The following is a 57,003-nucleotide window of genomic DNA, read 5'->3' as shown; positions in this document are numbered from 1 at the left end:
GTGGGTACGCGTCGGCCCTGTCGCCGAGCCCGACCCGCTCCAGGAGCCGGCGCGCGCCCTCCACCGCCTCCTTGCGGGGCCGTTTCAACGCGGACACCGGGGCCTCGACGACGTTGTCGAGGACCGTGAGGTGGGGAAAGAGGTGGAAGTTCTGGAAGACGAACCCGATCCGGGTGCGCTGTCGCAGCACCTCGCGCTCGGGCAGTTCGTACAGCTTGTCCCCGGCGCGCCGGTACCCCATCAGCGAGCCGTCGACGCTGATCTCGCCCCGGTCCACCTTCTCCAGATGGTTGATGGTGCGCAGCAGCGTGGACTTGCCGGAGCCGGAGGGGCCGAGCACGACCGTCACCTCACCGGCGCGCACCTGGAGATCGATGCCCTTGAGGACGTCGAGCGGGCCGAAGCTCTTGTGCACCGACCTGATGTCGACCATGACGCTCATCGCGCGGGTTCCCTTTCGAGTGAGGTGCTCAGGAAGGCCAGCGCCGCCCGGGCGGTGGCGTCGTTCTGCCGGAACGCGGCCCCGCCGGTGCGCGGCCGGGTGAAGGCGCCGGGGGTACGGGCGTCGGTGTACGGGCCGAGCGCGAAGCGCCGGGGATGCGGTCGCCCGGCGCCGTCGAGGATCCGGCCGTCGCCGGGGTCGACGCGGAGCAGTCCGTCGGGCGTCTCGGCGGCGCCGTCGGTGTGCAGTGCGCGCAGCAGGCGGTCGCGGGCCCGGCCGACGGTGGGCTCGGGCAGCCGGGCCTCGACCAGCGCCCGGGCCTCGACGACGAAGCCCGGCACGGTGGGACTCGTGGCACGGAACACCCCGTCCGCGGCGGTGACGGACATGTCGGCGCCGACGAACCTGAGCAGGCCGGCCCGGGACAGCGCGAGCATCTGCCGCAGCCGGGGTCCGGGCGGCCCGGACGCCAGGTAGCTGAAGAATCCGTGCCACCACGGGCCGATGTTCCCGAGGCGGACGAGCTGCCCGTAGACGGAGAGCAGCCCGAGGAAGACACCGAGGTCCGCGCTGTACGACGGATCATGACGGCGTCTCAGGTCCGCCTCGACATACCGCCGCAGGCCCTCCTGGAAGTCCTCGTGCGAGGCATGGCGCACCCCGTCCAGCGGATGATCGAGCGCGGTGAGGTCGAGCCGGTCGGCCGGATCGGGCACGGCGGCGGCGACCAGCGCCTGCACCTCGGCGGCGTCGCTCGCGGCCGCGTACTTCTCCTCGAAGTCGGCCCAGGCCATCGCCGTACGCTCGGCGTGGGCGGTGAAGAGGCGGTGATAGTGGGCAAAGCCCAGCTCCTTCTCCACCAGCGGCCACACATCGCGCCGGAAGTCGAGGCCGCCGGGACGGGCCTGCAGGGCCTCGACCTGGGCCGGGCCGAGGAAGCGGGGCAGCGGGGGCCGGTCGCCGGTCCAGTCGTAGCCGATCTTCGCGTGGTACGGCACTCCGCGCCGCGAGCCGACGTGGAGCACCGGCTCCCGCCCCGAGGGAAGGTAGGTGTCGCCCTGGTACCGCCCGCCGCGCCCCTCGGTGAGCAGCACCATCAGGTCGACGAAGGCCAGCCCGAAGCCGCGGACGAGAACGGGTTCGCCGGGCCTCAGCGGGGACAGGTCGCTGTCGGCGGTGAAGTCGGGCGGCAGGTGCACCAGGTCGTGCTCGCGGGCGTACGCGGCCAACTCCGCCTGATCACCGTCGAGCTGGGCGTCCAGATGGCCGATGGCGAAGATCACCAGGTCGGCGGCAAGGGGACGCGGATCACCCTCCAGCCACACCTGCTGGCGGCCCTCGCGCGGGCCGCTGATCCGCAGGGCGCGCCGGGGATGGTGCCGCACGGTGATGCCCGCGGGCAGCTCGGCCCGGGCTCGCTCGTACACCCAGCGCAGATAGCGGCCCTGGAGCTGCCGGTCGGCGAAGGTGCCGCCGTCGAGGCCTGCCCACTCGTGCAGGGTGGGGCCCTCGCGCACCGGTCCTTCCATGGCCACCGTCTCGTCGGTGAACATGGTGACGTCCTCGGCGTGCGAGTTCATCCACAGCAGCGGGGACTGCTCCTGCCGCCAGATACGGCCGCCACCCGGCGGATGCGGGTCGACCAGATGGATGTCGAGGCCCCGGCCGGCGTACAGCTCGGGGGCGTTGGCGGCGATGCGCTCCAGCAGTCCGGTCCCCCGCGGCCCGGCTCCCACGATCACCAGCTGCGGCCTCATCGGGCGTGCTCCGTGCCACGCGCGTAGTACTTCTCGATGTAGTGCTGTCCCAGGCCGAGAGCCGAGGTGACGACCGCGTACCAGAGGGTCGCGACCATCAGCAGCGGGATGACCTGGTAGGTCCGGTGGTAGATCAACTGGGCGGAGAACAGCAGGTCGTCGACGGCTATGACGCTGACGATCGAGGTGCCCTTGAGGGTGCCGACGAGCATGTTGCCGGCGGGCGGCACGATGGCGCGCATGGCCTGCGGCAGCACGATCCGCCACCAGCGCCGCGACCGGCTCAGGCCCAGCGCCTGGGCGGCCTCGATCTGCCCGCGGTCGACGGAGAGGATGCCGGCCCGGACGACCTCGGCGGCGAAGGCGGCCTCGTGCAGGGTGAGTCCGACGATCGCGACGGCGACCGGGGTGAGCAGGTTGACGGTCTTCACGCCGAACACCTGCGGGTACAGCGCCCCGATGTTGAACCACAGCAGCAGCTGCACCAGGATCGGGATCGAGCGGAACAGCCACACGTAGCCCCAACCGACCGCGCGCAGCACGGGGTTGGCGGAGAGCCGGAAGGCGGCGAGCAGGGTGCCCAGCGCGAAGCCGAGGACCATCACGACCGCGGTGAGCCACAGCGTGAGCCAGAGCCCGCGCAGAATGGAGCCGGTGGTGAAGTAGTCGGCGACGACGTCCCATTGGAACGCCTTGTTGCGCAGGACGGAGTTGACGGCGAGGGCGAGCAGCACGAGGACGACGACGGCTGCCCCCCACTGGCCGTACCGGCGCCGCGGGACGATCCGCGGGACGTCCGCGGGCTCGGGAATGCCCGGGGCGGCGGGGGGTTTGGCGAGGGTGTCGGATGACATGCGAAGGCTCCGTGACGCGAAGAGACGTCAGAACACGGGTGATGCCTTCACACGGACGCGCCGTGCGGCGCGGGTACGGCCGAGCCCCTCAGCAGGGCCGTCCACCGAGAGTACGTGGGTGTTTCCCTTCGCTGTCAAGGCTGTCCGAACTGTGAGCCGTACATCTCAAGTCAGTTGACGCGGAACCGGATGCCTGTTCCACTTGGCCCATGCATCCACAGCAGTGGCTGGTCACCCGCTCCCACATCGACTTCGGTCGCGTGTGGTCCTCTTCCTGTTGAGCTGACCCCCTGCATGCGCCTGCCCTCGGGCGGGCGCACTCGCGTTCTCCCTTTTCCTCGCCTTCACACGCGCACCCCTCCCCTCGCGCTCTGCACCCTTTCCGCTCCCAGGAGACCGCAACCGATGCGCACGCTTCATTTTGTACCTTTTGTCGGCATTACGTCGGCCGCCCTGCTCCTCACCGCCTGCGGGTCGGGCGGGGCGGGCACAGCCCCGGTGGCGGCCAAGTCCGACGATGTGCCCACCGCCGACGTCGTCTCCGCCGAGCAGAAGGACGAGGCGGCGGCCAGGCTGCTGCCCGCCGGCACCACCCGCCTCACCGTCGCCATCAGCGTCGGCGGCACCCCGCCCGGCACCACGTACCTCTCCGACGGCAAGACGCTGACCGGCCAGGACGTCGACTTCACCAAGGCGGTCGCCAAGGTGCTCGGCCTCAGGCTGAAGGTGGAGCAGGCGAGCTTCGAGGCGATCCTGCCCGCGCTGGACAGCGGGAAGTACGACTTCGGCGCCTCCAACTTCGGCGTCACCGACGAGCGCCGCAGAACCATCGACTTCGTCACCTACATCAACGACGGCCAGGGCTTCGCCACCCGCAAGGACAGCAAGCTGACGCGGGTCACCGACCTGAAGCAGCTCTGCGGGCTGAACGTGGCGACCGGCGCCGGCACGACCTTCGAGGCCACGCTGGAGGAGAACAAGCACGTGTGCACCGACGCGGGCAGGAAGCCCTACCAGGTGCAGACCTACTCCGAGCCGAGCGCGATCTGGTCCTCGGTCCAGCAGGGCCGCAGCGACGTGGTGATGTCCACCATCAACGGCCTGCGCTACGCCGTGGCCCACCAGCCGGGCCTGAAGTTCCTGAACGAGTACCACCGCCTGGACGTGGGCTTCGCCTTCAAGAAGGGCAGCAGGCTCACCCCCGCCTTCCGGGCGGCGGTGAACAGGCTGCTGGCCGACGGCACGTACGAGAAGATCCTCGGGAAGTGGGGCACGGCGGGCTCGGCCATCACCAGGTCGCGGATCAGTCCGCCGGAGCTGAAGAACTGAGCGAGACGGTCACAGGGGCACCGTCACAGGCCGCAGTCACCACACGAGCAGCACTCACAGCACTCGCAGCACTGGCAGGCCTCGCAGCACGACAGGTCGCAGTCACAGTCGCAGTTGGCACAGCACCCCTCGCGCTTCTTCCGCGACCAGGGACCCTCGAACTCGTCGGCGCAGCACACCTTGCAGGTGCAGCACAGGCCGAGGGCGGCCGCGCAGCCGGCCCAGAAGCCGCGCTTGTCAGGGTGCGGCGGCTGCCCGCCGAAGGGGTTGCCGTACTGGTGGCCCGGCGTTTTCGGCGCGTGGTGGCCGGGCGGCGGTCCGAAGGAGGCCTCGGGCGCGTGTCCGCACGCGCGCGTGCCGAACGCGCGGTCCACCGAGCGCTCCAGTTCGTGCACGAGCAGCAGATGGACCAGCCTGCCGTGGGCGAACTCGGCCTCCCGCAGGGCGAGCCGGATGCCGTGCACGGCGTCGTCGGCGAGCCGGCGGACCTCGGCACGGGAGGTGCCGGTGGCGGTGAGGGGGTTCCAGGCGCCCGACGCGGCGTCGGCCTCCTGGTCCTCCACGGCGTCCAGCAGATGTGCGAGCCGCCCGAAGAGCCGGCCGGCCTCCGCGAGCGGCTGTGCATTGCCCGGCCGTCCGGCCAGCACCGCGGTGTGGGCGAAGGCGGCGGCGGTCGCGCTCTCGGTCGGCTCGGTGACCGTCAGGATCGGGGTGCCGTATCCGGCGAGGGTCTCCAGGCCGAGCTGCCGGCCTGCGGCTTCGACGAGGACGCCGGTGTCGAAGCCGACCGCGGCGCCGCTGTGGGCGCCGGCCCTGCCCCAGCCCGCGGCGACGCGGCGCGCGGCGGCGGCCACGGGCCGACGGGCCAGCAGCCCGTCCCGGTCGGCGACATGGTCGCGCACCTTCACCGCGGCGAGCACCAGCGAGACGGCGGCGGCGAGCCGGGCACCCTCGCCCTGGGCGACGGAGGCGGTGCGCATCCCGCGCAGCGCGCACGGCCCGGCCGTACGGCGGCCGTCGGCGGTCGGTCCGGTCTGAGCCTCCGTCAGGACCGATATGAGAAGGCCGTCATAGTTCGTCACGATGCGCGCGAGCTGCCCGTGATCGCGGCGCAGGGCGAGGCAGAGCCCGCACAAGTGCGCCATCCACTCGGCCTTGAGGCCTTCGCCGAGCCGATGAGAGCACGGTCTGACGATTCCGAACACGACGATCCCCCGTGGTGTGGTACGACGTTGACGTTCACCCGTACGCACCGATCATCACCCATCCGCCGCCGACAATCATATTTCACTCTCAGTCAGCAGGCGTATGAGTCGCGACCCTTGGGGCACAAGGGCTCTCGACGGATCGGCTGTGCACCAGTACCGTCACAAACCCCCCGCGCGGCGTCTATCCACTTGGCGCGCCGTCCGCATCATGGATGACCATAGGGACACGGAAAGCAGAAAAAGACCGCTGTGAGAGGAGGCGTCCATGGGATCGGTACGCAAGGCGAGTGCGTGGCTCGGCCTCGTCGACGACAACGATGACGAGCGTTACTACGACGACGAGTACTCCGAGGGCTCCGAATCCGGGGACGCCTGGGTCACCGACCCGCGGGTGAAGGTGGCCTCGGACACGGCCGAGGAGAAGGGCCGCCGGATCGGCACGGTCACCCCGGACAGCTTCCGGGACGCCCGCGCCATCGGCGAGCTGTTCCGGGACGGGGTCCCGGTCATCATGAACCTCACCAACATGGAGCCCGGCGACGCCAAGCGCGTGGTGGACTTCGCGGCGGGGCTCATCTTCGGTCTGCGCGGCTCGATCGACCGGGTGTCCAACCGGGTGTTCCTGCTCACCCCGGCCGACACCCAGATCATCAGCGGTGAGGCGTCCGCCCACCGCGAGGACGGCTTCTTCAACCAGAGCTGAGGCAGGGCCGCTCACCGGCCCCGCCCGCCCCGGTGCTCACCGGAAGGCGTCGAGCCCGGTGAGCGCCTTGCCCAGCACGAGCTGGTGCATCTCGACGGTGCCCTCGTAGGTGAGCACCGACTCGAGGTTGGTCGCGTGCCGCATCACGGGGTATTCGAGCGAGATCCCGTTGGCACCGAGGATGGTCCGCGCCGTACGGCAGATCTCGATGGCCTCGCGGACGTTGTTGAGCTTGCCGAAGCTGACCTGCTCGGGACGCAGGCGGCCGGCGTCCATCCGCCGCCCCAGATGGTGGGCGAGCAGGATCCCCTTGTGCAGTTCCACCGCCATGTCGGCGAGCTTGGCCTGGGTGAGCTGGAAGCCGCCGATGGGCCGCCCGAACTGCTCCCGCGTCCTCGCGTAGTCGACCGCCGCCTCGAAGCTGCTGCGCGCCGCGCCCATCGCACCCCAGACGATGCCGTACCGGGCGTGGGACAGACAACTGAGCGGTCCGCGCAGTCCAGTGACCTCCGGGAGTACGGCGTCCGCGGGCAGTCGTACGTCGTCCATCACCAGTTCGCTGGTGACGGAGGCGCGCAGGGACCACTTGTGCTTGATCTCGGGCGCCGAGAAGCCGGGGGTGTCGGTGGGGACGACGAAGCCGCGGATGCCGTCCTCGGTCTGCGCCCAGACGACGGCCACCCCGGCGACCGACCCGTTGGTGATCCACATCTTGCGGCCGCTGAGCACCCAGTCGTCGCCGTCACGCTTGGCGTGGGTGCGCATGGAGGCGGGGTCGGAGCCGTGGTCGGGCTCGGTCAGCCCGAAGCAGCCGATCACCTCGCCGGCCGCCATGCGGGGCAGCCACTGGAGCTTCTGATCCTCGCTGCCGAACCGGTGGATCGCGTACATGGCGAGGGAGCCCTGCACGGAGACGAGGGACCGGATGCCCGAGTCCGCCGCCTCCAGCTCCAGGCAGGCCAGGCCGTACTGCACGGCCGTCGCCCCCGCACAGCCGTACCCCGTCAGGGACATGCCGAGGGCACCGATGGAGCCGAGTTCGCGCGCGAGTTCACGGATGCCGGGCAGCTCCCCCTTCTCGTACCACTCGGCGACGTACGGCAGCACCCGGTCCGCCGCCCAGGCCCGCACGGTGTCCCGCACGGCCAGGTCCTCCGGTTCCAGCAGGTCGTCGATCCCGAGCGGGTCGGCGGGATCGAAAGGGGGCAACTTCGCGGACGCGGACATGGGACACCCTCCGGCACACAGAAAACTAGCACCGCTAATCACTTATGTGCCGCCGACGTTACGGTGCGGTGTCCTGCACGTCCAGTACGTCGGGCACGTCAGGCGGAGACGCGGGACTCCACCACTTCCCGCTGCGCGGGCAGCTCCAGCGCCTCCACCGCCGCCGGTGACTGCGCGCACTGCATGACCCGCGGCAGCCGCAGCGCCATCACCGCGCCCAGCAGCAACAGCCCCGCGCTCACCAGCAGCGTGACATGCAAGCCGTGCACGAAGGAGTCCCGGGCGACCCGGCGCAGCGCGGCACCGGTGGATCCGCCCAGCCGCCCGGCGACGGCGTAGGCCTCGCCGAGCGAGTGACCGGCCGCGTCCGAGGCGTGCCGCGGAACGCCCGGCACCGCTCGCAGATGCGGTGCGTAGGCCGCGTTCATCACGCTGCCCAGCAGCGCGATGCCGATGCCGGCGCCCAGCTGGTACGAGGTCTCGCCGATCGCCGCCGCGCCGCCGGCCTGCTCCGCCGGGGTCTCGCTGAGCATCGACTCGTACGCCCCGAAGAGCGTGGTCTCCAGACCGAAGCCGAGAAGGACGAAACCGGAGAGCAGCAGCGGCGCGTTGTCGGTGCCGCCCATCGCGGTGAGCGTCAGGACCGCGGCGGCGGTGAGACAGAAGCCGAAGCAGACCATCCGGCGCGGCCCGAAACGGCGCAGCAACCGCGCGCCCGCCAGGCCCGCCGCCATCGCGGCGACGGTCAGGGGCAGCAGCCTCAGGCCGGTCTGCAGCGGGGAGAGCCCGAGCACCAGTTGCAGATACTGGGCGGCGATCAGCTCCAGGCCGACGAGCGCGAGCATCGCCAGCACGATGCAGCCGACCGAGGTGCTGAACGCGGGCCGGCGGAACATCCGCAGGTCCACCAGCGGATGCGCAAGCCTGCGCTGCCGCCGTGCGAAGAAGAAGAGGAGGGCCGCGCCGGCCAGCAGCGGCAGCACGGTGAAGGGGCTCGCCGGTGCCTCGCCGCCGCCCAGCCGCTTCACGCCGAGGACCACACCGAACAGTCCTCCGGCCGCCATCAGGGCACCGACGACGTCCCAGGGACCGCGCCGGTCACCGCGCGACTCGGGCAGCAGGATCCGGCCCACCGGGAGGCTGATCAGCATCAGCGGGATGTTGACGAGGAAGACCGCGCCCCACCAGTAGTGCTCCAGCAGGAAGCCGCCGAGCAGTGGGCCGACGGCCGCGCCGACGGCGGCCACCGCGCTCCAGACGCCGATGGCGAGCGCGCGTTCGCGCCGGTCGGGGAAGACCTGACGGAGGATCGACAGGGTCGCCGGCATGATCATGGCGCCGCCGACGCCGAGCAGCGCGCGGGCGAGGATGAGCATCTCGGCGGTCTGCGCGAAGGCGGCCAGGGCGGAGGCGACGCCGAAGAGGCCGTAGCCGAGCAGCAGGACGCGTCTGCGGCCGACCCGGTCGCCGAGGGTGCCGAAGAGGATCAGCAGCGAGGCGCAGACCAGCGGATAGACGTCGACGATCCAGAGCAGTTCTATGGCGCCGGGCTTGAGGTCCTCGGTGACGGCGGGGACCGCCACGTGCAGCACGGTCGCGTCGAGGGCGACGAGCAGCAGGCTGGTGCAGAGGACGACGAGGACGACCCAGCGGTTCGCACCGGGCCCGGCCGTCCTACGGCGCGGCCGTACGGCAGCCGTGGTCGTCCCGGACATGTACGTACCTCCCAGATGTGCCGCGCGTGGGGCGGACCGACGGGGTGGGGACTCCCTGTCGTACGGCCGGAGAGGAGCGGGGTCTCCGGCCCGCGCACAACCCACGCGGGTGACTCGTCAGCGTACGCGAGTTCGCCACGGGGGCACGTGGCGGACCTCTCACACGCGGGACGGAACCCGTGTGGCGTACGCCACTTCGTTCCCCCTTGACCACGCCCCGGGGGCCGGTGCGGTTCCGCCACCCGTCGATAATCGAGTCCGTGACCGGTCTTGACACGCGTGTGGCCCCAGCCCACGCCCCACTTCTCCGCCGGGCGATCCCGGCCCTCCTGGGCTATGCGGCGGTCCGCGCCCTGGGGCTGGTCGTGCTGGCGTTGTGGAGCGCCGCGCGCGGCAAGAGCGCGTACACCCTGCTGACCGCGCGCTGGGACTCGCTCTGGTACACGCGGGTCGCCGAGCTGGGGTACGGCTACGAGGTGCGGCTGCCGAACGGCGATGTGCACTCCAATCTGGCGTTCTTTCCGTTGCTGCCGTGGCTGGAGCGGCTGGGGCACGCGGCCCTTCCGCTGTCGTACGCGGACGCCGGTTTCGTGGTCGGCCTGCTCGCCTCGCTCGCCGCGGCCTGCGGGATCTTCGCCGTCGCCGAGCGGGTGTACGGGCCCCGGGTGGGGATCTGCGCCGTACTGCTGTGGGCGGTGCTGCCGGTCGGGATCGTGCAGTCGATGGCGTACAGCGAGTCGCTGTTCACGGCGCTGGCGGCCTGGTCGCTGTACGCGCTGCTGACCGGCCGGTGGATCACCGCGGGCACACTGGCGGCGCTGGCGGGGCTGACCCGGCCGGTGGGGGCTGCGGTTGTCGCGGCGGTGTGGGTGGCGGGCATGCTCTCGTTCGTGCGGGACCGGAGCACGATGCGCACGCCCGGCGCACACAACACCGAACACGCCCAGGCGCCCACACCCGGCGCATCCGACAGCACGCGCGCCCCGGCGCACACGCCCGGCGTGGAGGCCGCTTCATACAACCCTCATATCCCTGAGGCCCCGGCGGACACCCCCGCCCCAAGCGCCCCACCCGCCCCGACGTGGCGCCGGGCCCTCGGCATGGTGATCTCGCCGCTAGGGGCCGCCGGTTATGTGCTCTGGGTCGGACAGTGGACCGGTAGGGGATTGCTCGGATACCTGGACGTCCAGGCCGGATGGCGCAATGGGTTCGACGGCGGCTATGCGTTCGCGCGCTTCGTGGCCGGCAAGTTCACGTCATTTCCGTCCGCGTTCGCCGGCGCCGGTCTGATCATCGGGGTCGCCCTGCTGCTGTGGCTGTACGTGACCGGCGTCCGCCGGCGTCAGCCGGTCGAACTGCTGGTGTACACGGGTGTCGTCCTCGCCCTCGCCCTGTGCGCGTCGAGCTACTTCGGCTCCAAGCCGCGGCTGCTGATGCCGGCGTTCCCCGTGCTGCTGCCGCTCGCCTGCGCCCTCGCCCGGCTGCGCACCTCCCGATCCGCGCTGCTCACCGGCGGGTTGGCGGTCGCCACGGCGGTCTACGGGGCCTTCTGGCTGAACGGCTCCGGCCCCCCGTGATCGACTTCGGCGGCCGATGACGCCCCGGAAAATTCCGCGCCAGGACCGGGTTAACGCATTCATAAGCGCTATATAAACAACGCCCGGCATGATCAAAGGAATTGAAGGGAACGGCCTCACAGGATTGCGGAATGCCTGAAATTCGGGGCGCCCTTGAGAGGTTTCCCACATCACATCGTCATCACAAAGCCGCTGTTTCGACCGGGAACACAGCTCACTCGCTGTAACGTCGATTGGGTGCGTACCGAACGAAACCTCACCCGGCGTCTGGACCGGGTGTTCGCCAGACTCGACCGTGAGCCGGAACGACCGGCCCACATCGATGTGCCGAGGATGAGCCGGCACCGCGTCGTTCTGTTCACGGCGACCCTGGCTTTCTACCTGGCGATCGTGTGGGCCGTGGTGATCACGTCCTGGCTGGTCCGGCTCGACTGGCAGGTCATGTTCTTCCGGCCGTACCAGCAGTGGCCGCAGATCCACGCCTTCCTCGACTACTACGTGGTGCTCGGCCAGCGCGGCCCCACCGCGGTGATGGTCGCGGCCTGGCTCGGCTGGCGCTCGTGGCGGCAGCACACCCTGCGCCCGCTGCTCACCCTGGCCACCTCCCTGCTCCTGCTGAACATCACGGTCGGCGCCGCCAAGCTCGGCATGGGGCGCCTCGGTCCGCACTACGCGACCGTGATCGGCTCGAACGAGATGGGCCTGGGCGGCGATATATTCCCCAGCGGCCACACCGCCAACGCGGTCGTGACCTGGGGCATCCTGGCCTATCTGGCCTCCACCCCGAGAGCGCGCCGCTGGCTGTCGGCGCTGTCCGCGATCACGGCGCTGGGCGTCGGCCTCACCACCGTCTACCTCGGTACGCACTGGCTGAGCGACGTGCTGCTGGGCTGGGCCGCCGGCCTGCTGATCCTGCTCGCCCTGCCGTGGTTCGAGCCGCTGATCGCCAGGGCCGAGACCGCGCTGTTCGACCTGCGCGACCGCTGGCGCGCCCGCAGCAGCCGGCCCGTGCCCGAACCGGCCGTCCCGGTCACGCCGGTGGTGCTCAGGCCGGCTCGCGCCCCGGCCGGGCAGCCGGCCCCGGCGCGCGAGCCCGCCGCCTCGACCCGTGCCTCCAGAGGGCTGGCGCATCTGGCCCCGGGACCGCACACGACCCGCTCGGAACGCACCCCGGTCACCCCGGCCGGCAGCCGCCGCCCGCCACACGCCGACCACCGCGTGCCGCGCGGCACGACCCAGCCGGCCCGGCCGCTGACGGGCGGCTGACGCCGGGCCCGGTACGCACAACGGCCCCGCGCATACGACGAAGGCCCCGCTTCCCGAAGGAGGGAAACGGGGCCTTCGCCCGGTACGCGTCCAAATGGCGCGGCCCTCAGCCTTTCCAGGCGCGAGCCACCACGCCCTCCCGCACCTCGAAGTTCAGCCGGCCCACCCGGTACTCCATGGTGATGATCGCGCCCGGCGGCAGCGACCGTACGGTCGACCAGCCACGCTCCCGAGCGAGCCGCTCGGCGTGCGCGGCGTCGAGGCCGACGTACCCGTCCGGACTGTCCTGGGGCTCCGCTGGCGGAGTGGGAATCGGTGCCATGCCGCCACGCTACCGCGCAGCGCAAGGTAAGAGTCGTATCCGGCTCCCGTCACACTTCTGTCACAGCTGCCCGACCGCGTTTCCCTCGAACTCCATCACACGTACGGGCGTTTCCACAGGGTGCACCGGGGTAATCGAACAGAATTCACGCGCCCCTGAGCAACCCGCCGAATTACCCGCCGGAAAGTTCCGCCGCCGGGATCCGGACGGGCCCCGGGGGTGTGAATCCCCGCGCAATCCGGCAGCGCGGCCGGGCCATCTGACGCCGCATGGGAATTTTCACGGATTCAGCACATCAGCGCCACGCCCCCTGTCGGAACGGGTGACCCCGCGAGCATCATGGCGCCGGTCCGCGGGTACGCGGGGCGGCAGGCCCGGGCGCGACGATGCGAAGGGGCGGGCGAGCGATGGGGACCGAGACCGTAGGGGCGTCGGCAGGGCCGGCGCGCGGCAGGAACCGGGCCGGCCGGGTGGTGGTCGACTGGCTCACCACCACCGACCACAAGAAGATCGGGCATCTGTACCTGATCACGGCGTTCGGCTTCTTCCTGGCCGGCGGGGTCATGGCGCTGCTCATGCGCGCGGAACTGGCCCGGCCGGGACTCCAGATCATGAGCAACGAGGAGTACAACCAGCTGTTCACGCTGCACGGCACGATCATGCTGCTGCTCTTCGCGACCCCGAGCTTCGCGGGCTTCGCCAACGAGCTGATGCCGCTGCAGATAGGTGCGCCGGACGTGGCCTTCCCGCGCCTGAACATGCTGTCGTACTGGCTGTTCACCTTCGGCGGGCTGATCGTGCTCGGCTCGCTGCTCACCCCGGACGGGCCCGCGGCCTTCGGCTGGTTCGCCTACGCGCCGCTCAACGACTCCCTGCACTCCCCCGGCGTCGGCCCGGACCTGTGGATCATGGGGCTGGCGCTGTCCGGCTTCGGGACGATCCTCGGCGCGGTCAACTTCGTCACCACGATCGTCGGGATGCGCGCGCCGGGCATGACGATGTTCCGGATGCCGATCTTCACCTGGAACACGCTGTTCACGTCGATCCTGATCCTGCTGGCGTTCCCGGTGCTGGCGGCGGCACTGCTGGTGCTGGAGGCGGACCGGCGGTTCGGCTCCCAGGTGTTCGAGGCGGGCAACGGCGGGGCGCTGCTGTGGCAGCACCTGTTCTGGTTCTTCGGGCATCCCGAGGTGTACATCATCGCGCTGCCGTTCTTCGGGATCATCACCGAGATCATCCCGGTGTTCAGCCGGAAGCCGATCTTCGGCTATCTGACACTGGTCGCCGCGACCATGGCGATCACCGGGCTGTCGATCGTGGTGTGGGCGCACCACATGTTCGCCACCGGCGCGGTACTGCTGCCGTTCTTCTCCTTCATGTCGTTCCTGATCGCGGTGCCCACGGGCGTGAAGTTCTTCAACTGGACCGGCACGATGCTGGGCGGCTCGCTGTCCTTCTAGACGCCGATGCTGTGGGCGACGGGCTTCCTGGTGACGTTCCTGTTCGGCGGTCTGACCGGGGTGATCCTGGCCTCCCCGCCGCTGGACTTCCATGTCACGGACTCGTACTTCGTCGTGGCGCACTTCCACTACGTCGTGTTCGGCACGGTCGTCTTCGCGGTCTTCGGCGGCTTCTACTTCTGGTGGCCGAAGTTCACCGGGAAGATGCTGGACGAGCGGCTGGGGAAGATCCAGTTCTGGACCTTGTTCACCGGCTTCCACACCACGTTCCTGGTGCAGCACTGGCTGGGCGCCGAGGGCATGCCCCGCCGGTACGCCGACTATCTGGCGGCCGACGGCTTCACCGCGCTCAACACGGTCTCGTCGATCGGCTCCTTCCTGCTGGGCCTGTCGACGCTGCCGTTCCTCTACAACGTCTGGAAGACCGCCAGGTACGGCGAGAAGGTCGAGACCGACGACCCCTGGGGCTACGGCCGCTCGCTGGAGTGGGCGACCTCCTGCCCGCCGCCCCGGCACAACTTCAACGCGCTGCCCCGGATCCGCTCGGAGTCCCCGGCGTTCGACCTGCATCACCCGGAGTACGCGGCGAAGGAGCCTGCACCGGACCCCGCGCCAGCGCCGCGTCGAGCCGGTCCCGGATCCGCCTGATCTCCCCGGTCAGCCCGGCGGGCTCGATCACCTCGAAGGGGAAGCCGGTCATCATGATGTGAATGACCATCACCTCCAGGTTCGGCGCTCCGCTGCGCAGGACGCAGGCGTCCTCCCCGTCCGCCTCCAGCGTCCCGGCGGACGGCGAGATGCGCTCGGCGGCCTCGTGCAGCGGCACCAGCAGCCGTACGGCGGAGTGCGTGGCGTACGCGCGCGTGGAGACGCCCTTCGAGACGTAGGCGGCCAGGTCCTCGGCGGGGGGCTCGCGCGGGGTGAAGCGGGGCCCGTGCGGGGGCTTGGGAGTGATGCGGTCGACGCGGAAGGTCCGCCAGTCCGCCCGGTCGACGTCCCAGGCGACCAGATACCAGCGCCGCTCGGTGCACACCAGCCGGTGCGGCTCGACGGTGCGGCGGCTGTCCGCGCCGTCGTGCGTGCGGTACTCGAAGCGCAGCCGCTCGGCGTCCCGGCACAGGTTGGCCAGTCCGGTGAGGAGCGCCGGGTCGACGTCCGCGGCCGGCGGGCCGCCGCGCAGCATCGGCACGGTGTAGGCGCCCAGGGCGCTCACCCGGCGGCGCAGCCGGCCCGGCAGCACCTGTTCGAGCTTGGCGAGGGCGCGCACCGAGGTCTCGCCGATGCCCTCGATGCCCTGCCCGGCGGCGGTGCGCAGGCCGACGGCCACGGCCACGGCCTCGTCGTCGTCCAGCAGCAGCGGCGGGAGTTCGGCGCCCGCGCCCAGTTGGTAGCCGCCGCCGGTGCCGGGGCTGGCGTTGACCGGGTAGCCCAGCTCGCGCAGCCGGTCCACGTCCCGGCGGACCGTGCGCGTCGTGACGCCGAGCCGGCCGGCGAGTTCGGCGCCGGACCACTCGCGGTGGGCCTGGAGCAGCGAGAGCAGGCGCAGCAGACGTGCCGAGGTCTCCAACATGGGGCCGAGTCTGTCAGGGAACGCGGACAGCCACTGTCCTCGACGGACAGCGGCTGTTCTGCGCGGGTGCTCGGTGTTCAGAGCGCGAGGCGCTGGCCGGGCACGATCAGGTTCGGGTCGTCGCCGATGACCTTCTTGTTGGCGGCGTAGATCCGCTGCCAGGTGGTGCCGTGCCGCTCGGCGATGGCGCTCAGGGTGTCGCCCTCGCGGACGGTGTAGTCACCCGTACCGCGGGACTCGCTGCGGTTGGTGTGGCCGGCCGGGCGTTCCGGCGCCTTCGCCGGGGCGGACTTCGTCGTCACGCTGCCCTTGTCGACGCTCGTACCGGTGGTCGCGGCCGCCGGGGCCGCGCCAAAGGCTCCGGCGCGGGCCGAGCAGACCGGCCAGGCGCCCCAGCCCTGGGCCTGCTGGACCTCGGTGGCGACGGCGATCTGGGCGCTCCTGGAGGCCTGGTCGGCCGTCGGGGCGTAGGCGGTGCCGCCGTACGCGCGCCAGGTGCCGGCGGAGAACTGGAGCCCGCCGTAGTAGCCGTTGCCGGTGTTGATGTGCCAGTTGCCGCCGCTCTCGCACTGGGCGATGCGGTCCCACACTCCGTTGTCCGCCGCGGCGGCGTTGCCGGTGGCGGCCAGCAGTCCCAGCGGGGCCAGCAGTGCGGCTCCGGCCAGCGCGGCCGTCGTACGGCCCTTGCGGGCGCCGTCGGGACGGGCGGTGTTGCGGGTGGTATCGGCACACTCGGACATGTAATTCCCTCTCCACGAACCCGGGCTCCCCCGGGCGGAGCACGCCTCGCCGCGCAGGACCGCGGTCGTGCGTGCCCGCCCCGTCCGTGTGACCGGTGCCGGCGGTGGTGCTGTGCCGGTGCCGGGCGTCGGACGTACCCGAGCGGTGCTCGTTGCACACGGCGGAGGAATGTAAGGAGGACGAGCGGTCGGAATCAACCAACTCACTGTCATTCCAGGCCAGTTGCCCGTTACCGCGAGTATCGGCGATTTTCGGCCACCCACTACATCCGCTGATTTCCTGATTTTTCGACCAACGGCTGAAGCGATCTGTGACCCACTTCACCACTCCAAGTTCCTTGACGAGGCGACGAGTTGACCATGAGTAGCGAATTCCGGACCGTTGGTGACCGTGTGCGCCGCTTGGTTCGAACCGGTTGCCCTCGGGGCGTGACTCCCACCACAGGACGTCCGTTGTCTTCTTCATGAGCCCGGAACCCCGGGACTCAGCGGCCGGGAGCCACCCGGCCGACCCAGCACCGCATCCCGAGGAGCCACCGTGCCGCGCATGCTCGACGTCAGTGACGCCGTACGCGCCGAGATCGGCGACGAAGAAGCCGACCGGCTGCTCGCCGGAGAGAACGCCCCGGGCAGTTACGACTGCACGTCCTGCCGCACCCCGGGCGACTCCGAGCAGGAGCGCACCAGCACCGTTCTGTTCGTCGGCGACGAGACCGCCGTCCTTGCTTTCGCCCACGCCAGCTGCCTGCCCTCGCAGGTCGTCCAGGTCACCGAGGAGCAGCTGCAGGGCGCCGTCCGGTCCATCGGCGGCGGCACCGCGGGCTCCGGGGCCGCGGGCTCCGCCGCCGCGGGTGAGCCGCAGAAGGCCGGGCCCGAGCAGGCCGTGCTCGGCGTGACCAGCGGACTCGTCCTGATCGAGGGAGAGTTGCACCCCGCGCTCGTCGTCGAGCCGACCTCGCCGATCGTGCGTCCGGGCTCCACCGGGACGGGCGACGACTTCCTGCCACTGCTCATCGAGCAGGGGTTCATGCCGCTGACCGAGCTGGCGTCCGTGCCGCCGGTGCTGCACGGCTGGTCGGTGCTGCTCGCCGTGGGCCAGCTGCACGCGGTGCTGCAGCCCTCGGCGAGCGGCGGGCAGCCGGTGGCCTGGTGGCAGGCGCATCAGCCGCTGCAGGTGACGGACAGCTGGCGGGCCGCCGCGAACAAGCACCAGCAGGTGCTGATGTTCGCTGCGCCGGTGGGTTCCATCGGCCGGCAGCCGCGGGAGGACCTGCTGCGGGAGTCCCTCGACAAGGCGGCGGCGAACGGAAAGCTGGTCGCGGCGGCGCTTCCTCTTGCGGGCACGTGATTCCTTCCCGCGCATATCAGCACAGTCCGGCGCCCCTGATTCCGTGACCGCATCCCTTTGGGGCCCCGGTCGTTTGGACATACGTGCACGCATACGACGCTCCCCCTCCCCGCCGGTCCGCCTTCGTCTCTGTTCCCTCTGCGCGGTTGGCGCACGACGGGGGCGGTGGGGGCTCGGCCACGCCGATCTACGACTCGCTCTACGCGGAGTGGGTCAAGACCTTTCGTACGCTGCCGGGTGACCGCAGCGGGGAGGAGGGGCTGACGTTCAGCCCCTTCGGGCAGCTGCCCGACCGCACGGGGGGCTACGGGGGCCACCGGGCGGGGTCGTTCAGCAGCACGTACAGCGCCTACAGCGCGGGCGCGTACAGCGCGCGGCAGCAGTCGCAGTGGCAGCGGGTGGGCACGCTCGGGCGGCAGCATCAGGACAGCGGGATGCAGCATGTGCCGGCGGCGCTGCCGCCGGGGCCGCGTCGCGGTGTGTGACCCGCCTACGACGTGAAGGGCGGCCCCTGGAGGACCAGGTGCCGCCCTTCACGTCGTACCGCCGTTACTTCTTCTTCGCGCCGCGCTTCTCGCGCACCCGCACGGAGATGTGGATCGGGGTGCCCTCGAAGCCGAACTCCTCGCGCAGGCGGCGCTCGATGAAGCGCCGGTAGCCGGCCTCGATGAAGCCCGAGGCGAAGAGGACGAAGCGCGGGGGCTTGGTGCCGGCCTGGGTGCCGAACAGGATGCGCGGCTGCTTGCCGCCCCGGATCGGGTGCGGGTGGGCCGAGACCAGCTCGCCGAGGAAGGCGTTGAGGCGGCCGGTGGGGACCCGGGTCTCCCAGCCGGCGAGGGCGGTCTCGATCGCGGGGACCAGCTTCTCCATGTGTCGGCCGGTGCGCGCCGAGACGTTCACGCGCGGGGCCCAGGCGACCTGGCCCAGCTCGGTCTCGATCTCGCGTTCCAGGTAGTAGCGGCGCTCCTCGTCGAGGGTGTCCCACTTGTTGTAGGCGAGGACGATCGCGCGGCCCGCCTCGACGGCCATGGTGACGATCCGCTGGTCCTGCACGGAGATGTTCTCGGAGGCGTCGATCAGGATGACGGCGACCTCCGCCTTCTCCACCGCGGCCGCGGTGCGCAGGGAGGCGTAGTAGTCGGCGCCCTGCTGGAGGTGGACGCGCTTGCGAATGCCCGCGGTGTCGACGAACTTCCAGGTCACGCCGCCCAGTTCGATCAGCTCGTCGACCGGGTCGCGGGTGGTGCCCGCCAGCTCGTTGACGACGACGCGCTCCTCGCCGGCCACCTTGTTCAGCAGGGAGGACTTGCCGACGTTCGGGCGGCCGATCAGGGCGATCCGGCGCGGGCCGCCGATGCCGGTGCCGCCGAAGGTCTCGCGCGGCGCGTCCGGCAGTACCTCCAGGACCGCGTCGAGCATGTCGCCGGTGCCGCGGCCGTGCAGCGCCGAGACGGGGTGCGGCTCACCGAGGCCGAGGCTCCACAGGTAGGCCGCGTCGGCCTCGCCGCTCGGGCCGTCGACCTTGTTGGCGCACAGCACCACCGGCTTGCCCGCCTTGCGCAGCAGCCGTACGACCGCCTCGTCGGTGTCCGTCGCGCCGACCTTGGCGTCCACGACGAAGACGACCGCGTCGGCCGCCTCGATGGCGTACTCGGCCTGGGCGGCCACGGAGGCGTCGATGCCGAGGACGTCCTGCTCCCAGCCGCCGGTGTCGACGACCTTGAAGCGGCGGCCGGCCCATTCGGCCTCGTAGGTGACGCGGTCGCGGGTGACGCCCGGCTTGTCCTCGACGACCGCCTCGCGGCGGCCGATGATCCGGTTCACCAGGGTCGACTTGCCGACATTGGGGCGGCCGACGACGGCGAGCACGGGCAGCGGACCGTGGCCCGCGGCCTCGATGGCGCCCTCGACGTCCTCGATGTCGAAGCCCTCTTCCGCGGCGAGCTCCATGAACTCCGCGTACTCGGCGTCGCCGAGAGCCCCGTGGTCGTACTCGTGCTCAGCCGAGTCGCCGGGCTGGATGTCGTCGTTCATGTAGTCCGTACCTCGTCGTTCTTCGTGGTGATCGGTGGAACAGGCCCCTGACGGGATGACCCCTGGTGGGCTGATCCACTACTCAAGTGTCGCCTAGCGCCCGGTCAGGCGCCTGGCGTTTTCCAGGTGGCTGGTGAGCTGCTTCTGGATGCGCTCGGTCGCCTCGTCCAGCGCCGTGCGGGTGCGCCGGCCGCTGCCGTCGCCCGCCTCGAAGGGGTCGCCGAAGACGACGTCTATGCGCGAACGCAGGGGCGGGAGCCCCTTTATCAACCGCCCGCGCCTGTCGGAACTTCCCAGTACGGCTATGGGCACGATCGGTGCCCCGCTGCGTACGGCGAAGTAGGCGAGCCCGGCGCGCAGCGAGGCGAAGTCGCCCTCACCCCGGGTGCCCTCCGGGAAGATGCCCAGCACTCCCCCGGCCTCCAGCACGCCGAGGGCCCGGGTGATCGCGGCGCGGTCGGCGGTGGCGCGATCCACCTTCACCTGGCCGATGCCGGTCAGGAAGGGGTCCAGCGGGCCGACGAACGCCTCCTTCTTGATCAGGAAGTGTGTGGGCCGGGGTGCCACGCCCATGACCATCGGGCCGTCGATGTTGTGGGAGTGGTTCACGGCGAAGATCACCGGACCGCTCGTGGGCACCTTCCAGGCGCCGAGCACGCGCGGCCTGAACAGCCCGTACATCAGGCCGACGCCGATGCGCCGCCCGACCTCGGCGCCCCGCACCGAGGGCAGCTTCTCCGCGGGAGCTGACGGAAGGCTCACTTCCCGGCCCGCTTCTCCTCGACCAGGGTGACGACGCACTCGATGACCTGGGCGAGGGTGAGCTCGGTGGTGTCCACCTCGACCGCGTCGCCGGCCTTGGCGAGCGGCGAGGTCTTGCGGGAGGAGTCAGCCGCGTCCCGCTTGATCAGCGCCTCGCGGGTGGCGTGGATGTCGGCGCCCTTCAGCTCACCGCTGCGGCGGGCCGCACGGGCCTCCGGGGAGGCGGTGAGGAAGATCTTCAGATCGGCGTCCGGGAGGACGGTCGTACCGATGTCACGGCCCTCGACCACGATGCCGTTCTCGGCGCCGACGGCAAGCGAGCGCTGCAGCTCGGTGATCCGGGCGCGCACCTCCGGCACCGCGCTGACCGCGCTGACCTTGGAGGTGACCTCCTGGGTGCGGATCGGGCCGGACACGTCGACGCCGTCGACCGTGATGGCCGGGGCGGCCGGGTCGGTGCCGGAGACGATCTCCGGCTTGCCCGCGACGGCGGCGACGGCGGTCGGGTCCTCCAGGTCGATGCCGTTGTTCACCATCCACCAGGTGATCGCCCGGTACTGGGCACCGGTGTCCAGGTAGCTCAGGCCGAGCTGTGCGGCGACGGCCTTCGACGTGCTCGACTTGCCCGTGCCGGAGGGGCCGTCGATCGCGACGATCACGGGCTTGGCGGTCGGGGCGGCGCCGTTTTCCACGGAGGGACACCTTCCTGGTGCGGTGTGGGCGGGTGCGGGGGCGAGAGCGCCCTGCACAAGGTTACTGGGTGCGGGTCACTCGTCCGGCCCTGCGGGCGCGGGCGCGGACATCGGCGGGCTACTGCCGCAGGGCCCACCCGCGCTCCCGGAGGGCGGCCGTCAGCACCGGTACCGCCTTCGGCTCCACCATCAGCTGCACCAGACCGGCCTGCTGCCCCGTCGCATGCTCGATCCGCACGTCCTCGACGTTGACCCCGGCCCGTCCCGCGTCGGCGAAGATACGGGCCAGCTGCCCCGGCTGGTCGTCGATCAGGACCGCCACGACCTCGTAGACCCGCGGAGCGGACCCGTGCTTGCCGGGTACCCGCACCTGGCCCGCGTTCCCGCGGCGCAGCACGTCCTCGATGCCGGCGGTGCCCTCGCGCCGCTTGTCCTCGTCGGAGGACTGCAGGGCGCGCAGTGCCTCGACGGTCTCGCCCAGGTCGGCGGCCACGTCGGAGAGCAGGTCGGCGACCGGGCCCGGGTTGGCGGACAGGATGTCGATCCACATGCGCGGGTCGGAGGCGGCGATCCGGGTCACGTCCCGGATGCCCTGCCCGCACAGCCGTACGGCGGCTTCCTCGGCGTTCTCCAGACGTGCGGCGACCATGCTGGACACCAGGTGGGGCATGTGGGAGACGAGGGCGACGGCGCGGTCGTGGGCGTCGGCGTCCATGACGACCGGCACCGCCCGGCAGTGCGAGACCAGCTCCAGGGCGAGGTTCAGCACCTCGGTGTCGGTGTCCCGGGTCGGGGTGAGCACCCAGGGACGGCCCTCGAAGAGGTCGGCGCTCGCGGCCAGCGGGCCGGACTTCTCCCGGCCGGACATGGGGTGGGTGCCGATGTACGCCGCCAGGTCCAGACCGAGCGCCTCCAGCTCGCGGCGCGGGCCGCCCTTGACGCTCGCCACGTCGACATAGCCGCGGGCCACACCGCGGCGCATGGCGTCGGCGAGGACGCCGGCCACATGGGCGGGCGGGGCGGCCACGATCGCCAGGTCGACCGGGCCCTCGGGGGCCTCGTCGGTGCCGGCGCCCAGCGCGGCGGCCGTACGGGCCTGCTGGGGGTCGTGATCGGCGAGGTGGACGGTGACGCCGCGCTGGACGAGGGCCAGGGCGGCGGAGGTGCCGATGAGGCCGGTGCCGATGACGAGTGCGGTTCTCACGGTGCGATGTCCCCCCGCAGGGCGGCCGCGGCGCCGGGGCAGACGCGGCTCATGCCGGCTGCGACCTGCTCGTCCCTGTGTCCGGCCGCGTCCCGCCCGACCGGGACGGCCGCCCGGACCGCTCGTACCGCCACGGCGCTGCTCCCTGCTGACGTGCGGATCTTTTCTTGGTCCGTCCAGCGTAGTCAGCACGCGCGCACGAAGCGCACGGCGCCCGACCGCTGAGACGATGCGGGGAATCCGGTATTCACCGAATTCGACGTGTTGTACGGAGGTCGGCATGACTGAGGGCGCGACGCGGCGCACGGTTCTGGCGACGGGTGCGGCGGCGGTCCTCGCACCCGTCGCGGCATGCGGTGGCGGCGCCACCACGAGCGCCGGCGAGGAGCTGGCCAGTACCAGTGACATCCCGGAGGGTGGCGGCAAGATCTTCAAGGACAAGAAGGTCGTCGTCACCCAGCCCAAGAAGGGTGACTTCAAGGCCTTCTCGGCGATCTGCACGCACTTGGGCTGCACGGTGAGCACGGTCGCGAACGGCACGATCAACTGCCCCTGCCACGGCAGCAAGTTCCACATCGGGGACGGTTCGGTGGCCCACGGTCCGGCGAAGCGGCCGCTGCCCAAGGAGTCGATCAAGGTGGAGGGAAATTCGATCAAACTGACGTGAGGGGTCGGCGTACGCTCCCGGCATGCAGCCCGAGACCCTGGTACGCGACCACACCGTCTACGCCTGCGTCATGGGTTCCCGGGCCTTCGGCCTGGCCACGGACACGAGCGACACCGACCGGCGGGGTGTGTTCCTCGCCCCCACCCCCCTCTTCTGGCGGTTCGAGAAGCCGCCGACGCATGTGGAGGGGCCGGGCGAGGAGCAGTTCTCCTGGGAGCTGGAGCGGTTCTGCGAGCTGGCGCTGCGCGGCAACCCGAACATCCTGGAGTGCCTGCACTCCCCGCTGGTGGAGCGGCTGGACGACACCGGCCGGGAGCTGCTGTCCCTGCGCGCGGCCTTCCTCTCCCGCCGGGCCCACGACACCTTCACCCGCTACGCCCTCGGCCAGCGCAGGAAACTGGACGCCGACATCCGTACGCACGGCGCCCCGCGCTGGAAGCACGCCATGCATCTGCTGCGCCTGCTGATGAGCGCCCGGGACCTGCTGCGCACGGGCGAGCTGCGGCTCGACGTCGGCGACCGGCGCGAGCCCCTGCTCGCGGTGAAGCGGGGCGAGGTCCCCTGGGCCGAGGTCGAGAGGTGGATGGCCCGGCTCGGGACGGAGACGGAGCAGGCCCTGCACCGCACGCCGCTGCCGCCCGAACCTGACCACGCGCGCGTGGCCGACTTCCTGTTCCGGGTGCGCCGGGACTCAGCCGTCCAGGCGCACGCGGACCACGAGGTCGTGCAGGGCGTCGTACGCACCGGGCGCGTCGGGCAGGGCTGAGGCGGCCTGTGCCTCGTCGAGCTCGGCGTGCAGCCGCTCCACGTCGGCCTCCACGCGCGCGTGCGGGACATCCGCGCTGCCGTGCTCCCGCTCCGCCTTGGCGGCGATCAGCTCGGGCAGATAGCCGGGGGCGTCGAGCTGGTCCAGCAGCGTGGGCAGATGGGCCTGGACCTCGCCGCTGCGCATGAGGTGGATGCCGGTGAGCAGCACCCGGAACGTGTAGAGCAGCGGCTTGAGTTCGCCGGTCTTCTCGAACAGCCGCCACTGGGTCACCGCGAATCCCCGGTAGTGGTGGGCGTGGTGGCTGGTGAGGACGCCGGGGGCGAGCGCGGCCAGCTCCCGGTGCGTGTCCCCGGTGTGCACGACCAGCGGCGAGAGCAGCTGCTCCAGCACATAGCCGTTGCGGCGCAGCATCAGCCGTACGAACTTGCGCAGATCGTGGGTGACGAGGTCCAGTTCGACGCCGTAGCGCACCCAGGCCCGGGAGCGGGTCTCCTCCGGCTCGCGCAACCCGACGAGGTCGGCCGCCGGGAGCAGATGGACGCCCCGCAGGTCCACGTCGGAGTCCTGCGAGGGGAAGCCGTACAGATGGGCTCCGGACACGGTCGCGAACAGCAGGGGGTCGGGCTGCTCCGCGACCACGGGCTTCAGGTCGATGTCGAGGTCGTCGATCATGGGGCTAAGCGTCCCAGAGCGTGCCCAGCGCCGACAGATCGCCCCGGTACTCGATCCGCTCGGTCCAGTCGGCCGGCCAGGCCTCCTCGCCCAGCCACGCGCCCGCGAAGGCGCCGGTGAGGCAGGCGACGGAGTCGGAGTCGCCGGAGGAGCAGGCGGCCCGGCGCAGGGCGGTGACAGGCTCGTCGGGAAAGAGCAGGAAGCACAGCAGTCCGGTGGCGAGGGCCTCCTCGGCGATCCAGCCCGCGCCGGTGGCCAGGCACGGGTCGGTCTCCGGTGAGACGGTCCGCACGGCCTGCTGGAGGCGGTCGAGGACGGCGAGGCACTCGTCCCAGCCGCGCGCTATGAAGTGCTCGGGGCTGGGGTCCTGGGCGCGGGTCCACAGGTCGCCGAGCCAGGTGTGGTCGTAGTGCGTGCGGTGGTCGAGGGCGTATGAGCGCAGCTGTCCGACCAGACCCGTCGGGTCGGTGCCCTGGGCGAGCAGGCGGACGGCGCGGGCGGTGAGGTCCGAGGCGGCGAGCGCGGTCGGGTGGCCGTGGGTGAGCGCGGACTGCAACTGGGCGGCGCCGGCGCGCTGTTCGTCGCTCAGGCCGGGGGCGAGGCCGACGGGAGCGACCCGCATGTTGGCACCGCAGCCCTTGGAGCCGACCTGACTGGCGTCCTGCCAGAGTCGGCCCTCCTCCTTCAGCAAGGCGCACGCGGTAAGGCAGGTGCGGCCCGGGGCGCGGTTGTTCTCCGGCGAGTGGTACCAGTCCACGAACTCCGCGCGCAGCGGCCGCTCCAGGCGCTTGGGCGCGAGGTATCCACGCTCCATGGCCGTCCTGAGCCCGCGTCCCACGGCGAGGGTCATCTGCGTGTCGTCGGAGACGAAGGCGCGCTTGGGCAGCCCCATCTCCCGCCAGGGCCCGCACTTGGCGAGGATCGACGGTACGTCGTCGAACTCGGCCGGGAAGCCGAGGGCGTCCCCGAGGGCGAGGCCCAGGAGTGCCCCGGTGGCGGCGCGCTTGGACATAGGATCACCATCCCCCTTTATCGTCACCCTGACAATAAAGAGGGATGGTGATCGCGGCAAGGCGTTTTGTACGCCGGCTTAGAGGTCGACTTCCTTCATGAGCATCCCGACCTCGGTGTTGGACAGGCGCCGCAGCCAGCCCGACTTCTGGTCGCCGAGGGTGATCGGACCGAAGGCGGTGCGGACCAGCTTCTCGACCGGGAAGCCGGCCTCGGCCAGCATGCGCCGCACGATGTGCTTGCGGCCCTCGTGCAGGGTCACCTCGACCAGGTAGTTCTTGCCGGTCTGCTCCACGACCCGGAAGTGGTCCGCGCGCGCGTAACCGTCCTCCAGCTGGATGCCGTCCTTCAGTCGCTTGCCAAGGTCGCGCGGGATCGGGCCGACGATCGCCGCGAGGTAGGTCTTCTTCACGCCGTACCTGGGGTGGGTCAGACGGTGCGCCAGCTCACCGTGGTTGGTGAGCAGGATGACGCCCTCGGTCTCGGTGTCCAGCCGGCCGACGTGGAAAAGCCGCGTCTCACGGTTGGTGACGTAGTCCCCGAGGCACTGCCGCCCCTCCGGGTCCTCCATCGTGGAGACGACACCGGCGGGCTTGTTCAGCGAGAAGAACTGGTACGACTGCGTCGCGACCGTCAGGCCGTCGACCTTGACCTCGTCCTTCTCCGGGTCGACCCGGCGGCCCTGCTCCAGGACGATCTCGCCGTTGACCTCCACGCGCGCCTGCTCGATCAACTCCTCGCAGGCCCGCCGCGAGCCGTAGCCGGCGCGCGCGAGGACCTTCTGCAGCCGCTCGCCCTCCTGCTCGGCGCCCGGGAAGGTCTTGGGCAGCTTGATGTCCTTCTTGCCGGCGTAGCGCTCCCGGTTGCGCTCCTCGGCGCGCGCCTCGTACTCACGCGAGCGGGCGGGGGCCGTACGGCCGCGCCCGCCGCTCTCCTGGGGCTGCTTGGGGCCGCCCTTGGCGCCGCCGCGGGCCGCGCCGCCGCGCCCGGACTTGGGGCCGTCCTTCGAGGCGGCCGGGCCCACGTCGTAGCGGCGCTCCTCGGGGCGGGGCTTGCGGGGACGGCCCTGCCCCTGTCGCTCGTCCCGGTTGTTGCCGGCGCCGCGGTAGTTACCGCGCCCGCCGCTGTTCCTGCCGCTGCCGCTGCTTCGCATCAAGGTTTCCGTCTTAGTCGTCTGCGTCCTGAGCACCGGGCGCGTCGGGCGCGTCCGGGTCGAACGACGGGACCCCTTCCTGGGTCTCGGCCTCGATCGCCTCCGCCTCCGGGAGGAAGGGCGCGAGCTCCGGAAGCTCGTCCAGGCCACGCAGGCCCATCCGCTCCAGGAAGTAGTTCGTCGTCCTGTACAGGATCGCACCTGTTTCGGGTTCCGTGCCCGCCTCCTCGGCCAGACCCCGTTGCAGGAGGGTGCGCATCACACCGTCGCAGTTGACTCCGCGTACCGCGGAGACACGGCTGCGGCTGACCGGCTGGCGGTAGGCGACGACCGCGAGGGTCTCCAGCGCGGCCTGGGTGAGCCGGGCGGTCTGGCCGTCCAGGACCAGCCGCTCGACGGCGGGCGCGTAGTCGGCGCGGGTGTAGAAGCGCCAGCCGCCCGCGACGAACCGCAGCTCGAAGCCGCGGCCCTGCACGGTGTACTCGTCGGCCAGCTCCCGCAGCGCGTCCGCCACCTGCCGCCGCGGCCGCTCCAGCAGCTTGGCGAGGTGCTCCTCGGTCGCGGGCTCGTCCACGACCATGAGCATGGCCTCCAGGGCGGGCTTGAGGGCGAGATCGGCGACGCCGCGCAGCCCCGGGGAGAGCTCTGTGGTCTCGCTCATACCTTCTTGTCCTCCTTCTTGTCCTCCTTGGGCTGCTCCGGCGGCCGGTCGAACTCGTCGGTGACCATCGGTGCGGTGTCGGTGTCCCCACCGGTCCAGCGCACGAGCAGCTCGCCGAGCGCGGTCTCCTGTTCCAGGGCGACGGCCTTCTCGCGGTACAGCTCCAGCAGGGCGAGGAAGCGGGCCACGACGGTGAGGGTGTCGTCGGTGTCCCCGACCAGCGCCCGGAAGCTGGCCTCGCCCAGCTCCTTCAGCCGCGCGACCACGATTCCGGCCTGCTCCTGCACGCTGACCAGCGGGGCGTGGATGTGGTCGACGTAGACCTGTGGCTTGGGCTTGGGCTGCATCGCCTTGACCGCGAGCCTGGCGAACCCCTCGGGGCCGATACTGATGACGACCTCGGGCAGCAGCTCGGCGTGGTGCGGTTCCAGGCCGACGGTACGGGGCCAACGCCGGGCTTCCTCGTCGAGCCGCCGGTTGAAGATGTCCGCGATCTGTTTGTACGCGCGGTACTGCAGCAGCCGGGCGAACAGCAGGTCCCGCGCCTCCAGCAGCGCCAGGTCGGCCTCGTCCTCGACCTCGGCGGCGGGCAGCAGCCGGGCCGCCTTCAGATCGAGCAGCGTGGCGGCGACGACAAGGAACTCGGTCGTCTGATCCAGGTCCCAGTCGGGCCCCATGGCCCGGATGTGCGCCATGAACTCGTCGGTGACCTTGGAGAGGGCGACCTCCGTGACGTCCAGCTTGTGCTTGGAGATCAACTGAAGGAGCAGGTCGAAGGGCCCCTCGAAGTTGGCGAGCCGCACCTTGAAAACACCGTCGACGGAGCCCTGGGCCTCCACGGCCTCTCCGGGTCCAGCGGCTACGGGAGCTTTGGGCCCGGCGACCACGAGCGCTTCCGGCACGCCCGGCGCGAGAGCTTCCGGCCCGACGACCGCGAAGGCCTCCGACCCGGCGGCCACCAGCACCTCCGGCACGGCGGGCACGGACCCATCGGAGTCGGCAGCTGCGGGCGCTTCCGGGTCGCCGGCTACGGGATCTGCCGACTCGGTGGCCACCAGCGCTTCCGGCACGGCGGGCGCGGACCCATCGGAGTCGGCAGCTACCGGCACGTCCGGCCCGGCAACTGCGAAAACCTCCGACCCGCCGGCCACCAACACTTCCGGCCCGGCGGGCACAGACCCATAGGAGTCGGCACCTACGGGCGCTTCCGGGTCGCCGGCTACGGGATCTGCCAGCTCGGTGGCCACCAGCGCTTCCGGCACGGCGGGCACGGACCCATCGGAGTCGGCGGCTACCGGCACGTCCGGCCCGGCAACTGCGAAAACCTCCGGCCCGGCGGCCACCAACACTTCCGGCACAGCGGGCACGGACCCATCGGAGTCGGCAGCTGCGGGCGCTTCCGGGTTGCCGGCTGCGGGAGCTTCCGGCCTGGCAACGGCGAAAGCCTCCGGCCCGGCGGGCACAGACCCATGGGAGTCCGCGCCTACGGGCGCTTCCGGCGCGGCGGGCGCGGAGCCGTCGGAGTCGGGAGCTGCAGGAGGTTCGGGCTCGGTGGCTGCGGGGGCTTGCGGCTCGGCGGGTGTCGGTTCTTCGGGGGGCGCGGGCGGCGGTTCCCCGGGTGGGATGGCAGCGGATGCCTCTTCCGGCAGGCCGTCGGGCTCACTCGCCTGCGCCGGAACCTCGGCCTCAGCCATCGGCTCGCTCTCCGGCGCAGCCGGCGGAGCTACACGCGGAGCCCCTGGACCCCGCCCCAGCGCACGCCGGCGGCCGGCGCCGGCGCCGGCGCCGGGGAGGGGAACGTCGTTCGAGGTCATAGCCCCCGCAGGCTACCCCTACCGCCCCCGCAGCCGGCGTACGAGGATGCTCGCGTCCCCGCGGGACTCCAGGTCGGCCAGGACCACGGCCACCGCCTCGCGGACGATGCGCCCGCGGTCGACGGCGAGCCCGTGCTCGCCGCGCAGCACCAGACGGGCGTGTTCGAGGTCCATCAGCTCCTCGGCCGACACATACACCGTGATCTTCTCGTCGTGCCGCTCGCGCCCACTGGGCCGCCGCGCCGCCGCCCGCCCCCGCTTCCGCGGCGCCGCGGCGGAGGGCTCACCAGAACCGTCCTGCGCCGCCTGCCGCCGCGCCGGGCGGGTGCGGGACTCGCCGGCCCCGTCCTGCTCGGCCTCCGCCGCGGCATGCTCCGCGCCCTCGCCGTCACCGCCCTGGACCGGCACCGACGGCGGTGCGTCCTCCGCGGCGGCCGCGCCGTCGCTCTCCCCCGCGGGAGCCGGGACCCGGGCCTCACCGTTGGCCGAGCGGCGGGGAGTCGACGGCTGCAGTGCCGTCCCCCCTGTCGTACGGAAGAGTTCGTCGGCCCCGGGCAGACTCACTCGGCGTGACACCGGGCGAGCACCTCCCTGGCGAGCTGGCGATAGGCGGCGGCACCGACGGAGTTGGAGGCGTACGTGGTGATCGGCTCACCGGCGACCGTGGTCTCCGGGAAGCGCACCGTGCGGCCGATGACCGTGTGGTACACGTGGTCGTCGAACGCCTCGACCACACGGGCCAGGACCTCACGGCTGTGGACCGTGCGCGAGTCGTACATCGTGGCGAGGATGCCGTCCAGTTCGAGCTCGGGGTTGAGCCGCTCCTGGACCTTCTCGATGGTCTCGGTCAGCAGAGCCACACCGCGCAGGGCGAAGAACTCGCACTCCAGCGGCACGATCACCTTGTGAGCGGCCGTCAGGGCGTTGACGGTGAGCAGACCGAGCGAGGGCTGACAGTCGATCACGATGTAGTCGTAGTCGGGCATCAGCGGCTTCAGGGCGCGCTGCAGCGTCGACTCACGGGCCACCTCGGAGACCAGCTGGACCTCGGCGGCCGACAGGTCGATGTTGGACGGCAGCAGGTCCATGTTGGGGACCGCGGTCTTCAGCAGGACCTCGTCCGCGGACATGCCCCGCTCCATGAGCAGGTTGTAGACCGTCAGGTCGAGTTCCATCGGGTTGACGCCGAGACCCACCGACAGCGCGCCCTGCGGGTCGAAGTCCACGAGCAGCACGCGCCGGCCGTACTCCGCGAGCGCGGCACCCAGGTTGATGGTCGACGTGGTCTTGCCGACGCCGCCCTTCTGGTTGCACATCGCGATGATCTTCGCGGGGCCGTGGTCGGTCAGCGGGCCCGGGATCGGGAAGTACGGCAGCGGGCGTCCGGTCGGGCCGATGCGCTCACGGCGCTGGCGGGCCGCGTCGGGCGCGAGCGTGGCCGCGTACTCCGGATCGGGCTCGTACTCGGCGTCGGGGTCGTAGAAGTGCCCCTCGGGCAGTTCGTCGTAGTCGGCGAATTGGTTGTGGGGCGCGCCACTTCCGTCGCCGGCCATGGCGTTCACGTGATGGCCATCCATGCTCTGGGGTGCTGTCCGGGCCGTCTGCGGACCCGGACTCTGGTGGGCTGCGAAGGTGCGCACAGCTACGGAGCCGACAGCCTCGAATCCCGCGGGGCCCTGGCCCCGTGCAGGCATTCCTGGTTGACCACCCCCGGGAGAAAATGTCGACTCATTCACAAGTCGTCTTACCTCCTTGGTGACCAGGAAACTTCTAGACAAGGTCAGCGTGGCACCATGCCGACGGTTGGCGACTCTATGGCGTGTCGGCGGTCCGCAGCAACACAATCCGCCGGACCCGGCAGGATGTGTCGGCAATGAAACATCTCGCTGTCAAGGGCGTACGGCCGTCGCACAGCAGGTTTCACCGGTGTACGAATCGGTCCAAGGGTTGCGTTCGAGGCGAGTTGACCAAGAGTCGCCAAGTGACCATACACACATCCGGCCGGACCTTGTCGGGCAAGGTCCGGCCGGTTGCGCGCTGTTGACGAGTCGTGTTGACGAATCGCCTTTTGCCTCAGCCGAGCAGGGTCTCCAGCTCCACGTGCTCCAGGCCGTGGGCCTCGGCGACCTCCTTGTAAACGACCTTGCCGTCATGGGTGTTGAGACCCTTGGCGAGCGCGGCGTCGCGGCGCAGCGCCTCGGCCCAGCCGTTGTTGGCGAGGGAGACGATGTAGGGCAGCGTCGCGTTGGTGAGGGCGTTGGTGGAGGTGTTGGGCACCGCGCCGGGCATGTTGGCGACGCAGTAGAAGACCGAGTTGTGCACCTGGAAGGTCGGCTCGGCGTGCGTCGTCGGGTGGGAGTCCTCGAAGCAGCCGCCCTGGTCGATCGCGATGTCGACAAGGACACTTCCGGGCTTCATGCGGGCCACCAGCTCGTTGGTGACCAGCTTCGGGGCCTTGGCCCCCGGGATGAGGACCGCGCCGATGACGAGGTCGGCGTCGAGGACGGCCTTCTCCAGCTCGAAGGAGTTGGACATGATCGCCTTGACCTTCGTACCGAAGATCTTGTCGGCCTCGCGCAGCTTGTTGATGTCACGGTCGAGCAGGGTCACCTCGAAGCCCATGCCGACGGCGACCTGGGTGGCGTTCCAGCCGGAGACACCGCCGCCGATGACGACGGCCTTGGCCGGGGTCACCCCGGGGACACCACCGGGCAGCACGCCACGGCCGCCGGCCGCGCGCATCAGGTGGTAGGCGCCGACCTGCGGGGCCAGCCGGCCAGCGACCTCGGACATCGGGGCCAGCAGCGGCAGGGCGCGGTTGGGCAGCTCGACGGTCTCGTAGGCGATGGCCGTGGTGCCGGACTCGATGAGCGCGTCCGTGCACTCCTTGGAGGCGGCCAGGTGCAGGTAGGTGAAGAGGATCTGGTCCTTGCGGAGACGGTGGTACTCCTCCGCGATGGGCTCCTTCACCTTCAGCAGCAGGTCGGCGGTGGCCCACACCTCGTCGGCGGTGTCCAGGATCGCGGCACCGGCGGAGACGTACTCCTCGTCCGTGATCGAGGAGCCGAGGCCGGCGCCCCGCTCGATGACGACCTGGTGGCCGTTGCGCACCAGCTCGTGCACACCGGCGGGGGTGATGGCCACCCGGAACTCGTTGTTCTTGACCTCGCGGGGGATGCCGACCTTCACGTCGATCACGGTCCTTGGCTCAGAGGGTATGGGGGTGCTTTACAGACGTACCCAGACATGCAAGGGCATACCGGGAGACACCGCAGGAGAACGTGCGGCAGAGCCAGTTTAATGAAGGTGTTCCGACTGTCTAGCCTTTCATTGCATCAATCTTCGCTGGATGCACTGCGGATTTCGCAGGCATCGGTGTCCTGTTTGGGGCTTGCCTCGCCCTCCGAGCCCTCCTCGTCCAGCATGCGCCCGGCCTTCGCGCGGTGCAGACGGGCGGCAGCCGGGTCCCCCAGGTGCTCGAGGGTGTCGGCGAGCCGGAGGTGCAGCGCGGCCTGCAACCGGAGGTCCTGGGCGCGGCGCGCGCACTCCACCGCCTCGTGGCAGGTGTGCAGGGACTCCTCGAACCGTCCCGCGTACTCCTGCACCCGGGCCAGCTCGCTCAACGCCCGTGCATGGGCGGCGACATCGCCGCTCCTGCGGTAGCCCGCCACGGCGGCGCGCCAGCTCCGCAGGGCCTCGCCGTAGCGGCCCGCGTAGGTGTGGGCGGTGGCGATCCGGCCGTACAGCCGGGCGGCCTGCTCGGGCTCGCCGCGCGCCAGCCGCTCGGCGAGGGCCCGGCCGAACCAGTCCGTGGCCCGGTCGTAGTCCCCGAGTTCCTGGTAGGCACCACCTACGGATTCCATTGCGCGACCGGCGGCGTACGGGTCATTTGCTCTGCGTCCGGCGTCCAGAGCCGACCGATATCGTGCCAGCGCGCCCCGGGTACGGCCGGTCCGCGCGTCCACGTCGCCCAGGTTCAGCAGGGCCGCGGCCTGCTCCCGGTACAGCCCGCGGCGCTCGGCGACATCCAGGACCAGGCTGTGCACCTCGTACAGGTCGGCCGCCGCGGCCTGCGTGCCGACATGCGCCACCATGGCCCTGACCAACTGGGACATCAGCCGTCGGGCGAGGGTGTCCAGCTCGCCGTCGGCCACCGCCAGCCGTGCGCACGCGAGCAGCGCGGAGCGCCGGATGCGCAGCCAGTCGGCGGCGGCCCTGGGATTGGGGAAGCGCACCTCGCGGGGCATCGCGCTCAGCCTCTCCCGGGCCTGCGTATTGTCCGTCTCGGTGATCGCCCGGCAGGACTGCAGCAGCCGGACGGTCCGCTCCAGCATCCGGGCCCGGGCCAGTTGCAGCTCCGCGGGCCGTTCCTGGCTCTCGGCGCGAGCGCGCAGCAGCGGTTGCAGGCAGCCGGGGACGTCGTACTGGGGCAGCGGGGAGTCCACCGCGCGCAGCAGGCCGAGGGCGACGAACTCGTCCAGGAAAGCGCGGGCGGCGCTCACCGAGCAGCCGGCGAGGGCCGAGGCGGTGTGCGGGTCGATCAAACCGGCCGGGGCGAGGGAGAGCAGCCGCAGTATCCGGGCGGCCGGGCCGGGCAGGTCACCGAGGACGTGCCGGAAGACACGGGCGAGCGGGGTGCCGTCAGGGCCCTCGTCGGCCGCCGTGTGCAGCCGTTTGGCGAGGTCGGAGACGGCGGCCTTGGGGTGGGCTGCGAGCCAGCCGCCGGCCAGCACGAGGGCGGTCGGATGGCCATGGCAGGCCTCGACCAGGCTCTCGGCGGCGCGTGGGTCGACCGTGATGCGGACGGTGCCGGTGTAGCGGGTGAGGAGTTCCACCGCCGACTTGGTGTCCAGGCCGCCCAGGGTGCAGGGGCGGACGTCCGCGATGCCGGTGAGGGGGCCCGAGGAGACGGCCACCACCAGGCAGGCCGGGGCCTGCGGCAGCAGCGCGTCGACCTGCTCGGCGCCGGCCGCGTCGTCCAGGAGCAGCAGGGCGCGCCGGTCGGCGAGGGCGGTGCGCAGCGCCTCGGTGAGGTCGTCCTCGGCGGCGCCGGCCGGGGCCGGCAGCTCCAGCGCGGCGAGCAGCTCGCGGGCGGCGCGCCCGACGGGGACGGGGGTGCCGTCGGGCTCGCTGAGCCGGGCCCGCAGCACCCCGTCCGGGTATCGGCCCTCGATCTGCCGGACGAGTTCCTCGGCCAGGGCGGTCCGGCCGGACCCTGGACGGCCCGCGATCAGCAGCACACGCGCGCGTGGCGCCTTGCGGCCGGAGAGCGTGTCCAGTCCCGCGCGCTCGATGTCCGCGCACAGCTCCTTCAACTCCCTTGTGCGGCCCAGGAAGTGGTCTTGTGTACCCTCGTGCGCCGACAGTCGCACGCCGTCCGTGTCCACCGCCTGATCCGTCACGGGCCACACTCCCGTCCCACCGCACGCGCAAGCCCGCCGGATCTTCCGCTACGGGCGTGCAAGAGCCTAGTTCACGCCCTGCGAGGTGCCGTGACGAGCGCGACGGACGGATCCCCTGATCGGATCAGCCGATCGTCACACCAGTACACCGATCGACCGCGGTCCCGGACGCCGGGCGCGGATCGGGAACGGGGTCACGGGTGCGGCCAAGGATGGGGCGACGAGCGCGGCCTTGGACCGAGCGCTGGGTGCGGCCTGGACCGGGTGACGGGCGGGGCGCAGGACCAGACCACGGGCGCACGCGGCACAGGACCGGGCGACGACTGCGACTCAGGGCCACACCACAGGCACGGCCCGGGACCAGGCCACGGGCACGGCTCAGGACCGGACCCCGGGCGCCGACCCAGAACCGGGCGACGGCTGCGGCTCAGGACCGGACCAGGGGCGCTGACGGGACCAGGCGACAGGCGCGGCCCAGAACCGGAGCACGGGCGCTGCGCAGAACCGGGCCACGGCTAAAGCTCAGGACCGGACCACGGGCGCGGACCGGTACCAGGCGACGGGCGCGGCCCGACCACAGCCGCGGCCCTGGGCCAGGTCGCGGCTGCTGGTCAGGACTGGAAGGGGCGGGCCGGCCAGGGGGCGTCGGCCGGGCGGAGCGCGTCGAGGCCGTCGCCGCCGCGCGCGGCCACCAGGGAGAGGACGCCGACGACCAGGCAGTTGTTGTGCACATCGCCGGCCAGGACCCGGCGCACCAGTTCTTCGACCGGCACGCGTGCGTGCTCCATGTCGGTCTCCTCGTGCTCCGCCTCGAACCGCTCGCCCTCCGCCTCGGAAAGATCGCGGGCGAGGAAGATCCGTACGGCCTCGTCGCAGCCGCCGGGTGTGGTGTAGACGTCGGTCAGCACCCGCCAGTCCTCGGCCTTGACGTGCGCCTCCTCGTACAGCTCACGCTGGGCGGCGTGCAGCGGGTTCTCCCCGGGCACGTCGAGCAGACCGGCCGGGATCTCCCACAGCTTGTGCCGTACCGGGTGGCGGTACTGGTTGATCAGCAGCACCCGGTCCTCCTCGTCCAGGGCGAGCACGGCGACCGAGCCGGGGTGAACCTGGTAGTCGCGGCGGGCCACCGAGCCGTCGGGCATGACCACGTCGTCCGTGCGGACCGAGGTCTTGTTGCCCACGAAGGGGGTCTCCGTCGCCCGGATCTCCCACTCCTCGGCGGTGTCCTTGATCGTCATGCCCTGTCCTTCCCCAAAACGCCAAGCGGCCGGGGCGCGATCGTTTTGAATGCGCGCGCCCCGGCCACCGTACAACCCTTGTGTTACTTCGAGATCTTCCGCTCGACCGCGGCCTTCACCAGGCCCGCGAACAGCGGGTGCGGACGCGTCGGCCGCGAGCGCAGCTCGGGGTGCGCCTGCGTGGCCACCAGGTAAGGGTGCACGTCGCGCGGGTACTCCACGTACTCCACGAGCTTGCCGTCCGGCGAGGTGCCGGAGAAGAGGATGCCGGCCTTCTTCTCCAGCTCCGCGCGGTAGGCGTTGTTGACCTCGTACCGGTGGCGGTGCCGCTCCTCGACGTACTCCTTGCCGTCGTACACCTCGCGAACGATCGAGCCCTCGGCGAGCTTCGCCGGGTACATGCCGAGGCGCATCGTTCCGCCCATGTCGCCCTCGCCGGCGACGATGTCCAGCTGCTCGGCCATGGTGGAGATGACCGGGTGGCCGGTGGCCGGGTCGAACTCGGTGGAGTTGGCGTCCGGGATGTCGGCCAGGTTGCGCGCGGCCTCGATCACGATGCACTGCAGGCCCAGGCACAGGCCGAGCAGCGGGATCCTGTTCTCGCGGGCGTACTTGATCGCGCCGACCTTGCCGAGCACACCGCGGTCGCCGAAGCCGCCCGGGATGCAGATGCCGTCCACGTCGGACAGCTGGGCCTTGGCGCCGGCCGGGGTCTTGCAGTCGTCGGAGGTGACCCACTTGATCTTCACACGGGCGCGGTTGGCGAAGCCGCCGGCGCGCAGCGCCTCGGTGACCGACAGATAGGCGTCGGGCAGGTCGATGTACTTGCCGACCAGCGCGAGGGTGATCTCGTGGTCAGGGTTGTGGACGCGGTCCAGCAGGTCGTCCCAGGTCGTCCAGTCGACGTCACGGAACGGCAGGTCCAGCTTGCGCACGACGTAGGCGTCGAGGCCCTCGGAGTGCACGACCTTCGGGATGTCGTAGATCGAGCGGGCGTCGGGGCAGGCGACCACGGCGGCCTCGTCGACGTCGCACATCAGCGAGATCTTGCGCTTGATCGCGGTCGGCACCTCGCGGTCGCAGCGCAGCACGATCGCGTCGGGCTGGATACCGATGTTGCGCAGGGCCGCGACGGAGTGCTGGGTGGGCTTGGTCTTCAGCTCGCCGGAGGGCCCGATGTAGGGCAGAAGAGAGATGTGAACCACGAAGACGTTGTCCCGGCCGACCTCGTGGCGGACCTGGCGGACGGTCTCCAGGAAGGGCAGCGACTCGATGTCACCGACGGTGCCGCCCACCTCGGTGATGACGACGTCCACCTCGTCGGTGGCCATGCGCCGGATGCGGTGCTTGATCTCGTTGGTGATGTGCGGGATGACCTGCACCGTGTCGCCCAGGTACTCGCCGCGCCGCTCCTTGGCGATCACCGTCGAGTACACCTGTCCTGTAGTGACATTGGCGGTGCCGTCCAGGTCACGGTCGAGGAAGCGCTCGTAGTGTCCGATGTCCAGGTCGGTCTCGGCTCCATCGTTGGTGACGAACACCTCACCGTGCTGGAAGGGGTTCATCGTGCCCGGGTCGACGTTCAGGTACGGGTCGAGCTTCTGCATCACGACGCGCAGGCCGCGGGCCTTGAGCAGCATGCCCAGGCTGGAGGCGGTCAGGCCCTTGCCGAGCGAGGAGGCGACGCCCCCGGTGACGAAGATGTGCTTGGTCGTCGTGGATTTGGGCGGCATGGCCAAGAGGGGGCTCCCGTGGTCGCTGTCTGTGATGCGGAGCGGCTTCCCGGCCGGAGATCTCGGGGGGCGCCGTCGCTGCGGTTCGGGGGACCCCTTCGTTCTCCTTCGGGGCCCACCGGTCCACGGGCTACCAGGGTATCAGCGCCTGACGCAGATGGCTTCCGGCCACGCTCCGCGCTCGTCCGGGTACGGGGCGGCCCGTCACAGGTGGCAGCACAGGCACGCACAGGTCACATGGTTATCACCCGCTGCTCACCCGTTCGGCCCACACAGGTTGCCGCGAGCGGCGCGCAGATCATCTACGTGCGTCGTATCCTGCTCGGACACTCTCTGCCGAGCCCGGCCGGAACGACGGCACACCCCCGCCTGCACCACCCGGAACAACGTGAGCGCGGCAGTTCGTTGAGCAAAGACTGTCGTGTTGCCCTAGGGATCGGCGGGCTGCTTTGCTTCACCGCTCAACGACGCATAACAACGACCCTTGACCGCACTAGCGACAGCCCCCGTGTGCGGGGGTGACGTGGCCGTTCGACTGGAGTTGCACGTGGCCGGGCGCATCGAAGACTACGCACTCATCGGAGACATGCAGACCGCAGCCCTGGTCTGCCGGGATGGCACGGTGGACTGGCTGTGCCTGCCCCGCTTCGACTCGCATGCCATCTTCGCCGGTCTGCTGGGCACCGAGGAGCACGGCTTCTGGCGGCTCGGGCCGGCCCACGCCGCCGACTGCCCGCCGCCCACGGCCGCCCGGCGGAGCTACCGGGGCGACTCGCTGGTCCTGGAATCTGAGTGGGACACCCCGCGCGGCACGGTGCGCGTGACCGATTTCATGCCCCCACGTGAGGGTGCGCCGCAGCTGATCCGGATCGTGGAGGGCGTCACCGGCCGGGTGCCGATGCGCTCCGCGCTGCGGATGCGGTTCTCCTACGGCCGGGTCATCCCCTGGGTGCACAAGCACGAGGGCCGTACGGTGGCGGTCGCCGGGCCGGACTCGGTGTGGTTCGACACGGAGGCCGAGACCTACGGAAAGTCGCTGACGACGTACGCCGACTTCACGGTCGCCCCGGGTGACCGGATCGCGTTCACCATCTCGTGGCAGCCCTCGCACAAGGAGCCGCCGCCGCTGCCGGAGCCGGAGGCCTCTCTGGAGGCGACGGAGGAGTTCTGGCGCGAGTGGGTCGAGCACTGCACGTACCACGGGCCGTACCGCGAGGCGGTGATCCGCTCCCTGATCACCCTGAAGGCCCTGACGTACGCCCCCACGGGCGGCATCGTCGCGGCCCCGACGACCTCGCTCCCCGAGGACATCGGCGGGGTCCGCAACTGGGACTACCGCTACACCTGGCTCCGCGACGCCGCGATCACCCTGTCCTCCCTGCTGCGCACCGGCTACCGCGAGGAGGCCCGCGCCTGGCGCGAGTGGCTGCTGCGCGCGGTCGCGGGTGACCCGGACAACCTGCAGATCATGTACGGCATCGCCGGCGAGCGCGAGCTGGGCGAGGCCGAGCTGGACTGGCTGCCCGGCTACGAGAACTCGGCCCCGGTCCGGGTGGGCAACGGCGCCGCGCACCAGCTCCAGCTGGACGTGTACGGCGAGGTCACCGAGGCCCTGCACCTGGCGCACATGACGGGCCTGGCCCGCAACGACTACGCCGCCCTGCTCCAGCTGAAGCTGATCCGCTATCTGGAGGACCACTGGCAGGAGCCGGACGAGGGGATCTGGGAGGTGCGCGGCCCCCGCCGGCACTTCGTGCACTCCAAGGTGATGGCCTGGGTCGCGGTGGACCGCACCATCAAGCTGATCGAGTCCGGGGACGCGGACGGCCCGCTGGAGCGCTGGAAGGAACTGCGCGACGACATCCACCGGGACGTCTGCGAGAAGGGCTACGACAAGGAGCGCAACACCTTCACCCAGTCCTACGGCTCCCAGGAGTTGGACGCCTCGCTGCTGCTGATCCCGCAGATGGGCTTCCTGCCACCGGACGACAAGCGGGTGATCGGCACGATCGAGGCGATCCAGCGCGAGCTGTCGACCCCGGACGGGTTCATCCTGCGGTACCCGACGGAAGGCGCCCACGCGGGCGTCGACGGCCTGCCGGGCGACGAGGGCGCCTTCCTGGCCTGCTCGTTCTGGATGGCGGACGACCTGGCGATGATCGGCCGCGTCGACGAGGCCCGCAAGCTGTTCGAGCGGCTCCTCGCCCTGCGCAACGACCTCGGTCTGCTGGCCGAGGAGTGGGACCCGCGGCTGCAACGCCAGGTGGGCAACTTCCCGCAGGCGTTCAGCCATGTGCCGTTGATCGACACGGCGCTGCGGCTGACGGCGTCCGGGGCGTACGGCGGCTGAGCGGCGCCTAGGCTGAACAGCAGCACCCTGTCCGGAAGGGGGCTGCCATGGCTTCCCGTTCCAAGGCGCACGCCGCCCTCGCCGCGCTGCGTGAGGATCTGGCCGGTGACGTCGTCGCCCCGGGGGACGCGGGCTACGACGACGCCCGTACGGTCTTCAACGCGATGATCGACCGGCGCCCAGCAGTGATCGCCCAGTGCGCGAACGTGACCGATGTCGTCCGCGCCGTGCGCTTCGCGCGCGATCTGGATCTGCACATCGCCGTCCGTGGCGGCGGGCAGGGACTGGCGGGCGCCCGGGCCGACGGCGCGCTCGTCGTGGATCTGCGCCGGATGCACGAGGTGACCGTCGACCCGGCGGCCGAGGCGGTCCGGGTCGAGGGCGGGGCCACGACGGGCGACCTGGACCGGGCGACCCAGCCCTGCCGCCTCGCGGCCCCCGGCGCCCGGGCTCCGGACACCGGTGTCGGCGGCTTCGTGCTCGGCGGCGGCACCGGCTGGCTGGACCGCGCCTTCGGCCTCGCCGTCGACAACCTCATCGGCGTGGAGCTGGTGACCGCCGACGCCGAGCGGGTGCACGCCAACGCCGACGAGAACCCCGAACTGTTCTGGGGGCTGCACGGCGCCGGCGGCAACTTCGGCATCGCCACCGCGCTCACCCTGGAGCTGCACGAGATGCCGGAGTTCTCGGTGGCGCTGCTGCTGTGCCGGTCCGAGTCCGGCCCGGACGTGGTCCGCACCTTCCGCGAGATCATCCGCACCGGTCCGGACGAGGTGGGCGGCGCCGTGCTGTACCTGACCGGTCCGCCGGCGGAGTTCGGGCTGCTGTGCGCCGCCCTGCTGACATACGTGGGCAGCGAGGCCGGCCTGCGCAAGCTCGCCGAGCCGCTGCTGGCGCTGCCGCACGAGACGGAGGTGCTCGGCGCCCTGCCGTACGCGGATGTGCAGTGCCTGCTGGAGCCCCCCTGCGGCCTCCGGAACCACTGCTCGGCCGAGTGCCTGACGGACCTCCCCGACGAGCTGGTGGGCCTCTTCCGCGCCCGCGCGGACGGCATGCCCGGGTCGAACGGCAGCCGGCACATGCTCGTCCCGTTGGGCGGTGCCATCGCCGCCGGTCCCCGCGCCTACCCGGTGCCGTACCGGGACACGTCCTGGCTGGTGCACCCCTTCGCCTGCTGGGCGGACCCGGCCGACGACGAGCGGGCGGCGGACTGGGTGCGGGAGGCGTGCGCCGAGATACGGCCCTGGAGCTCCGGTGCCGTCTGCCTCGACCTCGTCGGCGACGAGGGCCCCGAGCGCGTCCGGGCGGGCCTGGGCGCCGGGAATCTGCTGCGGCTGGAGAAGATCAAGCGGCGCTGGGATCCCGACAACGTCTTCCGCTTCAACCACAACATCAAGCCCATCTGACAGGGAGCTGTCCCGAGGGCGTTTACGCAGGTAGCGTCCGCTGCATGGACAGCCGTACGGACAACCGATTCGACACCCAGGGCGCCGGGATCACCGTTCAGCGGGCGCTGGAACTGCCGGGGCTGCGCAGCGGGCTGCCGGAGATCCTGGCGGGTGCCGACCGGCTGGGTCGCACGGTGCGCTGGGTGCACGCGGGCGAGGTACCGAACATCGCCTCGCTGCTCAAGGGCGGCGAGCTGCTGCTCACCACCGGCTACGGCCTCGGCACCCGCCCGGCCGAGCAGCGGGCGTTCGTGCGCACGCTGGCCGAGCGCGGGATCGCCGCCCTGGTGGTGGAGCTGGGCCCGCGCTTCAGCCGGCTGCCCGCGGCCCTGGTGGACACCGCACGCGCCGCCGGGCTGCCGCTGGTCCAGCTGCACCGCGAGGTGCCGTTCGTGACGGTGACCGAGGAGATCCACACCGAGATCGTCAACGGCCACTACGCCCTGCTCCAGCGGGCCGAGGAGGTGCACCGGCGCTGCACGGAGGCGCTGCTGGGCGGCGGCGGGGTGCCGCAGGTGCTGGGCATCCTGGCGGACTTCAGCGGCAACCCGGTGTTCCTGGAGACGGCCGACGGCCGGCTGCTGTACGCGGCCGGGGAGGGGCCCGAGGGCGCGGACCCGCTGCAGGTGTGGGAGGGGCTGCGCGGCCCGCACAAGGACGCGCCGCCGCCCGCCGGTTCCGTGCTGGTGGACGTGCCCGGCGGCGGCCCCGGTACGGCGGGCTCGGTGCGCGCCCGCCTGGTCCTGCTGCCGGTCCGCGCACCGCTCGCCCCGGTGCACCGGATCGCCGCCGAGCGGGCCGCGGGCATCCTGGCCGTGGTGCTGATGCAGGCCCGGCAGGAGGAGGAGCTGGCGGCACGGGGGCGCGGTGACTTCCTCACCGATCTCGCCGAGGGCCGGATCACCGCGGAGGACGCCCCGGCGCAGGCCCGGGTCCTCGGCTTCAAGCCCGGCGACAGCCCGCTGCTGCCGGTGGTGATGCGGCTCGGGGACAGCCTCTCCCCCGGCGGTGGCTGGGCGGTGCTGGCGCGGGCGGTCTCCGAGGAGCTGGCCGCGGTGGGCGTGCCGGTGCTGCTGGGCGTACGGCCGGTGGAGGGCCGGGTGCTGGTGCTGCTGGGGCTGCGCTCGGAGTCGGAGCGTTCGGCGGTCGCCGACCGGGTGGCGGCGGCGCTCAGGGCGGGCGTGGAGCGGGCCGGGATGCGCCGGCCGGGCTCGCCGCCGCCGGTCGTGGTGGTCGGCGTGGCGGGCGGCTGGGCGGCCGCGTCGGCGGGGCTCAGACATGCGGCGGAGACGGCGGCGGCGGCGCAGGGCCTCACGGACCGCCCCTGGTACGACGCCCGCCGCCTCGACATCGACCTGCTGCTGTGGCGGCTGCGCGACCATCCGGACCTCGCCGCGTTCGTGGACCGGGCGATCGGCCCGCTGCGCGACCACGACAACCGGTCCAGGCCCCCGCTGCTGCCGACCCTGCAGACCTATCTGGCGCACGCCGGGCGCAAGGCGGAAACAGCGCGCGAGCTGCACCTCAACCGGCAGACCCTGTACAACCGGCTCGCCCGCATCGGGGAGTTGCTGGGCACCGACCTCGACGACCCGCAGACGGTCCTGGCGTTGAGCCTGGCCCTGCGGGCCCGCCGGCACGTCTCCTGAGCGTGCACGGCCGAGGATGCCTCCTGCCACGGTGAGTTCCGGCCGGACCGCGAGTCCGTTCCGGTGGCCGCCGTCGGGCGTCGTTCGGCGCCTTCACGCCGTCCTCGGGCGCCGCCAGCACCTGTACGGCGGGGCGGCCGACCACCTCCGCGGCGGAGAAGCCGACGAGTCGCTGAGCGGCCTGCGTCCAGCCGACCACCGTCCCGGTCCCGTCCACCACCGCGACGGCAGCGCCGATCAGCTGCCCGGCCGACCGCCCCGCTTCCCGCACGGCCGTCGGAGCCACCTGGTCATCCATGGGCATCGCGATCATCCCTTCGGGCGGGTGCTTCTCGGTCGGCAGGACCCGGCTCGCCGGTGTCGGCGAGGTGATCGAGCCACTCGGCCGGCAGCGCACGCTCGGACTGCGTCAGGGCCGTGGTTCCGCTGTCGCGCAGGGCCTCGCGCAGCGCCGCGGCCCGGCTCACGACGCCCGTCGGCGCCTCGGGCCCGACGTCACCCGTCGTCGTGATCGTTCGCAGTACGTGTTCCAGGACAACTGCCGGCAGTTCGGGATCCCGCTCGGGCGGCGGGGCCGAGATCAGTGACAGCACGAGTCCGACCCCGTTGGCGTGCATGAGCTGAGTCGCGCGCTCCACACTCATGCGAAGCCGGCCGGCGGCGGCCACCCGGGCGATGTTCCGGCGCAGTATCGCAATGGTCTCCAGCCCTGCCGGAAAGTCCCCGCGGTGACGCCCCTCGCCGTACGTCAGTACGTAGCAGCCCGGCCGGGAAAGGCCGAAGCCCACGTGCAGGTCCCAGGGCCGGCGCAGGTCGTCGATCGGGTCGTCGGTCTCTTCGAGGGTCTGCTTCTCGGTGAGGTACTGCTGGAACCCGTAGGCCGCGACCGCGTCGAGTCGCAGACCCACGGTCGCGCCGCCCCTAAGCGAGTGGCCGGGGCTGCGTCAACTCGTCGTAGACGCTGAGCACTTGGGCGACCGTCTCGTCCTCGGTCGGCCAGCCGGCGGCCTGCCGCACCCCGCGCTCCCGCAGCTCCTCCCGGCGCTCCGGGTCCGCGAGGAGGCGTACGACGGTGGACGCGAGCGCATCCGGGTCGCCGTAGGGGACGAGTTCGGCCGCGTCGCCGACGAGGTCGGGGATGCCGCCGACCCGGGTCGCGACGAGCGGCACGCGCGCGTAGAGGGCCTCCTGGGCGAGGACGGACCTCGACTCCCAACTGCTCGTCAGCAGCGCCAGATCGGCGGCGGTCAGCAGCTCGGGCACGTCCTCGCGGGTCCCGATGAGCCGCACCGGCAGCCCCTCGTCCTCGATCCGCCGCTGCAGCGCCGCCCGCAGCGGCCCCTCCCCGGCGATGACGACCAGCGGCACGGGGTCAAGGTCCCGCCAGGCGCGGGCCGCGTCGAGCAGGAGGTCGTAGCCGCGGCGCTGGTCGAGGGAGCCGACCGCGATGAGCAACGGGCGTCCGATGGCGCCGAGTTCGGCCCGGACCTTGGGGCGCAGCCGGTCGGGGTCGTCCAGCGCGACGGGCCGCCGCTGCCCCGGCAGGCCGACGGCGGCGAGCCGGGCGTCCCGCGCCCCCGTGTCCCGGGCCCGGTCCACCAGGTCGGAGCTGGTGCCGAGGACCACGGCCGCCGTGCGCACCACCCGCCGCTCCAGCAGCCGCAGCAGATGCGCCCGCGGCCCCTCCGCCTGGGCCCGGTTGTGCCAGGTGACCACCAGCGGGGTGCGCCGGCCGCTGAGCGCCAGGACGGCCCGGAAGGAGGCGTGCAGGCCGTGCGCGTGCACCAGGTCGGCGTTGGCGCAGGCGGTCCGCAGCGCGGCCACCGAGACGGGATCGCTGCTGCGCGGCACGTGCACGTGCTCGGCACCGGCGCCGGTGAAGTCGTAGGCGCGGTCGGCCTCGACAGGGGCGCACACCGTGACCCGTACGCCCCTCGCGACGAGCCCCTCGGCCAGCGAGCGCACATGCGCGCTGCTGCCGGCATTGCCTCCGCCCAGCACCTGCACGGTGCGCAGCGGCGACTGGCCGCGCGGTGCGTTGCTGCTCAGGGGGCTCACGTGGCCGGGACTCCTGGTTCGGCGTGGGCGGTCACGAGGAAACGTACAGAACGTAGCGGGCTCTGGGGGGCGGAAGGACATACCCCGCGCGCCTCCCGCGCGGACCGTGTGCCCTCAAGCATGCCAGGGGGAACGGCGGTTACGGGAAACCCAGAGGGCGCACCCGGCGGCGGGCCGGGGGCAATGCGCCGGAGCATGTCACCCACACGAGTGAGGAACACCGCCGCACGACCGAACGCCGTGCGACCGCGTCCGACAAGGTCAGAGGCTCACCGCGGCCGCGCCCACGCACTCACCCGATCCCCGTGCACGGCGGCGACGACGACCGCGACGGCGTGCGCGAGCAGTCCCGCGCGCCGGTTGCCCGCCACCGCGGCCGCCCCCAGAGCGGCGCCGGGCGCGTGCGCCCCCGTGTCCCCGATCATCACGCGCTCTGCGAGGTCGTCGGGCAGGACAGCAGCGGCGCCGCCCATCGCGACGGCCGACAGCTCGGCCCCGGGCCCCTTCCGCAGCAGCCCCGGCGCGCCGAGCGCGAGCACGGCACCGGCGGCCCGCCCCGGCCGTACGTCGACGAGGTTCACCAAGTGCGCGGTACCGGCGATCACGACCCCGGCGAGCACCTTGTCCAGCACCCGCTCCTTCAGCGCCGCCCCCGCGACCAGCCCGGCAGCCGAGATCCCGAACAACTTCACGGCCCCGCTGGTGAGCTCGCCGTCCCGCAGCGCCCGCAGATGCGCCCGGAATCCCCGCCGGTCGTCCCCGGCGACATCGTCGTACGCCCCGCAGACCCCGGCGGCGAGCACGGCGAGCCCGGCCTCGGGACGCACCCGCGCGGCGGCGACGGCCGCGCCGAGCACCGCGGCGGGCCCGGCGTACAGCTCGACGGTGCGCCCGGCGTGGTTCTTCCGCTGCCAAAGCTCCCGCCCGCCCGGCGCGGCCTCGCGCAGCAGGGCCAAGCCGGCCCGGGTGAGCGCGGCGGACAGCAGGAGGGAGCGGGACGTGCGCTTGGCGATCATCCCGCCACCCTGGAACCCGAACCCGGCTACAGGTCCGCCCTGGCCGTCGCGAGCAGTTCCTCCGCGTGGGCGCGGGCCGTCTCGGAGTCCTCCTGACCGGCCAGCATCCGGGAGAGTTCGCGGACGCGCTCCTCGCCCTCCAGGACCTTGACGCCGGAGCGGGTGACCGAGCCGTCGTTGGTCTTCTCGACCAGCAGCTGCCGGTCGGCGAAGGCGGCCACCTGGGGCAGGTGGGTGACCACCACGACCTGCGCGGTCTTGGCGAGCTTGGCCAGCCGGCGCCCGATCTCCACCGCGGCCTTGCCGCCGACACCCGCGTCGACCTCGTCGAAGAGGTACGTCGGCACGGGGTCGGTACCCGCGAAGACGACCTCCACGGCGAGCATCACGCGGGACAGCTCACCGCCGGACGCGCCCTTGGCGATGGGGCGCGGCGGGGCGCCCGGGTGCGGGGCGAGCAGCAGCTCGACCTCGTCCACGCCCGACGGCCCGTACCCGACCGTGCGCCCCCCGACCTCGACACCCTCCGGGTCCTCGGTCTGCCGGATGTCGAAGGACACGCGCGCGTGCGGCATCGCCAGCGAGGCCAGCTCGGCCGTCACGGCGGCGGCGAACCGCTCGGCGGCCTCCGTCCGCGCGTCCGTCAACGCCTGTGCCAGGCCACCCAGTTCGACACGGAGCGCGTCCCGCTCGGCGGTCAGCTCCTCGAGCCGCTCGTCGTCGCCGTCCAGCTCGGTCAGGCGTGCGGCACTCCGCTCGGCCCAGGCCAGGACGGCGTTCACGTCGTCGCCGTACTTGCGGGTCAGCGCGGTCAGCGCGGCCCGCCGCTCCTCCACGGCCGCCAGCCGGAGCGGATCGGCGTCCAGGTCGTCGGCGTACCCCGCCAGCTCACCGGCCACGTCACCGAGCAGGATGCCGATCTCCCCGATCCGGTCGGCGAGGGACGCCAGCGCCGGGTCGTGGGACCTGACGGCCTCCAGCGCGCGATGGGCGCCCGCGACGAGCGTGGAGGCGTCGATCCCCTCGGGGTCCTCGGGATTGCCCGCGAGAGCGGCGTGCGCGGCCGTCGCGGCGGACGACAGCGCCTCCGCGTGCCCCAGCCGCTCGGCCTCCTCGGCGAGCTCGACGTCCTCTCCTGCACGCGGCTCGACGGCGGCGATCTCCTCCAGCCCGTACCGCAGCATGTCGGCTTCCTGCGCCCGCTCACGCGCGCGCGTGGTGATCTCCTCCAGCTCGGCGGAGACGGCCCGCAGCCGCCGGTAGGCCTCGGTGTACTTGGCGAGCGGTACGGCGACCGCGTCCCCGGCGTACCGGTCGAGCGCCTGCCGCTGCCGGGACAGCTTCAGCAGCCCCTGCTGGTCGGTCTGCCCGTGCACGGCCACCAGGTCGTCGGCCAGCTCGGCGAGCAGCCCGACCGGCACCGAACGCCCGCCCAGATGGGCCCGGGAGCGCCCCTCGGCGGAAACGGTACGGCTGATCAGCAGGGACCCGTCGTCCAGCTCGGCCCCGGCCTCCTCGGCGCGCACGACGGCGGAGGCGTCCGCGGAAACGGTGACCCGCCCCTCCACGACCGCCTTCTCGGCCCCGATCCGCACGAGCGCCGGGTCCGCCCGCCCACCGAGCAGCAGCCCCAGGCTGGTGACCACCATGGTCTTGCCCGCACCCGTCTCACCGGTGACGGCGGTGAACCCCGGCGACAGCTCGACGACGGCATCGTCGATGACCCCGAGCGACCGTATCCGCATCTCCTCCAACACGGAACAGACCATACGAGGTCTGGGGCGCGGAGTGCACACAGGCCGCCTTTCTCACTCCGCCGAGTGGTGCGGCGCGCCCCGCCATCCGGTCGTCGGCAACGCAAACTTCGCAACCAGCCGATCCGTGAACGAAGAGTGATGCAACCGAGCGAGCCGTACCGGCACCGCCCCCCGCCGCACCTCCACCCGTGCCCCCGGCGGCAACTCGACGGTCCGCCGCCCGTCGCACCACAGAACCCCCGGAGGGATGTGCGGCAGGACCTCCACCGCGAGCACCGAATCCGGCGAGGTCACCAGCGGCTTGGCGAACAGCGCGTGCGCGCTGATCGGCACCATCAGCAGCGCCTCCACCTCGGGCCACACCACAGGCCCGCCGGCGGAGAAGGCATAGGCGGTGGACCCGGTCGGGGTGGACAGCACAACTCCGTCGCACCCGAACCCCGTCACCGGCCGTCCGTCGATCTCCAGCACGACTTCCAGCAGCTTCTCGGCGCCGGCCTTCTGCACGGCCGCCTCGTTCAGCGCCCAGTCCGTGTGCACGATGTCCCCGTTGCGGTGCACGACGACGTCGACGGTCATCCGCTCCTCGACCTCGTAGGACCGTGCCACCACCCGGTCGACCACCCGATCGAGGTCGTCGCGCTCGGCCTCCGCGAGGAACCCCACCCGTCCGAGGTTGACGCCGAGCATCGGCACCCCGGACGCCCGGGCGAACTCGGCCCCGCGCAGCAGCGTGCCGTCACCGCCGAGCACGATCAGCAGCTCGCACCCGTCGAGGCACTGCGGAGTCGCCTCCTTGACCAGTTGCACCTGATCCGGGAGCGGCAGGTCGCACGCCTCCTCCTCCAGCACCCGCACCCCGATGCCATGCCGCAGCAGGCCCTTGACGACGAGTTCCGCACTGCGGATCGCCGCGGGCCGCCCGGTGTGGGCGAGCAGGAAAACAGTACGCGCCAGGTTCTGTGTCAACGCGGCCCCTCCGCCACTGCACGGTCTACGTCGGCCGGGTCCACCTCGGGTGCCCCCGACCGCAGCCAGAGAAAGTACTCGACGTTCCCCGAGGGGCCGGGCAGCGGACTGGCGGTGACTCCCTGCACCCCGAGCCCCAGCTCCCAGGCCTTCTCGGCCACTCCCCGCACGGCCTCCGCCCGCAGTTGCGGACTCCGTACGACACCCCCGCTGCCGAGCCGCTCCTTGCCCACCTCGAACTGCGGCTTGACCATCATCACCAGGTCGGCGTCCGGCTTCACGCACCGCTTCAGGGCCGGCAGCACCAGTCCGAGCGGGATGAAGGACAGATCACCCACGACAAGATCCACAGGTTCCCCATCGATCGCCTCGAGCGTCAACTCGCGTACGTTCGTACGGTCCTTGACGATGACGCGTTCATCGTTCTGGAGAGACCAGGCGAGCTGTCCGTATCCGACGTCCACGGCGACCACCTGCGCGGCACCCGCGCGCAGCAGGACGTCGGTGAAGCCGCCGGTGGACGCGCCGGCGTCCAGCGCGCGCCGGCCCTCGACCACGAGCCCCTGCGGTACGAAGGCCTCCAGCGCGCCCGCGAGCTTGTGCCCACCGCGGGAGACGTAGTCGGGGTCGCTGTCGTCGGACTGGACGACGATCGCGGCGGCCGTCTCCACCTGGGTGGCCGGCTTGGTCGCCACGGCCTTGCCGACGGTGACCCGCCCGGCGGCGATCAGCTGGCTGGCGTGCTCACGCGAGCGCGCGAGCTTCCGGCGGACCAGCTCCGCGTCCAGACGGCGGCGTGCGACTCCTGCCACGTTCGGTTCAGCTCCTGCTCTGGTGGTACGGCGGTGAGGGCGCCTTCGGGTACGGCGGTGAGGGCGCCGGAGGTCCCGGCCGGGCGTCGAGCGCGGTGAGCGCGTCGCGCAGCCCCCGATGTACATCCTCGTACACCTCGACGTGCCCGTCGGTGGCGAGGTGGTCGGCGTCACCCAGCCGCTCCAGTTGGGCGTCGACCTCGGCGTTGCCGGTGGGGGTGCGCGGGACGTTCAGGGGGGCGGGCGCGGCAGGGTCGTACGCGTCCGGTGCCTCCACCGCCACCTGCACCGAATCCCGCTGGATCTCCGTCTCCGGAACCGAGTCGCTCATGCCCCGACGCTACCCCGAACCGCTGGGGTACCGTCGGGGGCGATGGCCACGATCGAGGAGTGCCGCGCCGCACTGGGAAAGCTTTCGGACAACATGCAGGGCGCCGAGGGCGATGTCCGGGCGGCCACCGCCCTGGACCGCTCGGTGAGCTGTCACATCACCGACCTGGACGTCACCTTCGCCGGCCGGATGACCGGCGGGCGGATCGAGGTGGACGAGACGCACTCCGGCCCGCCGCGGGAGAAGGCCCAGATCAGGCTCGCCATGGCCGGGGACGACCTGGTGGCCCTCGTGGACGGCCGGCTGAACTTCGCGACCGCCTGGGGCAAGGGCCGGGTGCGGCTGGAGGCGAGCCTGCTGGATCTGTTCCGGCTCAGGAAGCTGCTGTGAGTCAGGAGGCTGCCGCGACCCGTGCCTTTCGGGCTGCCGGTACCACCAGAGGCGTCCCCGTCTCCGGGTCGTCGATGACCTGACACCGCAGCCCGAACACCTGCTCCACCAGCTCGGCGGTGACGATGTCGCCCGGGGAACCCTCGGCGATCACCTCGCCGCCGCGCAGGGCGATGAGGTGCGTGGCGTAGCGGGCGGCGTGGTTGAGGTCGTGCAGGACGGCGACCAGGGTGCGGCCCTGGGTCTCGTGCAGCTCCGCGCACAGGTCGAGGACGTCGATCTGGTGCTGGATGTCGAGGTAGGTGGTCGGCTCGTCCAGGAGCAGCAGCGGGGTCTGCTGGGCCAGCGCCATGGCGATCCACACCCGCTGGCGCTGCCCGCCGGACAGCTCGTCGACGTACCGGTCGGCCAGCTCGGCGACCCCGGTCTGCCGCATGGACTCCTGTACGACCCGCTCGTCCTGAGCCGACCACTGGCGCAGCAGGCCCTGGTGCGGGTAGCGGCCCCGGCCGACGAGGTCGGCGACCGTGATGCCGTCGGGCGCGATGGACGACTGCGGCAGCAGACCGAGGGTCCGGGCGACCTTCTTGGCGGGCATCGACTGGATGACCTGCCCGTCGAGCAGCACCCGGCCCTGGCTCGGCCTGAGCATCCGCGAAAGCGCCCGCAGCAGCGTCGACTTGCCGCACGCGTTCGGGCCGACGATCACCGTGAAGGAGTTGTCCGGGATCTCCACGGACAGCTGCTCGGCGATGACGCGCTGGTCGTAGGCGAGGGTGACGTTCTCGGCGGACAGGCGGTTCACAGTGCTCCTCGTCGTGTTCGTGTCGGTGCCGCTCATATCCGGCCCGCTCTGCGCTCGGTGACCAGCAGCCACAGCAGATAGGCGCCGCCGAGGACGCCGGTGACCACTCCCACGGGCAACTGGTCGGCGCCGAAGGCGCGCTGCGCGGCCCAGTCGGCGGTGACCAGCAGCGCGGCGCCCATGCAGAGGGAGGGCACCAGGTTCGGGCCGGGCGAGCGGGTCAGACGCCGGGCCAGCTGCGGCGCGGTGAGCGCGACGAAGCTGACGGGTCCGGCGGCGGCCGTGGCGGCCGCGGTGAGCAGTACGGCGGAGACCATCAGCACCAGCCGGACCCGCTGCACGCGCACGCCGAGGGCGTTCGCGACATCGTCGCCCATCTCCATCATCCTCAGGCCGCGCGCGTTGACGAGGACCAGCGGGACGAGGACGGCGCACAGCGCGAGCAGCGGCCAGACCTGGTCCCAGTCCCGGCCGCCCAGCGAGCCGGTCATCCACACCACCGCACGGGCCGCGTCGACCAGGTCGGCCTTGGTGAGCAGATAGCCGTTGACCGCGGTGGCGATAGCGGACACACCGATGCCGACCAGGACCAGCCGGTATCCGTGCACGCCCTGCTTCCAGGCGAGCAGATGGATGGCGAGCCCGGTCACCAGGCCGCCGATCAGCGCGCCGACGGTGACCTGCGTGGTGCTGCCGGACAGCAGCACGATGACGACCAATGCGCCGGCCGTCGAGCCCTGGGAGAGGCCCAGCACGTCCGGGCTGCCGAGCGGGTTGCGGGAGACGGACTGGAACAGCGCGCCGCCGAGCCCCAGCGAGGCGCCGACCAGCAGGCCGACGAGGACGCGCGGCAGCCGCAGTTCGTCGACGATGAAGTCCTGGTACGCGTTGCCGTTCCCGGTGAGGGTCCGAAGCACGTCGGCCGCCGGGATCTCGGCGTCGCCCGTGCCGATCAGCGCGACGCCCGCCGCACAGGCGGCGGCCAGCAGCAGGACGACGACGAGCACGGCCCGCGGGTCCAGGCGCAGGGAGAGCCCGCCTGGAGTGCGGACGGCCCGGTTCATGGATCGGGTCTTCACAGCTGGGCCGTCCTCCGCCGGCGTACGAGAAAGATGAAGACCGGGCCGCCGATGATCGCGGTGACGATGCCGACCTGGAGTTCCGAGGGACGGGCCACGACCCGGCCGACGACATCGGCGCCGAGCAGCAGCACGGGCGACAGGACCGTGGCGTACGGCAGGATCCAGCGCAGATCGGGGCCGGTGAAGGAGCGCACGACGTGCGGCACCATCAGGCCGACGAACACGATCGGGCCGCAGGCGGCGGTCGCGGCGCCGCACAGGACGGTGGCGGCCAGCATGGCCAGGGCGCGGGTGCGGCCCAGGCCGGCGCCGAGGGCGCGGGCGGTGTCGTCGCCCATCGCCACGGCGTTCAGCGGCCGGGCCAGGGCGAGCGCGAGGACCATGCCGGCCGCGAGGAACGGCAGCACCTGCAGGATGGTCGAGTCGGTGGCCGAGGCCAGCGAACCCACGGTCCAGAAGCGCATCCTTGCGAGCGCCGCGTCGTCCAGGATCATCGCGGCCTGGAGATAGCCGTACAGGGCGGCGCTGATCGCCGTGCCGGCGAGCGCGAGCCGCACCGGGGTCGCGCCCCGGCTGCCGCCGAGGAACCACACCAGCGCGCCGACCGCCGCCGCCCCGAGGAAGGCGAACCACACATAGCCGGTGAGGCCGGTGACGCCGAAACAGGTGATGGCCGTGACCACGGCGGCCGAAGCGCCCGCGTTGATGCCGAGCAGCCCCGGGTCGGCCAGCGGATTGCGGGTGAGCGCCTGCAGCACCGCGCCCGCGAGACCGAGCGCGGCACCGGCGAGCAGCCCCAGGACCGTGCGCGCGATCCGCTCGTCCACGACGACGTCGCCGTACGTCCCCGTGTCGTGGAACAGGCCGTGCCAGACCTGGTCCAGTGACAGCGATTTCGCCCCGATCGCGATGCTCGCCAGGGCGACGAGCACCAGGATCGCGGCGGAGAGCAGGAGCCCAAGAGCCCTTGCCGCCCGGGGGGTTGGGGGCGCGGGGGCGGTCTCCGCGCGCTGTTCCGGAGGACTGTCGACCAACACGAGGTTAGGTTAGCCTACCCTCGCTACCGATCTCGATCCCCGGGTGCGGATACATCACGGTCCGCCCGGACCCCTCTCACAGCCCGAGCCGAGCCAGCGCCTTCCCCCCGTCCAGCTCGCAGGAGCCGTCGCCTCCCGCCGTCCAGGCCGCCGCGCACAGCGCCCGCAGCCCGTCCAGCGACTCCCCGTCGCCCTCCAGCTCCAGCCGGTCCGCCCCGGCCGTCGCCGTCCAGCCACCGCACCGGAAGCCCTCCGCCGACGCGCTGACCTCCGGCTGCCCGGTGAGCAGCCCGCGCAGATCGGCGTCCACATACGTCGGCCGGTGCCGCGGCGGCGCGGCGAGCAGCCGGGCGCCGTCGGTGACGCCGGTCAGCACCAGCAGCGAGTCCACCCCGCCGTTGATCGCGCCCTCGATGTCCGTGTCCAGCCGGTCCCCGACCACCAGCGGGCGCTTCGCGCCGGTCCGGATGATCGTCTCCCGGTGCATCGGCGGCAGCGGCTTGCCCGCCACCTGCGGCTCCTTGCCCGTCGCGATCCGGACGACCTCCACAGCCGCCCCGTTGCCCGGCGCGATGCCCCGCCCGCTGGGAATCGTCAGGTCCGTGTTGGACGCGAACCACGGCACCCCGCGCGCGACCGCGTACGACGCCTCCGCGAACCGGCCCCAGGTCAGATCGGGGCCGCCGTACCCCTGCACGACCGCCGCCGGATCGTCGTCCGCCGACTCCACGGGCACAAGGCCCCGCTCGCGCAGCGCCACCCGCAGCCCCTCGCCGCCGATCACCAGTACCCGCGCCCCGGCCGGCACCTGCTCGCTGATCAGCCGCGCGACCGCCTGCGCGGAGGTGATGACGTCGTCGGCGCCCGTCGGTATCCCGAGCTCCGTCAGATGCTCGGCCACCGCGTCCGGGGTCCGCAGCGCGTTGTTGGTGACGTACGCCAGATGCATCCCGCCGGAGCGCGCCACCGCCAGCGAGTCCACCGCGTGCCGGATCGCGCTCCCGCCCGCGTACACCACCCCGTCCAGATCGAGCAGCGCCGTGTCGTACGCCTCGCTCAGGGGCTGCCCACTGCCCTCGGGGCTCGTCCTGACCGCCTGGCTCATTCCACATCGCTCCTCGTTCGACCGTCTTTCCCCCGATCATCCCGCACGCCACTGACACACGTACGATGCCGGGATGAACACTGCAGGTCACTCGGAAGCAACGGCGCGCCAGGGCCTGGAACTCACCCCGTTCCGCGGCCTTCGCTACGACCCCGACCGGGTCGGCAGCCTCGCCTCCGTCACCTCCCCGCCGTACGACGTCGTCGTACGCCCCGATGGGGTGCACCACCTCCAGTCCGCGGACCCGTACAACATCGTCCGGCTGATCCTGCCCCAGGCCGGCACCCCGAGCGCCCGCACCGAGCAGGCGGCCGACACCCTGCGCCGCTGGCTGGACGAGGGCGTCCTCACCGCGGACCCCGAGCCCGGCCTGTACGTCTACGAGCAGCGGGACGAGAGCGGCATGCTCCAGCGCGGTGTCATCGGCGCGCTGCGGGTCTCGGAGCCGGCCGAGGGCGTGGTGCTGCCGCACGAGGACGTCATGCCGCCCGTGGTCGCCGACCGCGCGGCCCTGATGCGGGCCACGCGCGCGAACCTGGAGCCGCTGCTGCTGACCTACCGCGGCGACGGTACGGCGGCCGAGGTCGTCGAGCGCACGGCGGAGAAGCCCCCGCTGCTCGCCACGACCACCGAGGACGGCTACCGCCACCGCCTCTGGTCCGTCACCGACCCCGCCGACGTGGCCCGCATCCAGTCCGACCTCGCCCACCAGCAGGCCCTGATCGCCGACGGCCACCACCGCTGGGCCACCTATCTGCGGCTGCGCGCCGAGCACCCCTCCCCCAGCCCCTGGGACCACGGACTGGTCCTGCTCGTCGACACCGCCCGCTACCCGTTGCGCGTCCGCGCCATCCACCGCCTGCTGCACCGCCTGCCGGTCGCGGACGCGCTCGCGGCGGTGCAGGGCCTGTTCCGGGTGCAGCACCTGGACGTGCCGCTCCCCGAGGCCCTGGAGGCCCTGGCGGACGCGTCCTGCGCGGGCAACGCCTTCCTGCTGGCCGGCGACGGCGCCTTCCACCTCCTCGACCGCCCGGACCCGGACCTGCTGGCCCGGACGATCCCGGCCGACCGCCCGCCGGCCTGGCGCTCCCTGGACGCCACGGTCCTGCACGCCGCGCTCCTCGACCATGTCTGGCACATCCCCGAGGACTCCCCGGCCCACATCGCCTACATCCACGACACGGCCGCGACGGTCGCCAAGGCGGAACACGACGGCGGTACGGCCGTCCTGATGCACCCGGTCCGCGAGGAGGTCGTCCGTGAGCTGGCCCGCCAGGGTGTGACGATGCCCCGCAAGTCGACGTCGTTCGGCCCGAAGCCGGCGTCGGGGCTGGTACTGCGGGCGCTGGAGATCTGAGCGCTTCCGCGTCCGGGAACACGAAGGGGGGCAGGTTCCACCAGGAACCTGCCCTCCTTCAGTGACTGCCGTTTCTCGTGACTGCCGTCAGTCCTCGTCGCCGTCCTCCTGCGACGGCTTCTCCGGCTCGCCCTCGCTCTCGCTCTCGTCCAGAGCGTCGACGAACTCCACTCCGTCCAGCTCGGCAAGCCGGTCGGAGGCGTCCGTGCTGCCGTCCCGGTCGGCCTCCACGGCCTTCGCGAACCACTCGCGCGCCTCGCCTTCCCGGCCGGCGGCCAGGAGGGCGTCGGCGTAGGCGTACCGCAGGCGGGCGGTCCACGGCTGGATCGAGTTGGAGGCGAGCTCCGGGCTCTGCAGGGTCACGATGGCCGCGTCCAGCTGGCCCATGTCACGCCGGGCGCCGGCCGCGACGAGCCGCATCTCGACCTGACCGGCCTTGTCCAGCTTGTGCACCTCCGGGGCACCGGCCATGTCCAGCGCCTTCTCCGGCCGCCCGAGCCCGCGCTCGCAGTCGGCCATCACCGGCCACAGGTCCACGGTGCCGGTCATCCGCCGCGCGGCCCGGAACTCGGCGAGGGCCTCGCTGTACTTCTGGTTGGCGTACGCCGCGAACCCGGCGGCCTCGCGTACGGCGGCCACACGGGACGCCAGCCGCAGGGCCACCCTGGAGTAGGCGTAGGCGCCCTCGGGGTCCTCGTCGATGAGCCGGGCGACCATCACCAGGTTCTTGGCGACGTCGTCCGCGAGCGTCTTGGGCAGGCTCTGGAGCTCCTGCCGCACGTCCTTGTCGATCTCGTCACCGGTGACGTCCTCCGGGATCGGCAGCCGCTTGATCGGCTCACGGTCCCGGTCGCGGTCACGCTCGTCGCGGAAGCGGCCGCCGCCCCGGCGGTCATCACGCCGGTCATCACGCCGGTCGTCACGCCCCCGGAAGCCACCGGGTCGCCCACCACGGTCGTCCCGACGGGGCCCACGGCCACCGCGGTCGTCCCGGCCGCGGAACCCACCGCGGTCACCGCGCTCGCCCCGGTCGTCGCGCCGGAAGCCACGGTCGCCGCGGGTGTCTTCGCGCCGGCCGTAGCCGCCGCGGTCGTCGTCACGGCGGAAGGAGGGGCGGTCGCCACCGCGGTCGTCGTCACGGCGGAAGGAGGGGCGGTCGCCACCGCGGTCGTCGCGACGGAACCCGCGGTCGTCACGGCGGTCGTCCCGACGCGGCCCACGGTCACGGTCGTCCCGCTGGAACGCCGGACGCGAACCCCGGTCACCCTCACGACGATCGTCCCTACGGCCATAGCCGCCACGGTCGTCACGCCGGAACCCACCCCGGTCGTCGCGCCGCTCATCACGGCGATCGTCACGGCGGTCGTCACGCCTGTCATCACGACGGTCGTCACGGCGGTCGTCACGCCTGTCATCACGACGGTCGTCACGACGGAAACCACCACGGTCACCCCGGTGGTCATCGCGCCGACCACCGTAGCCGCCACGGTCGTCGTCACGGCGGAAG

Annotated in this window: 50 protein-coding genes and 2 pseudogenes (1 of these 52 only partly in view); 14 read left to right on the top strand and 38 right to left on the bottom strand. The window is 72.0% G+C overall.

The genetic code is table 11. The annotated features are described in order from the left end of the window. The 3 genes in view from ACZ5NH_RS10960 to ACZ5NH_RS10950 are tightly spaced (each overlapping or abutting the next) and all read right to left on the bottom strand, a layout consistent with a single transcriptional unit that may run on beyond the window. Positions 1-442: the 5' portion of an amino acid ABC transporter ATP-binding protein gene (locus ACZ5NH_RS10960; RefSeq protein ID WP_468774316.1), read on the bottom strand. It extends 320 nt beyond the left edge of the window; 442 of the gene's 762 nt are visible here — the first part of the coding sequence; its start codon is at positions 440-442; its stop codon lies beyond the left edge, outside the window. After that, positions 439-2,199, bottom strand: a complete 1,761-nt coding sequence (locus ACZ5NH_RS10955) for an FAD/NAD(P)-binding protein (RefSeq protein WP_468774314.1) — start codon at positions 2,197-2,199, stop codon at positions 439-441. The genes ACZ5NH_RS10960 and ACZ5NH_RS10955 overlap by 4 nt, the downstream gene beginning before the upstream one ends. Next, positions 2,196-3,053: an amino acid ABC transporter permease gene (locus tag ACZ5NH_RS10950; protein WP_468774312.1), complete on the bottom strand. Its 858-nt coding sequence runs from the start codon at positions 3,051-3,053 to the stop codon at positions 2,196-2,198. The genes ACZ5NH_RS10955 and ACZ5NH_RS10950 overlap by 4 nt, the downstream gene beginning before the upstream one ends. 405 nt (positions 3,054-3,458) lie before the next feature. On the opposite strand from ACZ5NH_RS10950, the gene ACZ5NH_RS10945 reads away from it, so the two are divergent. Beyond that, complete coding sequence (locus tag ACZ5NH_RS10945) at positions 3,459-4,382, top strand: ABC transporter substrate-binding protein (protein WP_468774310.1); 924 nt, start codon at positions 3,459-3,461, stop codon at positions 4,380-4,382. A 23-nt stretch (positions 4,383-4,405) separates the two neighbouring features. On the opposite strand, the gene ACZ5NH_RS10940 is transcribed toward ACZ5NH_RS10945, so the two are convergent. After that, a complete protein-coding gene (locus tag ACZ5NH_RS10940; RefSeq protein WP_468774308.1) occupies positions 4,406-5,587 on the bottom strand; it encodes a DUF5685 family protein in 1,182 nt (393 codons plus the stop codon). Between the two features lie 268 nt (positions 5,588-5,855). Between ACZ5NH_RS10940 and ACZ5NH_RS10935 the strand changes: the two genes are divergently transcribed. Beyond that, the gene (locus tag ACZ5NH_RS10935) at positions 5,856-6,293 is read left to right on the top strand and encodes a cell division protein SepF (RefSeq protein ID WP_388626574.1); all 438 of its coding nucleotides are present in this window, start codon (positions 5,856-5,858) and stop codon (positions 6,291-6,293) included. 36 nt (positions 6,294-6,329) lie between these two features. Here the strand turns inward: ACZ5NH_RS10935 and ACZ5NH_RS10930 are convergent, their stop codons facing one another. Together ACZ5NH_RS10930 and ACZ5NH_RS10925 are read right to left on the bottom strand one after the other, a co-directional pair. After that, positions 6,330-7,520, bottom strand: a complete 1,191-nt coding sequence (locus ACZ5NH_RS10930; protein WP_388626576.1) for an acyl-CoA dehydrogenase family protein — start codon at positions 7,518-7,520, stop codon at positions 6,330-6,332. Positions 7,521-7,618: 98 nt separating this feature from the next. Next, on the bottom strand, positions 7,619-9,235 hold the full coding sequence (locus ACZ5NH_RS10925) for an MFS transporter (RefSeq protein WP_468774305.1): 1,617 nt from the start codon (positions 9,233-9,235) through the stop codon (positions 7,619-7,621). Positions 9,236-9,495: 260 nt separating this feature from the next. Between ACZ5NH_RS10925 and ACZ5NH_RS10920 the strand changes: the two genes are divergently transcribed. Next, positions 9,496-10,812 carry a glycosyltransferase family 39 protein gene (locus ACZ5NH_RS10920; RefSeq protein WP_468774303.1) on the top strand — a complete coding sequence of 439 codons (1,317 nt, stop codon included), beginning with the start codon at positions 9,496-9,498 and terminating at the stop codon, positions 10,810-10,812. 237 nt (positions 10,813-11,049) lie between these two features. After that, complete coding sequence (locus tag ACZ5NH_RS10915; RefSeq protein WP_468774301.1) at positions 11,050-12,078, top strand: phosphatase PAP2 family protein; 1,029 nt, start codon at positions 11,050-11,052, stop codon at positions 12,076-12,078. A 106-nt stretch (positions 12,079-12,184) separates the two neighbouring features. On the opposite strand, the gene ACZ5NH_RS10910 is transcribed toward ACZ5NH_RS10915, so the two are convergent. After that, entirely contained in the window at positions 12,185-12,400 is a 216-nt protein-coding gene (locus ACZ5NH_RS10910) for an I78 family peptidase inhibitor (RefSeq protein ID WP_153544274.1), read from the bottom strand. A 407-nt stretch (positions 12,401-12,807) separates the two neighbouring features. Here ACZ5NH_RS10910 and ctaD point away from each other — a divergent pair. Beyond that, positions 12,808-14,469, top strand: a pseudogene (gene ctaD, locus ACZ5NH_RS10905) (aa3-type cytochrome oxidase subunit I); the annotation flags it as partial. Here ctaD and ACZ5NH_RS10900 read toward each other — a convergent pair. Continuing rightward, positions 14,381-15,430, bottom strand: a complete 1,050-nt coding sequence (locus ACZ5NH_RS10900; protein ID WP_468774299.1) for a helix-turn-helix transcriptional regulator — start codon at positions 15,428-15,430, stop codon at positions 14,381-14,383. The pseudogene ctaD and the gene ACZ5NH_RS10900 overlap by 89 nt on opposite strands. 77 nt (positions 15,431-15,507) lie before the next feature. Further along, complete coding sequence (locus ACZ5NH_RS10895; protein WP_468774297.1) at positions 15,508-16,170, bottom strand: transglycosylase family protein; 663 nt, start codon at positions 16,168-16,170, stop codon at positions 15,508-15,510. Positions 16,171-16,708: 538 nt separating this feature from the next. Between ACZ5NH_RS10895 and ACZ5NH_RS10890 the strand changes: the two genes are divergently transcribed. Then, positions 16,709-17,518: a hypothetical protein gene (locus ACZ5NH_RS10890; RefSeq protein ID WP_468774295.1), complete on the top strand. Its 810-nt coding sequence runs from the start codon at positions 16,709-16,711 to the stop codon at positions 17,516-17,518. An 83-nt stretch (positions 17,519-17,601) separates the two neighbouring features. After that, positions 17,602-18,003: a hypothetical protein gene (locus tag ACZ5NH_RS10885; protein WP_468774293.1), complete on the top strand. Its 402-nt coding sequence runs from the start codon at positions 17,602-17,604 to the stop codon at positions 18,001-18,003. A gap of 64 nt (positions 18,004-18,067) precedes the next feature. On the opposite strand, the gene der is transcribed toward ACZ5NH_RS10885, so the two are convergent. From der to ACZ5NH_RS10860, 5 genes are all read right to left on the bottom strand, one after another. Then, a complete protein-coding gene (gene der, locus ACZ5NH_RS10880; RefSeq protein ID WP_388626589.1) occupies positions 18,068-19,552 on the bottom strand; it encodes a ribosome biogenesis GTPase Der in 1,485 nt (494 codons plus the stop codon). A 93-nt stretch (positions 19,553-19,645) separates the two neighbouring features. Further along, complete coding sequence (locus ACZ5NH_RS10875; protein ID WP_468774291.1) at positions 19,646-20,353, bottom strand: lysophospholipid acyltransferase family protein; 708 nt, start codon at positions 20,351-20,353, stop codon at positions 19,646-19,648. Next, positions 20,311-21,006 carry a (d)CMP kinase gene (cmk, locus tag ACZ5NH_RS10870; protein ID WP_451552764.1) on the bottom strand — a complete coding sequence of 232 codons (696 nt, stop codon included), beginning with the start codon at positions 21,004-21,006 and terminating at the stop codon, positions 20,311-20,313. The genes ACZ5NH_RS10875 and cmk overlap by 43 nt, the downstream gene beginning before the upstream one ends. Positions 21,007-21,124: 118 nt before the next feature. Further along, complete coding sequence (locus tag ACZ5NH_RS10865; RefSeq protein ID WP_451552765.1) at positions 21,125-22,210, bottom strand: prephenate dehydrogenase; 1,086 nt, start codon at positions 22,208-22,210, stop codon at positions 21,125-21,127. After that, positions 22,207-22,344 carry a hypothetical protein gene (locus ACZ5NH_RS10860; RefSeq protein WP_468774288.1) on the bottom strand — a complete coding sequence of 46 codons (138 nt, stop codon included), beginning with the start codon at positions 22,342-22,344 and terminating at the stop codon, positions 22,207-22,209. Before ACZ5NH_RS10860 ends, ACZ5NH_RS10865 begins: the two co-directional genes overlap by 4 nt. Positions 22,345-22,490: 146 nt before the next feature. On the opposite strand from ACZ5NH_RS10860, the gene ACZ5NH_RS10855 reads away from it, so the two are divergent. Next, a complete protein-coding gene (locus ACZ5NH_RS10855) occupies positions 22,491-22,877 on the top strand; it encodes a Rieske (2Fe-2S) protein (protein ID WP_468774286.1) in 387 nt (128 codons plus the stop codon). Positions 22,878-22,899: 22 nt separating this feature from the next. Beyond that, entirely contained in the window at positions 22,900-23,643 is a 744-nt protein-coding gene (locus ACZ5NH_RS10850) for a nucleotidyltransferase domain-containing protein (RefSeq protein ID WP_468774284.1), read from the top strand. Here ACZ5NH_RS10850 and ACZ5NH_RS10845 read toward each other — a convergent pair. From ACZ5NH_RS10845 to ACZ5NH_RS10795, 11 genes are all read right to left on the bottom strand, one after another. Continuing rightward, positions 23,569-24,318 carry a nucleotidyltransferase domain-containing protein gene (locus ACZ5NH_RS10845; RefSeq protein ID WP_388636845.1) on the bottom strand — a complete coding sequence of 250 codons (750 nt, stop codon included), beginning with the start codon at positions 24,316-24,318 and terminating at the stop codon, positions 23,569-23,571. The two genes, ACZ5NH_RS10850 and ACZ5NH_RS10845, sit on opposite strands and share 75 nt — an antisense overlap. A gap of 4 nt (positions 24,319-24,322) precedes the next feature. After that, positions 24,323-25,330: an ADP-ribosylglycohydrolase family protein gene (locus ACZ5NH_RS10840; RefSeq protein ID WP_468774282.1), complete on the bottom strand. Its 1,008-nt coding sequence runs from the start codon at positions 25,328-25,330 to the stop codon at positions 24,323-24,325. A 78-nt stretch (positions 25,331-25,408) separates the two neighbouring features. Next, positions 25,409-26,482, bottom strand: a complete 1,074-nt coding sequence (locus ACZ5NH_RS10835) for a pseudouridine synthase (RefSeq protein WP_468774280.1) — start codon at positions 26,480-26,482, stop codon at positions 25,409-25,411. Between the two features lie 13 nt (positions 26,483-26,495). Further along, the gene (gene scpB / locus ACZ5NH_RS10830; RefSeq protein ID WP_468774278.1) at positions 26,496-27,143 is read right to left on the bottom strand and encodes an SMC-Scp complex subunit ScpB; all 648 of its coding nucleotides are present in this window, start codon (positions 27,141-27,143) and stop codon (positions 26,496-26,498) included. Further along, the gene (locus ACZ5NH_RS10825) at positions 27,140-28,126 is read right to left on the bottom strand and encodes a segregation and condensation protein A (RefSeq protein ID WP_468774276.1); all 987 of its coding nucleotides are present in this window, start codon (positions 28,124-28,126) and stop codon (positions 27,140-27,142) included. The genes scpB and ACZ5NH_RS10825 overlap by 4 nt, the downstream gene beginning before the upstream one ends. Positions 28,127-28,975: 849 nt before the next feature. Next, a complete protein-coding gene (locus tag ACZ5NH_RS10820; RefSeq protein WP_388636831.1) occupies positions 28,976-29,533 on the bottom strand; it encodes a hypothetical protein in 558 nt (185 codons plus the stop codon). Further along, on the bottom strand, positions 29,518-30,651 hold the full coding sequence (locus ACZ5NH_RS10815; RefSeq protein ID WP_451552773.1) for a ParA family protein: 1,134 nt from the start codon (positions 30,649-30,651) through the stop codon (positions 29,518-29,520). The genes ACZ5NH_RS10820 and ACZ5NH_RS10815 overlap by 16 nt, the downstream gene beginning before the upstream one ends. Positions 30,652-31,030: 379 nt before the next feature. Beyond that, positions 31,031-32,146: an alanine dehydrogenase gene (gene ald, locus ACZ5NH_RS10810; RefSeq protein WP_451552776.1), complete on the bottom strand. Its 1,116-nt coding sequence runs from the start codon at positions 32,144-32,146 to the stop codon at positions 31,031-31,033. A 146-nt stretch (positions 32,147-32,292) separates the two neighbouring features. Then, entirely contained in the window at positions 32,293-34,359 is a 2,067-nt protein-coding gene (locus ACZ5NH_RS10805; RefSeq protein WP_468774274.1) for a tetratricopeptide repeat protein, read from the bottom strand. Positions 34,360-34,970: 611 nt separating this feature from the next. After that, positions 34,971-35,597, bottom strand: a complete 627-nt coding sequence (locus tag ACZ5NH_RS10800) for an NUDIX domain-containing protein (RefSeq protein WP_450982286.1) — start codon at positions 35,595-35,597, stop codon at positions 34,971-34,973. Positions 35,598-35,680: 83 nt separating this feature from the next. Continuing rightward, positions 35,681-37,330, bottom strand: coding sequence for a CTP synthase (locus ACZ5NH_RS10795; RefSeq protein ID WP_450982285.1), 1,650 nt, complete (start codon positions 37,328-37,330; stop codon positions 35,681-35,683). 547 nt (positions 37,331-37,877) lie between these two features. Here ACZ5NH_RS10795 and ACZ5NH_RS10790 point away from each other — a divergent pair. From ACZ5NH_RS10790 to ACZ5NH_RS10780, 3 genes are read left to right on the top strand one after another with little or no spacing between them, the layout of a single operon-like run. Beyond that, complete coding sequence (locus tag ACZ5NH_RS10790; RefSeq protein WP_468774892.1) at positions 37,878-39,680, top strand: glycoside hydrolase family 15 protein; 1,803 nt, start codon at positions 37,878-37,880, stop codon at positions 39,678-39,680. Positions 39,681-39,727: 47 nt separating this feature from the next. Next, positions 39,728-41,086 carry an FAD-binding oxidoreductase gene (locus tag ACZ5NH_RS10785; protein ID WP_468774271.1) on the top strand — a complete coding sequence of 453 codons (1,359 nt, stop codon included), beginning with the start codon at positions 39,728-39,730 and terminating at the stop codon, positions 41,084-41,086. A gap of 44 nt (positions 41,087-41,130) precedes the next feature. Next, positions 41,131-42,777 (top strand): PucR family transcriptional regulator, encoded by a 1,647-nt coding sequence (locus ACZ5NH_RS10780; RefSeq protein WP_388636813.1) that lies wholly within the window; start codon positions 41,131-41,133, stop codon positions 42,775-42,777. Between the two features lie 61 nt (positions 42,778-42,838). Here ACZ5NH_RS10780 and ACZ5NH_RS10775 read toward each other — a convergent pair. From ACZ5NH_RS10775 to ACZ5NH_RS10740, 8 genes and pseudogenes are all read right to left on the bottom strand, one after another. Further along, a pseudogene (locus tag ACZ5NH_RS10775) lies at positions 42,839-43,075 on the bottom strand (PAS domain-containing protein); the annotation flags it as partial. Beyond that, complete coding sequence (locus ACZ5NH_RS10770; RefSeq protein WP_468774269.1) at positions 43,068-43,685, bottom strand: TetR family transcriptional regulator; 618 nt, start codon at positions 43,683-43,685, stop codon at positions 43,068-43,070. The gene ACZ5NH_RS10770 and the pseudogene ACZ5NH_RS10775, both read right to left, overlap by 8 nt. A gap of 13 nt (positions 43,686-43,698) precedes the next feature. Next, positions 43,699-44,835, bottom strand: a complete 1,137-nt coding sequence (locus ACZ5NH_RS10765) for a glycosyltransferase family 4 protein (RefSeq protein WP_468774267.1) — start codon at positions 44,833-44,835, stop codon at positions 43,699-43,701. A 269-nt stretch (positions 44,836-45,104) separates the two neighbouring features. Beyond that, on the bottom strand, positions 45,105-45,851 hold the full coding sequence (locus ACZ5NH_RS10760) for a hypothetical protein (protein WP_468774265.1): 747 nt from the start codon (positions 45,849-45,851) through the stop codon (positions 45,105-45,107). A 26-nt stretch (positions 45,852-45,877) separates the two neighbouring features. After that, positions 45,878-47,620 carry a DNA repair protein RecN gene (gene recN / locus ACZ5NH_RS10755; RefSeq protein WP_468774263.1) on the bottom strand — a complete coding sequence of 581 codons (1,743 nt, stop codon included), beginning with the start codon at positions 47,618-47,620 and terminating at the stop codon, positions 45,878-45,880. A gap of 39 nt (positions 47,621-47,659) precedes the next feature. Further along, the gene (locus ACZ5NH_RS10750) at positions 47,660-48,577 is read right to left on the bottom strand and encodes an NAD kinase (protein ID WP_388636794.1); all 918 of its coding nucleotides are present in this window, start codon (positions 48,575-48,577) and stop codon (positions 47,660-47,662) included. Beyond that, entirely contained in the window at positions 48,574-49,389 is an 816-nt protein-coding gene (locus ACZ5NH_RS10745) for a TlyA family RNA methyltransferase (RefSeq protein ID WP_468774261.1), read from the bottom strand. Before ACZ5NH_RS10745 ends, ACZ5NH_RS10750 begins: the two co-directional genes overlap by 4 nt. Positions 49,390-49,396: 7 nt before the next feature. Beyond that, on the bottom strand, positions 49,397-49,720 hold the full coding sequence (locus ACZ5NH_RS10740) for a hypothetical protein (protein WP_468774259.1): 324 nt from the start codon (positions 49,718-49,720) through the stop codon (positions 49,397-49,399). 42 nt (positions 49,721-49,762) lie between these two features. Here ACZ5NH_RS10740 and ACZ5NH_RS10735 point away from each other — a divergent pair, with 42 nt between their 5' ends. Then, positions 49,763-50,110 (top strand): sterol-binding protein, encoded by a 348-nt coding sequence (locus ACZ5NH_RS10735; protein WP_468774257.1) that lies wholly within the window; start codon positions 49,763-49,765, stop codon positions 50,108-50,110. 1 nt (position 50,111) lies between these two features. Here ACZ5NH_RS10735 and ACZ5NH_RS10730 read toward each other — a convergent pair whose 3' ends face one another. The 4 genes from ACZ5NH_RS10730 to ACZ5NH_RS10715 form a co-directional block, all read right to left on the bottom strand. Beyond that, positions 50,112-50,951: an ABC transporter ATP-binding protein gene (locus ACZ5NH_RS10730; protein WP_388636782.1), complete on the bottom strand. Its 840-nt coding sequence runs from the start codon at positions 50,949-50,951 to the stop codon at positions 50,112-50,114. After that, positions 50,948-51,979, bottom strand: a complete 1,032-nt coding sequence (locus ACZ5NH_RS10725) for a FecCD family ABC transporter permease (protein ID WP_468774890.1) — start codon at positions 51,977-51,979, stop codon at positions 50,948-50,950. Before ACZ5NH_RS10725 ends, ACZ5NH_RS10730 begins: the two co-directional genes overlap by 4 nt. A gap of 11 nt (positions 51,980-51,990) precedes the next feature. Next, positions 51,991-53,034 carry a FecCD family ABC transporter permease gene (locus ACZ5NH_RS10720; protein WP_468774255.1) on the bottom strand — a complete coding sequence of 348 codons (1,044 nt, stop codon included), beginning with the start codon at positions 53,032-53,034 and terminating at the stop codon, positions 51,991-51,993. A gap of 76 nt (positions 53,035-53,110) precedes the next feature. Next, positions 53,111-54,139, bottom strand: a complete 1,029-nt coding sequence (locus ACZ5NH_RS10715; RefSeq protein ID WP_468774253.1) for an HAD-IIA family hydrolase — start codon at positions 54,137-54,139, stop codon at positions 53,111-53,113. Positions 54,140-54,212: 73 nt separating this feature from the next. Between ACZ5NH_RS10715 and ACZ5NH_RS10710 the strand changes: the two genes are divergently transcribed. After that, positions 54,213-55,496, top strand: coding sequence for a DUF1015 domain-containing protein (locus ACZ5NH_RS10710; RefSeq protein ID WP_388636774.1), 1,284 nt, complete (start codon positions 54,213-54,215; stop codon positions 55,494-55,496). A gap of 87 nt (positions 55,497-55,583) precedes the next feature. On the opposite strand, the gene ACZ5NH_RS10705 is transcribed toward ACZ5NH_RS10710, so the two are convergent. Continuing rightward, complete coding sequence (locus tag ACZ5NH_RS10705; protein WP_468774888.1) at positions 55,584-56,276, bottom strand: tetratricopeptide repeat protein; 693 nt, start codon at positions 56,274-56,276, stop codon at positions 55,584-55,586. Positions 56,277-57,003: the final 727 nt, after the last annotated feature.

Source organism: Streptomyces sp. NPDC031426, assembly GCF_055581585.1.
The sequence above is the reverse complement of the archived record's forward strand: the minus strand, read 5'-3'. Positions and strand labels throughout refer to the sequence as shown.

Bases quoted from the DNA above. Each gene is read 5' to 3' on its own strand.
- ACZ5NH_RS10955 (WP_468774314.1), bottom strand. From the start codon at position 2,199: ATGAGGCCGCAGCTGGTGATCGTGGGAGCCGGGCCGCGGGGGACCGGA.
- ACZ5NH_RS10950 (WP_468774312.1), bottom strand. From the start codon at position 3,053: ATGTCATCCGACACCCTCGCCAAACCCCCCGCCGCCCCGGGCATTCCC.
- ACZ5NH_RS10945 (WP_468774310.1), top strand. From the start codon at position 3,459: ATGCGCACGCTTCATTTTGTACCTTTTGTCGGCATTACGTCGGCCGCC.
- ACZ5NH_RS10935 (WP_388626574.1), top strand. From the start codon at position 5,856: ATGGGATCGGTACGCAAGGCGAGTGCGTGGCTCGGCCTCGTCGACGAC.
- ACZ5NH_RS10930 (WP_388626576.1), bottom strand. From the start codon at position 7,520: ATGTCCGCGTCCGCGAAGTTGCCCCCTTTCGATCCCGCCGACCCGCTC.
- ACZ5NH_RS10925 (WP_468774305.1), bottom strand. From the start codon at position 9,235: ATGTCCGGGACGACCACGGCTGCCGTACGGCCGCGCCGTAGGACGGCC.
- ACZ5NH_RS10910 (WP_153544274.1), bottom strand. From the start codon at position 12,400: ATGGCACCGATTCCCACTCCGCCAGCGGAGCCCCAGGACAGTCCGGAC.
- ACZ5NH_RS10900 (WP_468774299.1), bottom strand. From the start codon at position 15,430: ATGTTGGAGACCTCGGCACGTCTGCTGCGCCTGCTCTCGCTGCTCCAG.
- ACZ5NH_RS10895 (WP_468774297.1), bottom strand. From the start codon at position 16,170: ATGTCCGAGTGTGCCGATACCACCCGCAACACCGCCCGTCCCGACGGC.
- der (WP_388626589.1), bottom strand. From the start codon at position 19,552: ATGAACGACGACATCCAGCCCGGCGACTCGGCTGAGCACGAGTACGAC.
- ACZ5NH_RS10855 (WP_468774286.1), top strand. From the start codon at position 22,491: ATGACTGAGGGCGCGACGCGGCGCACGGTTCTGGCGACGGGTGCGGCG.
- ACZ5NH_RS10850 (WP_468774284.1), top strand. From the start codon at position 22,900: ATGCAGCCCGAGACCCTGGTACGCGACCACACCGTCTACGCCTGCGTC.
- ACZ5NH_RS10845 (WP_388636845.1), bottom strand. From the start codon at position 24,318: ATGATCGACGACCTCGACATCGACCTGAAGCCCGTGGTCGCGGAGCAG.
- ACZ5NH_RS10840 (WP_468774282.1), bottom strand. From the start codon at position 25,330: ATGTCCAAGCGCGCCGCCACCGGGGCACTCCTGGGCCTCGCCCTCGGG.
- ACZ5NH_RS10835 (WP_468774280.1), bottom strand. From the start codon at position 26,482: ATGCGAAGCAGCGGCAGCGGCAGGAACAGCGGCGGGCGCGGTAACTAC.
- scpB (WP_468774278.1), bottom strand. From the start codon at position 27,143: ATGAGCGAGACCACAGAGCTCTCCCCGGGGCTGCGCGGCGTCGCCGAT.
- ACZ5NH_RS10815 (WP_451552773.1), bottom strand. From the start codon at position 30,651: ATGCCTGCACGGGGCCAGGGCCCCGCGGGATTCGAGGCTGTCGGCTCC.
- ACZ5NH_RS10800 (WP_450982286.1), bottom strand. From the start codon at position 35,597: ATGACGATCAAGGACACCGCCGAGGAGTGGGAGATCCGGGCGACGGAG.
- ACZ5NH_RS10795 (WP_450982285.1), bottom strand. From the start codon at position 37,330: ATGCCGCCCAAATCCACGACGACCAAGCACATCTTCGTCACCGGGGGC.
- ACZ5NH_RS10785 (WP_468774271.1), top strand. From the start codon at position 39,728: ATGGCTTCCCGTTCCAAGGCGCACGCCGCCCTCGCCGCGCTGCGTGAG.
- ACZ5NH_RS10780 (WP_388636813.1), top strand. From the start codon at position 41,131: ATGGACAGCCGTACGGACAACCGATTCGACACCCAGGGCGCCGGGATC.
- ACZ5NH_RS10760 (WP_468774265.1), bottom strand. From the start codon at position 45,851: ATGATCGCCAAGCGCACGTCCCGCTCCCTCCTGCTGTCCGCCGCGCTC.
- recN (WP_468774263.1), bottom strand. From the start codon at position 47,620: ATGGTCTGTTCCGTGTTGGAGGAGATGCGGATACGGTCGCTCGGGGTC.
- ACZ5NH_RS10740 (WP_468774259.1), bottom strand. From the start codon at position 49,720: ATGAGCGACTCGGTTCCGGAGACGGAGATCCAGCGGGATTCGGTGCAG.
- ACZ5NH_RS10735 (WP_468774257.1), top strand. From the start codon at position 49,763: ATGGCCACGATCGAGGAGTGCCGCGCCGCACTGGGAAAGCTTTCGGAC.
- ACZ5NH_RS10730 (WP_388636782.1), bottom strand. From the start codon at position 50,951: ATGAGCGGCACCGACACGAACACGACGAGGAGCACTGTGAACCGCCTG.
- ACZ5NH_RS10725 (WP_468774890.1), bottom strand. From the start codon at position 51,979: ATGAACCGGGCCGTCCGCACTCCAGGCGGGCTCTCCCTGCGCCTGGAC.
- ACZ5NH_RS10715 (WP_468774253.1), bottom strand. From the start codon at position 54,139: ATGAGCCAGGCGGTCAGGACGAGCCCCGAGGGCAGTGGGCAGCCCCTG.
- ACZ5NH_RS10710 (WP_388636774.1), top strand. From the start codon at position 54,213: ATGAACACTGCAGGTCACTCGGAAGCAACGGCGCGCCAGGGCCTGGAA.